A 55,241-nucleotide genomic window follows, 5' to 3' on the forward strand; every position below is an offset into this window, starting at 1 on the left:
ATACCTATTGTCTTGGTGGTGCCGTCAGATAAAGTGACTGTAAAGGCTCCCTTGCCAACGATGGGCTGTTCAAACTGACTTATTTGGTACCCTTTGGGTAAGTCAGGGTAGAAGTAGTTTTTGCGATCAAAGACCGACCGTTGCCCAATGTCGGCGCCGATACCCAATCCGAAAAGTACGGCGTAACGCACCGCTTGCTCATTGAGCACTGGGAGCATGCCGGGCATGGCTAAATCAACCGCGCTGGCTTGAGTGTTGGGTTCGGCCCCAAAGCGGGTCGAGCTTCCGGAAAATATTTTGGATTGGGTGGCAAGCTGCAGGTGCACCTCCAGCCCGATAACGACTTCCCAACTCATGACTCACCTCCTGCAATTAAACCGGGGCGACGAGTATGCCAGTCGGTGTTTTGTTGGTACTGATGCGCCGTTCGCAGTAGGGTTGACTCATCAAAATGATTACCAATTAACTGCAGTCCAACAGGACGATGATCGTAAAATCCCGCGGGCATTGATAAGCCAGGTAGGCCTGCAAGATTAACCGCCAAGGTGTAGATGTCTTCCAAATACATGGCCACGGGATCTTGGGTTTTGCTATTTAAGCCAAATGCTGGGCCGGGGGTTGTGGGGCTAGCAATGATATCGACTTGGGTAAAAGCCCTAGCAAAATCCTCAGCGATGAGGCGTCGCGCGCGTTGTGCTTGTCCGTAATAGGCGTCGTAGTAACCGCTGGACAGTGAGTAGGTGCCGACTAAAATACGGCGTTGAACTTCTTTACCAAAGCCTTCACTGCGACTGCGCACATATAGGTCTTGAAGGTCCCTTGGGTTGTCGCAACGATAGCCATAGCGAACGCCGTCGTAGCGAGAGAGGTTGGTCGACGCCTCCGCCGGCGCGAGGATGTAGTAAGCGGGAATCGCAAGGCTTGTCTGCTGCAGGTCGATGTCAATGAGCTGAGCCCCAAGCTTTTCAAGCTCACGTAAAGATTGTTGCAAGATTCCCGCCATTTTGGCGTCGAGTTGCTCATTAAAATATTGGCGTGGAATGCCGATGCGCAAACCTGCGATCGACGTGCTTAATTGTTCAGAGTAATGCGCGGTCGGGTGTTCACTTGAGGTGGAATCTTTAAGGTCAAAGCCCGCCATGGCCTCGAGTAAAATCGCGCAATCGTCGGCGCTTTTAGCCATCACGCCACCTTGATCTAGCGATGAGGCATAAGCCACCATACCTAAGCGCGACACCCGCCCATAGGTAGGTTTTAAGCCAGTGATACCGCAAAACGCTGCGGGCTGTCGAATCGACCCCCCAGTATCAGTGCCCGTGGCTGCCACACATAATTCAGCGGCGACCGCCGCTGCGGAGCCGCCCGACGACCCCCCGGGTACACAGTTTAGATCCCAGGGGTTTTTGGCCGCGCCAAAAAAGCTGTTCTCGTTAGACGAGCCCATGGCAAATTCGTCGAGATTGGTTTTGCCCAAGGTCACTGCGCCTGCGGTGTCGATTCGTTCGACTACTGTCGCGTCGTAGGGCGGAACAAAATTGGCCAGCATTCTCGATGCACAGGTGGTGGCTAAATTGCGGGTACAAAATAAATCTTTGTGGGCGATGGGAATACCGCACAGTAGGGAAGCGTCGCCCTTGCGCAAACGCTCATCGGCAGCTTGCGCCTGCGCCAGTGCGCGCTCAGATGCAACTGTAATGTAGCTATTCAATTGGTCATCAAGTTGTTCAATGCGCTGCAGGTAGTCTTGGGTGAGCTCCACAGCAGAACGTTTACCTTGGCGTAACTCAGTCGCGAGGGATCGGATGCTGGCAGTCATTATTCAATCACCGGAGGTACGACGTAGAGGCCTTCTTCAGCAGCGGGTGCAATCGCTTGGAAGGCTTCACGTTGGTTGGTTTCTGTCACTGCATCCACTCGCAGACGTTGGATTTCGTCGCGGGGGTGCGCCATGGGCGCTACGCCTTGTAAATCTAGTGCCTGTAATTGGTCGACCAGGCCTAAAATCTGGTTGATTGCGTGGGTCACCGGCTCGGCTTGCTCGGCCTCAAGTTGCAAACGAGCGAGTGTTGCCACCTCGCTGAGTTGACTGGTTGTGACGGACATATGGACTCTCTCTTTTCGCAGGCGGGCGAGTTTATCACAACGCTGTCCTTGCCCAAAATCGCGGGCATTGATAGAGTTGTCGAAAGAGAGGATAATTGAGCTTCCAAGCCGAAATGAGCGCAATTTGTGGTGTTTTTGAGCCGCGATACTCGATCCAAATTCGTCGCCTCGCCGGCCATTTCAACCCAACACTAGGGAAACGAAAACAACATGTTCAAACGACTGCGCGGTATGTTCTCTAACGATCTATCGATCGACTTGGGTACTGCAAATACCCTCATATACGTAAAAGACCAGGGAATCGTGTTGAACGAGCCATCGGTAGTGGCTATTCGTATTCACAATGGCCAGAAGTCGATCGAAGCGGTAGGTACCGAGGCCAAGCGTATGCTAGGCAGGACGCCGGGCAACATCACGGCCATACGTCCATTAAAAGATGGTGTCATCGCAGATTTTCAGGTCACCGAAAAGATGTTGCAGCACTTTATTGCGAAAGTTCACGAAACACGCTTTATTCGCCCGAGCCCCCGAGTACTTGTCTGCGTACCCTGTATGTCAACGCAAGTCGAGCGTCGTGCGATTCGTGAAAGTGCCCTGAGTGCAGGCGCTCGTGATGTTCGTCTAATTGAAGAACCGATGGCGGCCGCGCTTGGGGCGGGCTTGAATGTCGAGGAGGCCACAGGCTGTATGGTGGTCGATATCGGTGGCGGCACCACCGAAATCGCGATTATTTCGCTCAACGGCGTGGTTTACAGCGATTCTGTGCGCGTGGGCGGCGATCGCTTTGACGAAGCGATCATTGCTCATGTTCGACGTCGCTATGGCAGCTTGATTGGCGAGGCGACCGCAGAGCGGATTAAGCAAGAAATTGGTTGTGCCTTCCCAGGCGGCGAGATGCGTGAGATCGACGTGCGAGGCCGTAACTTGGCAGAGGGCGTGCCTCGAAGCTTTACCCTGACGAGTGACGAGATCCTAGAAGCTCTGTCGGACCCACTGCAGCTTATTATTCAAGGCGTTAAGTCGGCGCTTGAACAGTCGCCTCCAGAACTCGCGGGCGATATCGCGGAATCGGGCGTGGTATTGACCGGGGGTGGCGCTTTGTTGCGTGATTTGGATAAGCTGATTTCCTCCGAAACTGGCCTGCCCGTGGTGATCTCGGATGATCCCTTGACGTGTGTGGCGCGCGGTGGCGGTATTGCGATGGAACGTATGGATCGGCACACCTTGGAGTTGTTGTCTAGCGAGTAAAGCTGCGTGCACTGACCACGCAGGTTAAGGGAGAGACGCATCAAACCGCTATTCATCAAAAAGTCACGACTGGGATTACGCGCGGGTCTTCTAACGGCCCTGCTCCTTGTGGTTTGGGTGGCAGATCGTCAAACGGACGTACTTGATCCTGTCCGCCGCGCTGGGCTTGATGCTACGGACTTCATTTTCGACGTGGCAGCCGTTCCAGGCAATATATGGCAGGCGTTGTCAGAGGCCAGTCGTTCTGAAGATGCCCTGTATAATCGCGTTGATCAACTCGAGCGCGAAAATCTAGTGCTGCAGGCCAAGCTGCAGCAAATGGTGGCGTTGCGTGCAGAGAACTCACGCTTACGAGCTCTCATGAATGCAGGGCCGCGCGAGCGTAATGATGTCTTGGCGACAGAAATTATTGGCGTGTCACCCAACCCAAACCGACAAATCATAGCGATCGATCACGGCAGTAATGATCGGGTTTATCCGGGGCAGCCACTCATTGACTCTGATGGCCTGCTGGGCCAAGTTCTTGAAGTCGCCAGTGATACCGCCCAGGTTATGTTGATCAGTGACGCGAGTCATTCGGTACCTGTCCAAATCATTCGCAATTCGGTGCGCGCGATTGCTGAGGGCACCGGTGACCTCCATCGTTTACGCATCGAGTATTTATCGACGACTACCGATATAGAAATAGGCGACCAGCTTGTCACCTCGGGTTTGGGTGGGCGTTTCCCCATGGGTTACCCAGTGGCCAAAGTCGTCGCGGTAGAGCGTACCGATGGCGATCGATTTGCGACCGTTTGGGCAGAGCCTTTGGCTCAGCTCAGTCGAACCCGGCACGGGTTGTTGTTGTTTCCAGAAGGTACTTTGGCCTCTGACATTAATCTCGGTTCAAGAGCTCTCGCACCGTGATACGTGATTCACTGGTGGTACTTTTCACCTTGGTGATTGCGATGTTACTCAGTATTTGGACGACCGAGGTGTCGGGCCTGCCCCTGCTGATTGATTGGGTGGCCTTGGTGCTGTTTTACTGGGTCGTCGCACTGCCTGCCAGGGTTGGATTGACTTATGCTTTGTTAACGGGATTTGCCGTTGACGTACTGAGTGCAAGCCCCTTGGGTCATTACGCTTTGATTATGACTTTGGTGTGTCTGTTTGGGCAGCTGATCTGCTTGCGTTTTCGTAAAATGGACGTTTTGTCTCAGATAGCTTTGGTGTTCATGCTTGCCGGTGTCGCGCGCTTTATTGACGTCTGGCTGGCGTCGTTCGAGACTCAAGCTGTTGCAGTGACTCCCCCTCTGTTAACGGCCTTGTGTAGCGCCCTAGTCTGGCCCGTGGTGATGCAAATTTTGCGTTATTTCAGGCGCTATCATGGCCTAACAGAATGGTGATTTTAGCGTCTCAGTCGCCGCGTCGTCGTGAGCTGCTGGCGCGCATTGTGATGGACTTTCAGGTTCGTCCTGCGGACGTTGACGAATCGCCGCTCGCGCACGAATCTCCTGAGCAATACGTTCAGCGCTTAGCTCACGAAAAGGCAACAAAGGTACAGGAGTTGTACGCTGGCAGTTGCATTATCGCCGCTGATACTACCGTTGTGCTTGATGACCTCATGTTGCAAAAGCCCGAGTCAGAGCAGGAGGCTTTTGCGATGCTTTCGAGTTTGAGGGGGCGAGAACACCGGGTATTAACCGGGTTGGCCGTCTATACTTCAATGCGCCGGGCCCTTAAGGTCGTGAGTACGCGCGTACGCTTTGCCAATGTGAGCGACGATTTGTTAAAGGCATACATCGCCACGGGTGAACCGAGTGATAAAGCCGGCGCTTATGCCTTGCAGGGTGTCGGCGATGTACTGGTGGAATCGATCGAGGGATCAGTGAGCAACGTCATCGGTCTACCCCTGCAGATCTTAAGCGAACTTTTGGTGGCCTCGGGAGTGAATTTGTCATTATCCCGGAGTGTTGATTAGGGTGTAGAATTCAGCCCATGTCTTCCAATACACCGCATTTTTATGATCGCTTGAGCAGTTTGCTGTGGCGGATTATTGTTTTCAGCATTGTGCTGCTAGCGGTGTATGTCAGTTTTGGCCGTTTGTTATCTAACCATGTTGATCGGTATCGCGAACCCATCATTGATCGTATCAACCACGCTATCCCTGGCCGACTCGAAGCTGAGCGAATTGCGCTGCGATGGGAGTCGTTTGCTCCGACGCTTATATTAAATGAGGTGATTCTTTACGGTGACTCTGGCGCCATCGCTGGGACTCGTGTTGAATTTGAAGCAGCAGAACTCAGCGTCGATATTTTAGCGTCTCTGCGGCTTTGGATGCCGAGTGTGTCGAGTTTGGCGATCAAGGGACTGCAGGTGGAATACCAAGTCGATCTTAACGACGAGGCGGCGAGCAGTGCGCCACGGTCCACACAGTCCTTACAGTTTTTGACCCGGGTTCTGGAAGTGCTGATGGATAAGATTCGGCGCCTTGATATTAGTGCCGCGCGTTTGGGGGTCAACCGTGAGGATAAAGTCTATGAGGCTCTCTTGGACTTCGATTACTGGAGAGATGGCAGTGAGCGTCAGCTAAAGGTAACTATCGGCGACAGTACCGGAACCGATTTTCAGTTACTCGCCCAAGGCCTTGGTAACCCACTACGACCAGAGGAATTTAACGGTAGTGGCTTCGCCTCGCTGGTGATGACCCAGGAGCCCCTGGAAATTTTGTCGGGCAGTGCGCCCATAGCGGCACAGCAAAGCGCTGGGTTTGCTCTTACGGCGTATTTGCAGGCACAAGTGAACGATTGGCGCTTGGGTGGGAATTGGTCCTTTTCTGGGCTCAATTTGCGCAACCAAAGCGCTGATGCTCAGCTCTCAGGTGAGCTCAGGGTCGATACCGATTTTAAGCATGCGGCTGCACGGCTGTTTAATCTGAAGCTAGAGACTCAGTCTGAGCCTTTAGTTTTGCCGGACATGAGAGCCTACTGGCGAGATGGTGCCCTACTGTTAAACAGCGAGACTCTGGATGTTCAGCAGCTGAGTCGTCTGTTTCGAGAGGCGGCTAAAGACAGCATTCTCGCTAAGACCTTGGAAGAGCTCGAGCCTCAAGGACGCGTCCTACAACCTCGAATGCTGTGGCACCAGGGTCAAAACAAGCTGCGCGCGCATCTCAAATTAGACGGTGTGAGTATTGAAGCCTCCGATAAACGAGCGGGAGGTGCCGGTATTACCGGTGACATGTGGTTACGAGATAATAAAGCAATGTTTCAACTCAACACCCCTGTGCTCGAGTTAGCGTTGCCTACCGTTTACGCCAAGCCCCTAGAAATAGCGAATGCGACCGCTGAGTTATACGCCTCTTGGGATGCTGAGGTTTTACACCTTCGGGCGGACAACATTCATGGCTTGGCAGCGGTGGGCGATACGCACGGTAAGCTGGCGCTGAAACTGCCGTTTCAACAGGGGATTGTTGCACCCGAAATGGAGCTTTATTTGGGCGTAAGTGAGGGTAATGCTGCCGCTCGCAACACTGTTATTCCCGCTACCATTCCAGAGAATTTGCAACGCTGGCTGGATACCGCGATTGGAGACGCGACCGCCAGTGATCTTGGGTTTTTCTATCGCGGCTCGCTCCTGAAAGAAGAACGAGATGCTCGTAGCATCGGCTTGATAGGTCGTATCCAAGCCACGGAATTAACGTTTTTACCCGAGTGGCCTGCACTGACTATCGACTCGGCTGTGCTGATTATGGATGATGAGCAAACGGGCGTTTGGTTAGAGCAAGGTGGCTTGCCCGGTGTCAGGGCGAGCTCGGTAGGTGCAGAAGTGTGGCTTGATCTCGAGCGGCAACCACACTTGAGTATCGATGGCTCGATCCGGGGACAACTCGGTGCTGCTCTAGCCGATCTGCGAGAGTCACCGCTGGCGATTTATGTCCCGCAGGCGAGTGGTAGTTGGGACGTTCAGGGCGAGATAGCGGGCCGGTTAACCATCGATACTCCTTTGGTAGGTGTGGTTCGTCCGGAGGTGAGTCTTAGTTTGAACTTAAACGATGTTGGCCTGACCCCGGCGCCTGGTCTGACGCTTCGCAATATACACGGTGAGCTGGCTTACAGCACCGAAGACGGATTTTCTGCCGAAACCTTAACGGGTAATGTTTGGGGGCAGTCTTTACAAGCTCGTGTTGCGACGCAGGTAGGTGAGGTCCAAACAACACATATTGAGTTCTCCAGCGCGCTGCACGGCCCCTCGCTGGAAACGTTTATGAATCTTGGTATTCAAGGTCACTTACTCGGCGAGAGCACGGTTGATGGCATTTTGGTGTTGGCCCCTGAGCAAGCCGCGTTACAGTTGACGAGTGATTTAAAGGGGCTGCAGATAGATCTACCCGAGCCTTTGGCAAAGCCAGCCGCTGCAAGCCTGGCGATGCGGTTCGATCTGGATCTTCGCGACCCAGCATTGCACGGTGCTCTACTGCTAGGACAAGCGATGACCCTTGATGCTCAGTTTGCGCCTGATCAAACTGGGTTTGCTGTCGGTCTTGGTCGATCGCCGCTCCCGCTGGAGGCCGGTTTATCAAGTCTTACCGGCGCCTTACCGCGGCTTGATCTCGACGCTTGGCGGGCCGTTTTACCCGAGTCTGACGAGGCATCGCAGGCGCATTACCTAGTCCAAGATCTGCGGGTAGAGCGCTTGCGCTTTATGCAGCGTGAACTCGATTCCGTGGTATTAATGGCGGAGCGACAAGCCTCGGACTGGTTTGTTGGCTGGCAAACCCAGTGGTTGAGCGGAGAGTTGAGTAGCAAGACGCAAGAGGATCATTGGCGCCTACACCTAATCGATGTGGATTTGCAGGCGCTCGCTGACCTCTGGGTGGATCAGGCAGAGTCTAGCCAAGGCTGGTCTGACTTGCCCGAGCTTCACGTCAGTCTTGATCAAGTCCGTGAAGGTGAGCAGGTTTTAGGGCACGGTGAACTGCGCTTGTCTCAGAGTGACGAGGACTACACGCTAATGGTGATGAACGGCGAGTGGCGTAAACTCCGGGCCGATCCTGAACAGCCGATTACCTTGATATGGCCCAAGCAAGGCGTGATGACTTCGCGCGTCTCGGGTGGTGTCCTGGTTGATAATTTAGGTGAGGTGTTTGAGGCGTTTGGTTATGAAAGTGTGCTAAAGACCCAGTCAGGCCGCGCTGATTTCGATTTGGAGTGGCCAGGTGGTCCAGAGCAGTTCGGTTTTGCTGGTACCGACGGGCGGCTCAAAATTCGTCTGAAAGACGGCAAATTCTTGAAAGCGTCAGCGGGTGCTCAGGGCGCTTTGAAGGTGATCACGATATTGAATTTTGCTGATATTGTGAGTCGTTTGAGTTTGACTCAGCTGTTTGAGTCGGGGGTGCCGTTTGATCAGCTTGCGATCGATGCCAGTGCCGACCTGGGTTTGATTAATATCGATAAGATGAACATGGAGGGTAGCGCGAGTCGTTTTCAGTTTTCTGGGCAGGCTAACTTACTGGATGAAAGTTTGGATGGTCGTTTGATTGCGACCTTGCCCGTGGCCAGCAATCTGCCGTGGTTGGCGGCACTGACTGGAGGGCTTCCCGCTGCCGCCGGTGTGTATGTCATTAGCAAAATTTTTGAGAAGCAGGTCGATAAATTTTCGAGCGCTGTTTATTCGGTGAAGGGTACGTGGCAAGAACCTGAACTCGCCTTCGATAAGTTATTCGATACTAAGCTACCTAAGCCAAAAGCGGGCGCTGAGCAAGGTGGCTCGGAAGAGCCCGCTCAGATTCAAACGGATCAAGATGTTTTAGATGAGCCCGATGTCTTGGGAGGGCCCAGCGCAGCAGGGGATCAGCCGAGCGCTGACCAGACTGAACCGTCGGTATCAGAGCAGGGCGTGTCGCCGAATTAAGGTGTCCCGCAAGGACTCTTACGTGGACGCTGCAGGGAGTTCTACGCGTCAAGTGCTGAGAAAATAGCTTTATACAATTTTCGATAGGAAGCCGGTGGCGCCCCTTTACTTCGCTCTTTTTGTGCCTGTTGCCACAAGCCGCGCAGCTGACTGCGCTCGGCTTGTTGGAATTCGCCGACAAATGCGTTAATCGCATTCATGCCATCAGCCATGATTTGGTCTCGCCAACGCTCAGCCGTGTGATGCTTGTGAGCAGCTTCTTTATCCGTTTCGTGCTCACGATTTAGCGCTGCCACAATTGCGGTGGTATCGAGGCTTCTTAAGCGCTTGCCCAAGAATTGAATTTGTCGTTTGCGACCGCTATTCGCGGTAATTCGCCGCGCGAGTTCGATACCCTCTTGCAAGGTTTCGTCGTCGATGGGAATTTGATCAAGACGTTTTTGTGGCAGTTCAACCAGCACTCTTGCTAGGTCCGTAAGCTCGGCCAGTTGGCGTTTGACGGCGCTTTTACTGGGGGGCAGGTCATCCCAGTCATCCCACTCTTCATCTTGCATAAAATAGTGTCGCTAATCCTAGAAATGACAAAAAACCCACAACGTCAGTAACGGTCGTCAGAATAACGCCGCCGGCGAGCGCAGGATCGATACCAATGCGGTTTAAAAATAAAGGCAGTGTTGCCCCCGTCAGCGCGGCCGTGATTAGATTAATGATCAATGCGATGGCGATGACCAAGGATAAAGTCCAGTCGTTGAACCACAAAGAGGCTGCAACTCCAACGACTGCGGCCCAGAGAAAACCATTAATCACGCCGACAGCTAATTCTCGATTGATCAGCCAGCCTTGGTTGCTGCGAGAAATCTGCCCCACCGCGATACCACGAACCAAAACCGTTAGGGTTTGAGTGCCGGCGATGCCACCCATGGAGGCGACGATGGGCATAAGCACCGCGAGAGCGACGACCTTTTCGATGGTTTCTTGGAATAAATTAATCACACTCGCGGCGACAAAGGCCGTTAATAAATTAATGCCTAGCCACAAAGCTCGTCGCGGAGTGGTGCGAAGAATCGGTGCGAAGGTGTCTTGTTCTTCGTCTAGACCCGCCATCGACATAAACGAATGGTCGGCGTCTTCACGGATGACGTCGACGACGTCGTCGATTGTGATGCGGCCCAAAAGTTTGCGGTTTTCATCGACCACCGGCGCCGATACCCAGTCGTTGCGCTCGAATAAGCGAGCCACTTCAGTATCGGGCATGTTGGCGGGGATAGGATCGATGTCGGTAATCATCATTTCGCGAACCGATGCCGACGGATCAGACACCAATAGGGTGCGCAAAGGCAGCAAACCGATGTATTGATCTTGGCTATTCACCACGATCAGACTGTCGGTCATAGACGGGATTTCGGAATGGCGCCGCAGGTAACGCAGGACCACATCCATTGTGACGCGCGCACGAATAGTAATAGCATCGGTGGTCATCAAACCACCGGCAGTATCCTCTGAATAGGTCAAGACCCGCTCGATACGCGCTCGATCTTGCTGGTCCATTGACGCCAACACTTCTTGGGTGACGGCGCCGGGTAATTGCTGCAGAATATCGGCGATGTCATCGTCCGCCATTCCCTCGGTCATCACCGCAACCTCGGCGGCATCCATCTCGGCGAGGAATAAACTCTGCAGTTCCTCGCTGAGTTCGCCGATGACCTCCCCTTCAATCTCGGTGTCGACGAGTTGCCACAGGATGTGTCGAAGTTTCGGTGTCGACGATTCGATCAGGTGGGCAACATCTGCGGGCGGCATGTCATTGAGCATGCTACTCACGTCGGCAATGCGCGCACTGTCGCGCGAGTTCAGTAACGACTCGAGCTTATCGTGGGCAATGGAGGTGAGTTTTGAGCTCATGTTTGGCGTTCCTATCTACTGCGGACTAGGATACCAGATTTAGCAAAACCTCACTGAGGAAATTGTAGCGCGAGTAGAGGGAATTACTCGCCTTCATCAAAGCGGTTGTTAATGAGTGTTTTGAGGGCTTCCCACGCTTCTGCTTCATCTTTCCCTTCGATGCGGACATGCAAAACGGTGCCTTTAGCCGCGGCGAGCATCATAACGGCCATGATGCTTTTGCCATCCACCAAGCTCTTGGGGTCTTTACCCACTCGACAGGTCGAACCGAAATGTCCCGTGCACGCAATGAACTTCGCTGCCGCTCGTGCGTGTAAGCCCAATTTATTAATGATTTCAATTTGTGCTTCGATCATCGCTAGGCCCTATTCCTCGCGCGATAGTAATTCGCGGTGACGTACGTGAATATTCGACAGGCTGGCGCTGAAGTGTTGGAAGAGTTGCTGCGCCATGTACACCGAACGGTGTTGGCCACCGGTGCATCCGATAGCCACCGTGACATAGCTCCGATTGCTCTCACTATAAGACGGTAGCCAGCGCTCGACGAAGGAACAGATGTCATCGAATAGATATTGTGTTGGTTCCTGCTGGCTTAAAAAATCGACAACACCTTGGTCGGTACCGTTAAGAAGACGTAGTTCTTTAATCCAGTGCGGATTGGGTAGCATTCGGACATCAAAGACCAAATCGGCGTCCGAGGGGATACCTTTTTTAAAACCAAACGATTGGAACAGTATGGATAACTCGCCTTTTTTTGCCCCTAAAAGTCGTTGACGAATGGTGTCACGCAATTCGTAAATGGTCATTTCGCTGGTGTCCACCACAATAGACGCAGCCTCGAGCACAGGTTCTAGCAGTTCACGCTCTTGAGCAATGGCGTCTGATAAGGTGGTGCGCTGATTGGTGAGCGGATGGCGGCGTCGAGTCTCGCTGTAGCGGGTAATCAGTATGGGGTCGAGGGCATCTAAATATAAAACACTACCCTGCGTGCGCTCGGGGATGGCGGCTAAAATATTGCTAAGGTCCCCCACTTTCGTCCAGGCGTTACGCGAGTCAATGCATACCGCGACACCTTTGAAGTGAGCGAAGTGATCGCCTTCGATTTCCTGTAGAAGCTGCTCTAACAGCCCCAAAGGTAAGTTATCAATGCAGTAAAACCCCTCGTCTTCGAGCAGATGTAGTGCGGTACTTTTGCCCGAGCCTGAGCGACCGCTAATAATCACTAAAGGGCAGTTGTTCACGTGTTTGCTTCCCACGTTTCAAGAGTTTTGAGTAGTGCTTCGACCGTGCGAGCCGCTCTAATATCACGGCAGAAATTGGGGTTTTGGAACAGCCCAGCCAGGGTTGCCAGTGTAGTCAAGTGCTCTTGTTCCTCGTTCTCGGGGACTAACAAGGCGAAGACTAAGTCGACATTTTGATCATCGGGTGCATCGAACTCGATGCCTTGGCTTAGGGTGAAGAATACACCAATGATCTCAGGTGCACCCTCTAGGCGCGCATGAGGAATAGCGATGCCCTGTCCTAATCCGGTACTACCGAGTTTTTCCCGGGCGAGTAGGCGATTGAATGTTGATCGCGCGGTAATCTCGGGGTAATCGTGCTGAATTCGCTCAGCGATTTCTTCAAACAAGCGTTTTTTGCTGGACACCTCAAGTTGGGTGTCCAGTCGATGAGTGGATAATAAACGGGTGAGTATGCCAGACATTGGCTGATCAGTGCCCCCTGGCTTTCTGCTTGTGCTTAATGACTTGCCGATCGAGCTTGTCGGCCAATAAGTCGATAGCAGCATACATATCTTCCGCCTCTGAGGCGGCGAACAAATCAGCACCCGCTACGTGAATCGAGGCTTCGGCTTTTTGTGCCGCTTTTTCGACGATCAGGGTGACGTCGGCCTTGGTGATGTGATCACTGTGGCGCTCTAGGCGCTCAAACTTATTGGCGACATAGTTGCGCAGCGCATCGGTAACGTCAACGTGATGTCCGCTTACAGTCAATTGCATAAACTACTCCTTATTCAAATAGCAAGAGGACCGAGCCCTCAATTTCATACTACCTCAAACAAGGCGTTTGCGCTCGTTTGACGGTGGGATGTGCAAAATATCTCTGTATTTGGCGACGGTTCTTCGAGCAACAGTAATACCTTCTGATTCTAACAGCGTAACGATTTTTGAGTCGCTCAGGGGCTTTTTGGGACTTTCCTCGGAGACCAGGCGCTTTATGATCGCTTGGATCGCGGTCGAGGAATGCTCGCTGCCATCGTCATTGCGTACGTGGCTCGAGAAAAAATACTTTAGCTCAAACACGCCGCGCGGTGTGTGCATGTACTTGTTGGTGGTTGCGCGTGAGATTGTCGATTCATGCATTTCCACCTGCTCTGCGATTTCGCTCAAGATGAGCGGGCGCATTGCAATTTCGCCTTCCTCTAGAAAGCCTCGTTGGTGTTCGACAATTTTCGTTGCCACTTTCATCAGGGTTTCATTGCGACTGAGCAGGCTCTTCAAAAACCAACGGGCTTCTTGCAAATTGTCGCGCAGGTAGTTGTTTTGGTCACTGTTGTCTGCGCGCTGAATCATGCTGGCATACGTGTCATTAATTCGCAGCTTTGGTGCAATATCGGGATTGAGCTCAACCACCCATCGGTCCTGCTTTTTGCTCACGAATACGTCGGGTATTGCGTACTCAGTCGATGCCGAATGATAGGTGTGGCCAGGATTGGGGTCGAGCGTTTGTATCAGACCGATCGCGGCTTTTAAGTCATCTTCTGTCAGGCGAGCTCGGCGCATGATTTGCTTGAAATCACCGGCGCCGAACTGGGCCATGTAACGGGTCAGGAGTAGATTCGCGGTATCACGATTCGGGGTGTCAGCCGGCAGTTGTCGAAGCTGCAGTTGCAGGCATTCCTGCAGGTCTTTCGCAAAAACCCCGGTGGGCTCAAACTGCTGTAAACCGTGCAATACGGCAACGACTTCATCGAAGTCGATATCACCTTCTTCGGCAACGACCTCGTAAATTTCTTCCAGGTCGGCCGTCAAGCGTCCGTTATCGTCCGTGTAGTCGATAATTGTGACCGCAATCATGCGATCAATGTCTGACAAGTGCGTTAAGTTTAATTGCCACAAAAGGTGTTCTTGCAGGGTCGTCTCAGCCGCACCTTGTTGGGCGTAATCGAACTCCAGATCGTCGTCATTGGTCGCTGGTGGTGGGCTCGATGAAGAGGGCAGTAGATCATCCCATTGAGTGTCTACCGGGAGTTCATCGGGAATGGATTGATCCCAATCTTCCTTACCGCTGGGCGTTTCTGCAGCCGCATCTTCAAGGTTGTCCATTGGGCCTTCACGGCTTCGAGCATCAAGTATCTGTGCATCGTCCGCGAACTCTTCTTCGAGTTCTAGCAGGGGATTGGACTCTATTGCTTGTTGAATTTCGAGCTGTAAATCGAGGGTAGAGAGCTGTAATAACTTGATGGCCTGCTGCAGCTGCGGGGTCATGGTTAACTGTTGACCGAGTTTTAGCTGTAACGACTGCTTCATGCCAAAAATCCACTGAGGTAGAAGACGAGTGTAGCCTTATGCGCACCTTAACGACAAGTGTTGGCGCGGTTTTTGCTGTGATTTATTGCTGGCTATAAAGTGAAGTGCTCACCGAGATAGATATCGCGAACGCGTTGGTTGGATAAGATGGCGTCGGCACCACCTTCGGCGATGATGTGACCTTCGCCAACGATGTACGCTGAACTGCAAAGATCTAGCGTTTCGCGCACGTTATGATCCGTGATGAGCACACCAATATTACGTTCGGCTACGCTGCGCACGATATCTTTAATGTCGTTGACTGAAATAGGGTCGACACCTGCAAAAGGCTCGTCAAGCAGAATGAATTTTGGCTCCAGCGCTAAGGCCCTAGCGATTTCGACGCGCCGGCGTTCGCCGCCCGACAGCGCTTGCCCTAGGGTATCTTGCACTGCGTGTAAACGGAATTCATCGATCAACTGGTCGCACAAGAATGCTTTGGCTTTCTGGCCCAATTCTTTGCGTGTTTCCAGTATTGCCAAAATATTGTCTCGCACGCTCAAGCGTCTGAATACCGATGCTTCTTGGGGTAAGTAGCCGAGGCCCACCTGCGCGCGCTGGTGTAGCGCGAGTTTGGTAAGGTCGTGATCATCGATGCTGATAGAGCCCGCATCGGCAGGTACAATGCCGACAATCATGTAAAAGCAGGTTGTCTTTCCGGCCCCGTTAGGACCCAAAAGGCCTACGATTTCGCCGCTGTTCACCTGCAGAGAAACATCCTTGACGACGCTTCGTCCTTTATACGCTTTGGCCAGATGTTGCGCTCTTAATAGGGCCATTAGGGTGTGCTACCTGAGGGTGGAATGACAACTTCAACGCGGCTCTTGGGTTGGTTGGCATCTTGACCCGCTTGGACGCGCTTTTCGTCTATAAAATATTCGATAAGAGGCCCGCTAATGACGGATTCGCCGCGCTGAATGCGAGCATCTTGTTCGAGAATGACCTTGCGCGCGTCCTGCTCGTAGCGAATTGTCTGAGCCTTCGCGTCAATAGCAGGCTCTGCGCCTGCCATAGGCTGCACAAACGTCGCCGGTGAGCCTGTCGCGATGATTTTGATTTCTTCCGGGTTTGCTTGATCAATTTCGAGGGAGCTGGCAGTGATCGTAATGGTGCCCTGCACGAGAACGACGTTGCCCAAATAGCGTGTAATGCCCTCGAGCTCAGATCGTGTCGCTTCGTCGGCGCTGATACGAATGGGATCCTGTGCTGATTGCGCTAAACCCCATGGGCTGAGCACGATGAGCAGGAGACCCAGGAAGTTACGGTTCGAGCGGAGCATAAACAGAAGTCACCTTGTGCATAAAGTGGAAGGACTGTTGTTTTAGGTCAGCAGTCAGGCCCTCTGATTGGGTTGTGGCGCCATGGTGAGCCAGTGTAACAAGTGCGTCGGTGGACGCAATGTCTTTTACCAAGTCGAGTCGGAGTCGATCGGTGGTCAGTTGAATGTCGTTCGAGTCGTGATTGAGAACAACCTGGCCCTGCAATTCAACGGTTTGATTATCTTCGTAAACGGTGCCTTGCATGGCACTCGCTGACCAGCTCTCACTGATCGTTAATGTTCTGGATATGCTGGCTTTGGTGAGTTCTCCTCGCGCGACCCCCGTGAAGTAGCGAATTTCTTCTGCTCCGACACTGTCTTTGGCCTGTCCGTTCGTGTCAAAGCGCACGGTCTCGCTGTTTTTGAGATAGGTTTGCAGCACATCGCGCGGGCGTTCTGACGGGGCATCACGCATGTCAATGTCGTCGTAGAATTGCCAAGCTATTGCGGCGGCGACGCAGAGAGCAATGGTTTGTATGCGCTTGCTAGCCACTAGGCTTGTTGCTCTACAAGTTGGTCCCACAAGCCGACAGATTTAAGCCAAGTCTCGGCTAAATCACGCACTGCGCCAGCGCCGCCAGCTTTGGTGCTACACCAATCAGCGACGGCCTTTACATCTTCGGATCCGTCGGCCACGGTTGCGCCGAGACCTGCGGCGATAATCGCTTTGCGGTCGGGTAAGTCATCCCCCATGTAAGCAACGTGCTCTGTGCTTAATTCAAGTTGTGCGCAGAGTTCATGCAGTGCAGAGAGTTTATCTTCCCGGCCTTGAATAATATGTTCAATGCCCAGTTCTTGCGCGCGACGGGCGACGATACTGGAGGTGCGGCCGGTAATAATGGCAACGGTAATGCCCGCTTGTTGCAAGAGTTTAATGCCCAGGCCATCGCGGATATTGAAGGTTTTGAGCTCTTCACCGTTGTTGCCGTAATATAAGCGACCATCACTTAGCACGCCATCAACATCAAGCGCCAAGGCTTGTAGGTCCTTGAAAGGGGTCATGCGATACCCTCGCGCAGTAAATCCATCAAATGAATGACGCCTCGTACGGAGTTGCCCTCGGCGACAACCAGCGCTGAGATCTTGTTTTGTTCCATGATGTTCAGAGCCTCAGCGGCAAGATGATTGGCACCAATAGTTTTAGCGCCCGTGGTCATGACTTCTCGTATGAGAGTCGATGTCACATCCAGCCCCTTGTCGAGGGTGCGGCGCAAGTCGCCATCGGTGAAAAGTCCTAGCAGAACGTCGTCTTGATCGATTACCGTGGTCATGCCCAAACCTTTTTGGCTGATTTCTAGCAGCGCATCAATGAGCTTGGTGGCGGAGTTTACTCTAGGTATCGCGCTGCCTTCACGCATCACATCGGCAACTTTAAGCAAAAGCTTGCGGCCAAGCTTGCCGCCGGGATGTGAGAATGCAAAATCCTCGGCCGTGAAGCCCCGTGCTTCAAGCAGGGCAATGGCGAGCGCGTCGCCCATCACCAAGGCCGTCGTGGTGCTGGAGGTTGGTGCCAAATCGAGTGGGCAAGCCTCGGTTTCTACACCCGTGTCTAGGTGTGCGTCAGACGCCAGAGCAAGCGCTGAGTCTGGGTTGCCGGTCATAGCGATTAGAGGTACCCCAAGACGTTTGAGTAAGGGTAATAGCGTCAGTATTTCGACGGCAGTGCCGCTGTTGGATAAGGCAACGACAACGTCCTGCGCTGTGATCATGCCCATGTCCCCGTGGCTTGCTTCGCCTGGGTGCACGAAATGCGCGGGCGTGCCAGTGCTTGCCAGGGTCGCCGCAATCTTGCGCGCAATGTGGCCAGATTTTCCCATGCCTGTGACAATAATTCGGCCTGTGCTGGCCAGCATTAGCTCGCAGGCTTTGGGAAATTGTTGGTCCAGTTTTTGAGCGAGGTTGGCAACCGCCTCGGCTTCCATCTGAAATGTTCGCTTGGCGGCCGTGAGGGCTGCCGTCGGGTCTAAAGTCATTATAAGCGCTTAACCTATCGTCAAAGTAATTAGAGTGTAGTAGCAAAGACAACACATTAGCAAAAACGCTCCCCATTTGCGGCCTAAACTGGCGGGGGTGCCGTGTGACTTGACCCGTCGGTACGCGAGAATCATGGCGACACCCAGTAACAGCGTCAGCGCTGTCATGATTGGGTAGTCGCGGCTCAGGACGCTGCTGTCTAGCGCAAGCGGTGCGATTAAGCCGGGTATGGGAAGCACCGCCAGCAAATTAAATAAGTTAGAACCCAGTACATTGCCCAAGGCAATCTCTGCATGTCCCTTACGCGCGCTGACAATCGACGCGGCCAACTCGGGTAGGCTAGTGCCGATAGCAATAATTGTCAGTCCGATAATCAATTCTGATATGCCTAATGTGTGCGCAACATTGACCGCACCCCACACGAGCAGACGCGAGCTGGCTATTAACAGCAGTGCACCTCCAGCAAATCGAAGCCAGGGGTAGGAGGCGCCGAGTTCTGCTATGTGTTCCTCTTCGGCCTGCTCTTGCAGAACGTGGTCGCGGCTTTCGTCACGAATCATTTTGGCGAGAATGGCGACCAGGCAAGCAAGCAAGATAACGCCGTCCAAACGGTTGAGGACGCCATCGCTCAGCAACAGCGCGCCTAGCAAGGTGACGCCCACCAATATGGGTACTTCGTTTTTTAAGTAGCTGTCTCGCAGTAGCAGAGGTGCTGCGAGCAAGGTTGCGCCAAGGACGAGGCCAATATTTGCGATGTTCGATCCCAGTGCGTTACCAACGGCTAGATTGCCAGCGCCGTCGAGCGCAGCGATAACAGAAACCACGATTTCAGGTGCAGAGGTGCCAATCGAGACGATGGTCATGCCGATAATAATCTGAGAAACACCCATCTTTTTTGCGATAGATGCAGCGCCTTCGACAAATTGATCGGAACTCCAGATAAGAATTAGGAATCCAATCAATATGGCGGCAATGTTTACTAGCATAGAGAAATCGCCTGTAAGTAGCTGTTATAATGCCCGCAGCACACCCAACATCGGGTATACTCGCGCACCGTTGGCGCGCATTATACAGCCAACATCAACCAAGCGAAGCCCTACCGTGTATTTGGGAGGAAAAGGAGTAAAAATGATTGCTCGAATGAGTGTTTTGTTGTTCGCCGCGGGCGTATTGATCGCAAGCCTAGGTGTACCCGCTCAAGCGCAAGAAGCGAAGAGTGAGGCGCCGTCGATTAGTGCTTACGACACTGTTTTTAACACCACCGAACGCGTGATGGATGTATTGGCCACGGCCGACGATTCTACCGAGGAAGGATTGACCTCGTACATCGGTGCTTTGCGAGGCGTGATGGACGATGTCGTTGATTACCGTGGGTTTTCGCGTGCGGTAATGGGGAATTTTGCCTCTAAGCGTTACTACATGTCTTTGTCTGATGAGGGGCGAGCTACTTTGCGAGACCAGCTTGAGGCCTTTACCGAAGTCATGAGTCAAAATTTAGTCGAGACCTACGCAAAAGGTCTTATCGCGTTTGCCCAAGCTGAGATCGAGGTGGTCAAACCTGAGGGCGCGGAGTCGGCAAGCATCGAGTCGGTCTATCAAAAGATAAAGCGTGCCAACGATGAGCCTTACTCGGTTGAGTATAAAATGCGACAGTCCAAAGATGGGAACTGGCAGTTAGTGAACGTGATCATCGAGGACGTGAATTTGGGTGATATCTACCGCTCGCAATTTGACAGTGCGGCCAAAAAATACGCGCGCTCTTTGAAGTGTGAGTCGAACGACTCAGCCTGTTTTGAGCAGGTGGTTCAAAGTGTTATCGACAACTGGGGTAAAGAGGGGTAGCTCTGTGGATGCACAGACTTTAGAAGATATTGTGGCGGCGGGTCTGCCAGAGTGCGATGTAACGGTTACGGAACAGGGCGGCCATTACACCATTCATGCGGTGGGTGCCCAGTTTGAAGGTTTGCGAGCGGTTAAGCGTCAACAGTTGGTCTACTCGGTAGTTGCTGACTTAATTGCTGCCGGAACTATTCACGCGGTTAACATTCGTGCCAAAACGCCAGCCGAGGCTGAAGCGTGATCGTGCGCAAGCGAAGCGGGGTATGCATTGGATAAACTACTGATCCGTGGTGGCAAGCCGCTGCACGGTGAGCTCAAGGTCTCGGGTGCAAAAAATGCCGCGCTCCCTATTCTCGCGGCAACGCTCTTGTCTAGCGAATCCGTTGTGGTGCGCAATTTGCCGCATCTGCACGATGTCACAACCATGCTGGAATTGCTGGGTTGCCTTGGTGTTGAGGTCATTATCGATGAACGCTTAGGCGTAGAGGTAGATGCCAATACCATTACGAATTATCAAGCGGATTATGACTTGGTGAAAACCATGCGGGCCTCGATTTTGGTATTGGGGCCTTTGGTTGCACGTTTCGGTGAGGCGCACGTGTCTTTTCCAGGCGGCTGCGCCATCGGCAGTCGCCCCGTTGACCTGCATTTAAAAGGTCTTGAGGCGATGGGCGCAATGATAGAGGTCGATGGTGGCTACATTCATGCGCGCACGCAAGGGCGTTTGAAAGGCGCACACATCGTCATGGAAACCGTGACCGTCGGTGGTACCGAGAATTTAATGATGGCCGCGGCGCTCGCAGAGGGCCGAACCGTGCTGGATAACGCGGCGCGCGAGCCGGAAGTGGTAGATTTAGCCAACTTCTTGAACGCCATGGGAGCAAAAATTACTGGGCATGGTTCTGATCGAGTGGTGATCGAGGGCGTCGAGCGGCTGGGTCATTGTGAATATTCTGTTATGCCCGACCGCATCGAGAGCGGGACCTATCTGGTGGCTGCAGCGGCAACCGGAGGCTCGATCACGCTACGGGGTGCCGAACCTGATTCTATGGACGTTATTTTGCAAAAACTCGCCGATGCAGGTGCAGACATTCAGGTAGATGGTGATGTCATCAAGCTGGATATGGCAGGGCGTCGCCCGAAGCCCGTGAGTTTAAAAACGGCGCCTTATCCAGGTTTTCCAACGGATATGCAGGCTCAGTTCACGGCAATGAATGCGGTGGCAGACGGTGTGTCGACGGTGGTGGAAACCGTGTTTGAAAACCGCCTTATTCAAACCCACGAAATGAATCGTATGGGTGCGAAAATTAAAATTGAGGGGAACACTGCGGTCATCGAAGGGCAGCCACAGCTGGCCGGCGCGCCGGTCATGGCCAGTGACCTTCGGGCCTCGGCGAGTTTAGTCATTGCTGGCTTGGTGGCACAGGGCGAGACTTTGGTTGATCGCATCTATCACATTGATCGTGGTTACGAGTGTATTGAAGAGCGCTTGCAATCGTTAGGCGCTGATATTCGTCGTCTACACAGTTAACAAGGAAGTATCATGCTGACTATCGCGCTCACCAAGGGCCGAATCCTGAAAGAGACGCTGCCTCTGTTGGCGCACGCAGGCATTGAGCCGCTGGAAGATGTGCACAGTAGCCGCAAATTAATTTTCCCGACGACTATGGCTGAAGTTTCTCTGGTGATTATTCGCGGAACTGACGTGCCGACCTACGTTCGCTATGGCGCGGCGCAAGTAGGCGTGGTCGGCAAGGATGTCCTGCTTGAGCACGGCGCGGAAGGCGTTTACGAGCCTCTGGATCTGGGTATCGCTAAATGCCGATTAATGACTGCCTCCGCTCTTGACGCCAAACCTGCGAGTGGAAAGCTGCGAGTGGCCACTAAGTTCGTGAATGTGGCGCGGAATTTTTACGCTGAGCGCGGAGTGCAGGTTGAATTGATAAAGTTGTATGGTGCGATGGAATTGGCGCCCCTAATGAATTTGGCCGACGAGATTGTGGATATCGTCGATACCGGCAATACCTTGCGCGCTAACGGGATGGCGCCGAAGGAGACCATTGCCGATATCAGTTCGCGTCTGATCGTAAACAAAGCGGCTATGCGCTCGCACCATGCGCAAGTGAGTGGCTTGATCGACCGCCTGAAAGAGGCGCTTCCCAGCGAGGTATGCCGTGACTAGAATTCGACAACTTGCAACGACAGACGCCGATTTTGATGCGCGGCTCGCGGCGATCTGTGATGCTCAAGGCGCCTTGAATCAGAGTGTCATTGAGGCAACGGATGCCATTATTGGCAAAGTGCGCTCCGCGGGGGATGCCGCAGTCGTAGAGTTAACTCGGAAATTTGATGCTCGCGAGATCGAGTCTATCGAGGATTTGCGGGTTTCCATTGATGAGCTACAAGCGGCGGTTGCTCGACTACCTGAGGGGGGCTACGAGCAGCTGTCTCTGGCTGCCCAGCGCATCGAGTGGTTTCATCAGCATCAAAAGCAAGACAGTTGGCGTGTTACCGATGCCCTGGGTAACACCCTAGGTCAGCGCGTATCGCCGCTGGACTCTGTCGGTGTGTATGTGCCAGGTGGAAAGGCCTCGTACCCCTCGTCGGTGTTAATGAACACCATTCCGGCAAAAGTGGCCGGTGTTGAGCGTATAGTGATGGTGTCGCCGTCGCCGAGAGGTGAAATCAACGATTGGGTCCTTGCAGCTGCCTATTTGGCGGGTGTCGACGAGGTCATCACGATAGGTGGTGCACAAGCTGTTGCCGCGTTGGCGTATGGCACCGAGAGTATTAAAGCGGTCGATAAGATAGTGGGTCCTGGCAATGCCTACGTTGCTGCGGCTAAGCGAGCAGTCTACGGGCAAGTGGGTATCGATATGATCGCAGGTCCATCGGAGGTGTTGATCATTACTGACGGCAGCGTTGATCCAGACTGGATCGCCATGGATATGTTTGCCCAGTGTGAACACGACGAAATGGCCCAGGCGCTGGTGTTGTGTCCCGATACTCAGTTTTTGGAGCAAGTGCAGGACAGTATTGCTCGCCTACTGCCAACCATGGAGCGTCATGCAATTATTGCTGCCGCACTGGAGGGGCGCAGTGCGCTGATTGCGACGACGGATTTGGCAGATGCGGCCGCTGTGAGCAACCGTCTAGCACCTGAGCATCTGGAGCTCGCGGTAGCGGATCCCGAGGCCTTGCTGCAAAAAATCAAGCATGCTGGCGCTGTCTTTTTAGGCGCCTATGCGACGGAATCACTGGGTGACTACTGTGCGGGGCCGAATCACGTGCTGCCGACATCCGGCACTGCACGCTTCAGTTCGCCCCTTGGCGTATACGACTTTGAGAAGCGCTCATCGATTATCAAAGTCGCGGCCGACGCTGGTCAGCGCTTAGGTGAGTGTACCTCCGTGCTCGCGCGCGCCGAGGGTCTGACGGCGCATGCACAGAGTGCAGAAATGCGCTTTAAGGCAGACAAGCCCGCTCAGCTTTGAGGTGCTTGCTGGAGCGAGCCAAGCACCACGTTCAGATTTTGTGTGTTGTCACTCTCGTCCACCAGCGTCACGCTGATGATGTCCCCCGGTCGCAATAACGCGATGCGGTGCATTGCAATGCGTCCATCGGTCACCGGCTCGTCGTTAATGGCGGTAATAATATCGCCCGGCTTTATTCCGGCCCGATCGGCGGGGCCATTCGCGACTGTCTGGGTTACCAGCAAGGCGCCGACGGTAGGTTGACTTGTGTCGGGGATGAAGGGTTGTACGCTAACACCCATCCAGCCGCGAATAACTTGGCCGTAGTCAATGAGGTCCTGCGCGACAAACGTCGCAAGATTAATCGGGACGGCGAGACTAATCCCAATGCCCGCACTGGCATTAGCGGTATTGCCGCCAGTGTAAATCAGGGAATTGATGCCCAACAGCTCACCCTTGGTATTGATTAGCGCCCCGCCCGAGTTGCCCATGTGAATCGTGGCGTCGGTTTGGATGTAATCTTCATAATAAGCCCCACCTTGGAATCCATAGCGCCCCAAGGCAGAAATGATGCCTTGCGTCACTGAGCTACCAAAGCCCAGCGGGTTGCCAATGGCGAGGACCACATCGCCCACACGGGCTGCGTTTGAGTCGCCAATGATGGCGGGGCTTAAATGATCTAGGTCTATCTTGAGCACGGCGAGGTCGGTAGCTGGGTCAGCTCCCAGTATTTCGGCGCGCGCGTTGCGATTGTCATTGAGTAAAACTTGTATGGCGTCCGCGCCGGCAATGACGTGACGATTCGTTAAGATAATACCGTCTTCTGATAGTATGACGCCCGATCCGAGCGAGCGCTCGACGCGCTGTTGGTTGGAGCCGCGGTTAAGTTGATTGAAGCGGTTGTTTCTCTGACTGGGCGACTCATTCACGACCTTGGCGGTGTAAATGTTTACTACAGAGGGTGTCGCCGTTGCGACGGCTGTGGCGTAGCTGGTCATCCGCTCGGCGGGTTGCGGACTGTTGGAGCGCCAACCGGTATACTCTAGCACCAGCAGTGCAATCGCAAGCCCAGCTATTGATGGCCACAGCCATTGTGACAAAATGCGTTGCATAGTTTTTTACCCAATGTAATGCGCTCAGTATACGCAATCTGATTGGAGAGTTCATATGTCTATCGAACGAGCTGCCCTGGTGGCCGCTTTGGATGAATTGTTAAGCGCGAAATCGATACCTGATTATTGTCCTAACGGTTTGCAGGTAGAGGGGCGGTCGAACATCCAGCGTGTCGCCACAGCCGTCACAGCGTGCCAAGCTGCCATTGATGAGGCAATTGCTTGGCAGGCGGATGCCTTGCTGGTGCACCATGGGTACTTTTGGAAAGGTGAATTTGAGCCTGTCGTGGGTATGAAACGGCAGCGTTTGGCAACCTTGTTAGCGGCCGACCTGAATATGCTGGCTTACCACTTGCCCTTGGATTACCACTTTGAGCTGGGAAATAATACGACTCTAGGTCACTGCCTTCAGGAATATTTGCCGCCGTTTACATTGCACCCCGGCAGTGCTGATCATCCGGTATGGCAGGGGGTGTTTGAGCAGCCATGTGATGCTCAGGTATTGCGCCGGGGGATTGAGCTCGCCCTGGGCCGCTCCTGTGTTTGGGTGGCGGCTGACGACTCCTTGGTGAAGCGTTTTGGGTGGTGCACGGGTGGCGCGCAGGGTTTTATTGATCAAGCTGCGGTGCTTGGCTTGGACGCTTATATTAGCGGTGAGATTTCAGAGAAAACAACACACTCAGCGCGCGAGCAAAAAATCCATTACTTTGCAGCAGGGCATCACGCAACCGAACGCGGGGGTGTGCAGGCCCTAGGTGCATGGCTTGAGCGTGAATTTGGGTTGGAGCATCGGTTTATCGATATTCCAAACCCAGCTTAATGTCGCTGCTCCTTGAACGCTGGCGTCTCCAAACCGTAGCGCTCGTTCAGCATGCCGGGTTCATCGGGTGAAGATTTTGGTGCATAGTCCAGCGGGGCCCGTGTTTGGTTGGGGTCAATCTCACGGTTCTGATCGGCCTCGATGGCCTGCACTAGGGTTTGTGGCAACTGGTTTTGGTCGCACAAGGTCGCTGCGCCTTCAGAAAGGTGTTCGTAGACTTTTCGGTAGTCTTGCGTCAATTGGCCCACCAGCTCTGCGGTTTGTGCGAAGTGTGTGTGGACGCTGTGTTGATACTGCTCGTGTTTGTGTTTGAGTGCGCTTATAGTTTCTTCAAGCTCTTGCTCGCGCGAGTCATTGGTCGCGACGCCGCGTTGTCCGAGTAGCCAGCCGCCTAAAAATGCGACTGCTGCGATTAATAGGCCGGCAATGAGCAGTGTTACAGATGTCAGTTCGATCACGTCAAAATCCTCTTCTTGAGGCTAGTATAGCCTGAAACTGGCGGTAGCTGTACGATTTATCCTGTGCATTACTTGCGACTTTTGATCTAGACCGCTAGAGTTCAGCGCGAAATTGAAGAGGTGAATCCACGATGAGCGAGGCGGGCACAAGTCCATTAGCGCGATATCAGCAGCAGCTGGCATCGGGCCTGCTCATGCCTGATCAAGCTCAAGCTGAGGCGGCCGCTCTGCTCGATGATTTGTACCATCGGGTGTTGGCGAGAGCGCAGCGTAAACGCTCGATTTTCAGCTGGAAGCGCAAGCGCGAGCCCGAGGTGGGTCTCTATTTTTGGGGTGGCGTCGGGCGTGGAAAAACACATTTGCTAGATCTTTTCACTGAGGCATTGCCGAAAGACTTGGTTCTGCGAGTGCATTTCCACCGTTTCATGTATCGAGTGCACAGCGATTTGCGTCGCTTGCAGGGCGCGAAGAACCCTTTGTTGGCAGTCGCCGATGGTATCGCAGCGCAAGCAAATGTGCTTTGTTTTGACGAATTTTTCGTCACGGATATTGGTGATGCGATGATTCTAGGGGGCTTGATGGAGGCCCTGTTTGAACGAGGTATTACCTTGGTGGCTACTTCAAATATTGTACCTGAAAATTTGTACAAGGATGGTTTGCAGCGTCAGCGGTTTTTGCCCGCAATTGCCATGTTACAACGCTATACGCAGGTCTTTAATCTGGACTCGGGGGTCGACTATAGGCTCCGTACGCTACAGGCCTTGCCCTTGTATCACACGCCGCATAACGAAGTAGCCGCCGAGGCCTTACGGACTATGTTTCAATCTTTAGTGCCTCAGGCTGAGATTAAAAATTGTTTTATCGAGGTCAACAATAGGCAGTTACAGGTGAAGGCGGTGGCGGATGATGTCGTCTGGTTTGATTTTGTTGCGCTTTGCGATGGTCCGAGGTCGCAAAACGACTACATTGAGCTATCGCGGGTTTACCACACTGTTCTGCTACAGCAAGTCCCCGTGTTCAGTGGGTCGAACGATGATCAGGCGCGGCGATTTATTAATTTAGTGGACGAATTTTATGATCGGGGTGTGAAGCTCATTCTCAGTGCCCAGGCGCCTTTGCTCGAACTGTATCGAGGGTCACGATTAAGTTTCGAGTTCGACCGAACGTATTCTCGCTTGCAGGAAATGCAGTCGGAGGAATACTTGGCCAGCGCTCATAAGGCGTAGCAAGCTATGATTTTACGCCGATATCGCGATGCTGGCTGCCGGGAGGTTTTGTTGGAATACGGCCATTGTGCAGTGAATAAATGCCAGTCCTCTGGTGTTTTTCACGAAGCGCGAAAATGGTGAAAATACTGCTTGAAAAGCCTGGGTCGATTGAGTAGTATTCGCGCTCTTTAAATTTAGCCCTACAAGGCCAAGTCAACATGAAAACTTACAGTGCAAAAAGTGGCGAAGTGAACCAGGAATGGTTCGTTGTAGACGCCACCGATAAAACGCTTGGACGTTTGGCGAGCGAAATTGCTCACCGTTTGCGTGGCAAGCACAAGCCAGAATATACCCCTCATACCGACACGGGCGACTACATTGTGGTTGTGAATTGCGAGAAGGTGAAGGTGACTGGCGCCAAGACAACCGATAAGATGTATCACCACCACACGGGTTACCCCGGTGGTCTGAAGTCTTACTCGTTTGAGAAATTGATTGAACGTGCGCCAGAGCGTGTTTTGCAACGTGCCGTTAAAGGTATGTTGCCTCGCAATCCTTTGGGTCGAGCCATGTTCAAAAAGCTGAAAGTGTACGCGGGTAATGATCACCCTCATGCGGCACAGCAGCCTGAAACTTTAGAAATTTAAGGAAGCGTGACGATTATGGCAGCAGCTCAGTATTACGGCACGGGCCGACGTAAAACCTCTACGGCGCGCGTATTTTTAACCCAAGGCGAGGGTGCGATCACCGTCAATGACCGCCCGATCGATGTGTACTTCGGCCGCGAAGTTGCGCGTATGATTGTACGTCAGCCTTTGGAGTTGGTTGAAATGGCAGATCGTTTCAACGTGAATGTGACCGTTGTCGGCGGTGGAAGTTTTGGCCAAGCGGGAGCTATCCGTCACGGTATTACCCGTGCGCTGATGGAGTACGACGAGACTCTGCGTGGCGCACTACGTAAAGCCGGTTACGTGACTCGTGATGCACGTGAAGTTGAACGTAAAAAAGTCGGTCTGCGCAAAGCACGCAAGCGCCCTCAGTTCAGCAAGCGTTAAGATTTTTTGCCTTTTGGAAGAAGCCCGTGGCGCAACCCACGGGCTTTTTTGCGTTTCTAACTAACACCTTGTTTTGGATCACATTTATCCTTAAAAAAAGTGCGTCAAATCGTGATTCGGCTTGTATCTCGCGGGCAAACTCTTTACCATTCCATTCATTTTTGGGCAGGCGATTTCGCGCGCGATTGGGGCGGGTGAATTGCCTTAATCAGCCGGGGTGGAGTACAACATGTCTGATGAAACTGTAAACACAGGTCGGCGTCGTTTTCTGACCACTGCAACCAGCGTCGTAGGCGTTGCGGGTGCGGTCGGTATTGCGACTCCGTTTTTGGGTTCTTGGCAGCCGTCTGCGAAAGCAAAAGCGGCAGGCGCGCCGGTCAAGGCGGATATTTCCAAGCTCGAGCCGGGCCAGATGATCGTTGTTGAGTGGCGCGGGAAGCCAGTGTATGTGGTGAACCGAACTCAAGAGATGCTGGATAATTTACCTAAGCTAAACGACGACCTTAAGGATCCGGATTCAGCAATTTCACAGCAGCCGACCTACATCTCGGGCATAGATCGTGCCTTGCGTCCAGAATTGCTCGTGGTGGAAGGCTTGTGTACGCACCTAGGTTGTGCTCCAAAGTATCGCCCAGAAGTTGGCGCTGCCGATCTGGGTGGAGATGCGTGGCTGGGAGGGTTTTTCTGCCCTTGTCACGGTTCAAAGTTTGATATGTCGGGACGCGTATATGCAGGCGTTCCCGCTTCCACTAACTTGGTGGTACCTCCTTACTCTTTTGAATCCGATCGGGTTCTTGTTATTGGCATCGATGCGGAGGCGGCGTAATGATTAAGGCTTTAGTAGGTTTGCGCGATTGGGTCGATGCTCGACTCCCCATTATGCGCGCGTGGAATACGCACATGGGCAAATACTACGCGCCCAAGAACTTTAACTTTTGGTACTTCTTTGGCTTTTTGTCACTAGTAGTGCTTGTCAACCAGTTACTCACGGGTATTTGGCTGACGATGAGCTATACGCCCAGTGCTGAGGGTGCCTTTGCTTCCGTTGAATACATCATGCGTGATGTCGAGTTTGGCTGGTTAATTCGCTACATGCATTCAACCGGTGCCTCTGCGTTCTTCGTGGTTGTGTATCTGCACATGTTCCGCGCGTTATTGTACGGATCGTATCAAAAACCACGAGAGCTGATCTGGATCTTTGGCATGCTTATCTTTGTGGTGTTAATGGCCGAAGCGTTCGTGGGATATGTGTTGCCTTGGGGGCAAATGTCCTACTGGGGAGCGCAGGTTATTATTTCGCTGTTCGGTGCGATCCCAGTTGTCGGTGAAGACCTAGTGACCTGGATCCGCGGTGACTTCTTGATCTCCGGCATTACCTTGAACCGCTTTTTTGCTCTGCATGTGGTTGCTTTGCCCATCGTATTGTTAGCACTAGTGGTATTGCACTTGTTAGCTTTGCACGAAGTGGGTTCAAACAACCCTGACGGCGTGGATATTAAGAAGTACAAAGACGAAAACGGTGTACCCCTAGACGGGATCGCGTTCCATCCGTATTACTCGGTGCACGATCTACAGGGACTGGGCGTTTTCTTATTCATCTTCTGCGGCGTGATCTTCTTTATGCCAGAGATGGGCGGATTTTTCCTGGAGTACGCCAACTTCGAAGAAGCTAACGCTCTGAAAACCCCTGCGCACATCGCGCCAGTATGGTACTTCACGCCATTCTATTCGGTGTTGCGTGCAGTCCCAGACAAGTTCTGGGGTTTCGTGGCTTTTGCGGCGTCTGTTGCTATTCCGTTCTTGTTGCCATGGTTAGACCGTTCGCCCGTGAGAAGCTGGCGTTACAAAGGCAATATCACCAAAGTGATGCTGACCTTGTTTGTGGCGTCGTTCCTGATTTTAGGTGTGTTGGGTGTGAAAGCGCCAACACCCGAGCGTACGCTCTTGGCTCAGATTTGCTCGGTATTCTACTTCTTCTTTTTCCTAGCGATGCCGATTTGGTCTTCCATGGATAAAACCAAACCGGTGCCCGAGCGAGTGACGATGGACGGCGGGCTGGGCGCGATGGGCGTATTGGGCGCGATAGCCCTAATCGGCGCGCTGACGATCTTGCCGCTGAAAGCGGTGGGCGCGGAGTCCGAGTTCGCGTGCGGTAGTATCCCTTGTGACGAGATCACCGTTGACCATAGCGATAAGGCGTCGTTGCAAAGTGGGGCTCAAATGTTCATGAACTATTGCTTCGGTTGTCACTCATTGCAGTACCAGCGCTACAACCGCGTTGCAGCCGACTTGGGGATTCCTGAAGATCTGTTCGAGGCCAACCTGAAGTTTGACACGGATGTCAAAATGGGTGCCTTAATGAACAACGCCATGGATAAGCAGCTCGCGAAGCAATGGTTTGGTGCGACGCCTCCTGATTTGACGTTGATTTCGCGCGCGCGCCAGCCTGAGTGGTTATACACGTACCTGCGTACCTTTTATGCAGACCCTTCGCGTCCTTACGGCGTGAATAACAAAGTATTCAAAGACGTCGGCATGCCGCATGTCTTGATGGATTTGCAGGGCATGCCAGAGTGTGCGATGGGCCCTGGTCACGCCGCGAACGGCGGTGTGAAACGCGATCCGCTGACAGGCGAAGATATTTTAGATGTGCCGTGTGGTCGTTTAGAGGTCAAGCAAGCTGGAGCGATGACGACAGCCGAATTCGATGCGGCTATTTATGACTTAGTTAACTTCCTGTCTTACAGCGCTGATCCAGTGGCTGAAAAACGCCATCGCATTGGTTTATTCACTTTGATGTTTATCGTTTTATTCTTCGTGTTGGCGTGGTTGCTTAACCGCGAATACTGGAAAGACGTTCATTAAATAATTTTGGGGTAGATGCTCTCGCTCTGCCCCTTCTTCCTACTGAGGGTAACACATGGGTATCGTTACAAAGCGGTCTTCAATGACTTTTTTCTCTGATAGTACTTGCCACTACAGCCATCGCGTGCGGATTGTTTTGGCTGAGAAGGGGGTTACTGTTGATTTGGTTGAAGTCGATGCGCAGAACCCTCCGGCAGAGCTTGCGGATTTGAACCCGTACAATTCATTGCCCACCTTGGTGGACCGTGAGTTGGTGCTCTATGAATCGAAAGTCATGATGGAATACCTGGACGAGCGTTTTCCTCATCCTCCTCTGCTACCCGTTTATCCGGTAGCGCGTGCTGAAAGCCGCCTGTACATGCACCGTATTGAGCGTGATTGGTGCTCGCTGGTGGACAAAATCGAGAATGGTTCAGAGCCAGCGAAGGCGAAAGCGGCCAAAGAACTGGGCGATAGCTTTACTGGGATTGCGCCTATCTTCGCAGAAAAACCCTTTTTCATGAGCGATGAATTTACCTTGGTGGACTGCTGCTTGGCCCCCATCTTGTGGCGTTTGCCGTCGTACGGCATCGATCTGAAAATGACGCGACAAACCAAGCCCTTGTTCACTTACATGGATTCATTGTTTGATCGAGAAGCGTTCCAAGAGTCCTTATCGCCTCAAGAGCGCGAGATGCGCTAAACCAATGAGCCGCAACACCATGACGTCAAGCAAGCCCTACTTTGTTAGGGCTTTGTACGATTGGATTGTCGATAATAATTGTACGCCCTATTTATTAGTCGATGCGACGCGTGCCGGTGTTGTTGTGCCGCAGGATTACGTTAAGGATGGTAGTATTGTCCTGAATATCGCTCCAGGAGCGGTAGTTGACTTTAACATGCTTGATGACGCGGTGTGTTTTAACGCACGTTTTTCAGGTCAGCCCATGGACGTGTGGGTGCCGATGAGTTCGGTATTAGGTATCTATGCGAAAGAAAACGGCCAAGGGATGATGTTTGATCCAGAGCCACCTGCGCCCAGTCCAAGTAGCGGCGGGGCAGACTCCTTGGTTGAGAAGCCTAAAAAGCCTGCCCTAAAAGTTGTTAAATAATCAATCGAGCCATTCAAAAACACTTACGACGCGCTGTACGCCACCAATGTCCGATACCGCGTTAATGGCACGCTCACCCTCGACGCGATAAGCAAGCCCCATGAGATACACAATGCCGTTTTCGACGACGACATCGATGCGGTTACCTTGAATATCCTCGCGGGCAAGTAAGACAGTCTTTACCTTGGTAGCGAGTAGGGCGTCGCTCGATCGCGTTAATAGCGACGATGGTGAGGCGAGCTCAAGTTCGTTGTAGATGCGACGAACCTTCGGAATTTGTTTGACCACGTCAGATGCTTTTTGCTTCAGGACCTCGGTGGGCACTTGGCCGGTAATCAATACATAGCCATTGTAGACATCGACGTCGATTTTTGCTTTTTTGAACGCTTCGTCCGCTGCGTTGATATTGACAATGGCTTTTGTTTCGATCGAGCTGTCTTCTATCGACTGCCCCACGGTTCTGGTCGTTGGGTCTTCTTTGATCGGCTCGGAACCCATGCTGGCGAGCATAGAGCCACAGCCGCTGAGACATAAAAGTGAAGACAGTGATATCGCCTTAAGTACTTTGTTCACAAATTTCCGTCCATGTTGTTAAAGAATAAAGTGTGTTCGATCAGCTCGATCAGCCTGTGGATACACATGATCTGAAGCTCAAATACTGTGCTTGCCCGATCGCCCTGAATGGCGATGCTGGCATCGTTTCCGCTGACCAGACTGCTTAAATCGCCAAGCTCATGATTGCACAAAAGCACGACCGTCATGTCTATTTCATGCGCTGTTTGGATTGCTCTAAGTAGCGCTGTGTGCGACTGCTGGCTGGCGATGCAGATCAAGGTATCTTCTGGGCGGCCTAGGGCCTTAATTTGGCGCGAGAACAAGTCGTTGGCGCCGCTTGCGCCGATGACGCCGGTTGTCGTGCTGCTTCCCTGCGCGAGGTTGATCGCTGGTAGGGCCGGGCGTTCGAGCTCAAATCGGCTGATCAAGTAGGTTGTCAGTAGTTGTGCTGCAGCTGCGTCAGGACCTAAGCCGCAAAGAATAAGCTTCCCATCTCGCAAGAGGGTGTCGGCCATCAGGCTACCTGTCGCCTCTATGGCAGGCGCTAGCGAGTCTACCTGCTCAGCCACGCTCTGCAGCGTGTTGGCGAAATGATTAGCGATAAGGTCGTATTCGGTCATGGTCCTATTGTCACTTGCTTTTATTCTTCGGTAAAGGCGCTTTTTATCCAAAGAGGTGAGTCGCATGTATCGTCAAAGGCCACGACGTCGAATCGGCAGTAGTTGTTCCGGTATATCGGGTTTTCTTTTAGGAAGCCCAGTGCGGTTTTGACAATGCGTGATCGTTTTTTCGCTGAGATCGAGGCCGCTGCTGAATAAAATCGCGACCTGCTGCGCTGGCGTACTTCGATGAATACTAGAGTTCGACGATCGAGCATGATTAAGTCGATTTCACCGTAGCTGCCCCTAAAGTTTCGCTCAATGAGTTCGAGTCCCACTTGGCACAAAAACCTCTCGGCGGCTAGCTCGTACATGAGTCCTTGGTTCATCTGGGTGCATCCAAAAGGACCAGACTGCTACAGGGCTTTGCGTTCGTCTCTATCGTATTGGAGCACTTTCCATTGTCGCTGCACAAAACCCTGCTCATCGATCCATAGCAGGCCGGTTTCGCCGCGATAGAGCGATCTTAGTGGCGACTCAGGGTCCGGCAGCTGGCTCAAGTCGTAGGCGTCGATACCCAATGCGGTCAAACGTGCCAATGCGGCGGAAGCAGGTGTTTCATTGGGAATAGGGGGCAAGCTTGCGATATCTACCGTTACGACCTTATCGAGGTCTTTGTGGTCGATTTTATGTGGCAGATCGTTAGCCGCTGATACGGTGTAGACGGGTAAGTCTTCGGCAAAGTGGAATGCGAGTAAGGGTACGATAGATCTCGCTTCTTCGGGTGTGCTCGCTAACATGATGACCGCATCAATGTCCTCACGCCGTCTGGCCTGTAGGTGCATCGACAGGCCTGACAGCCTACCCAGAGTTCTGCGACGCGCTGCGCTGTCGGCCACGCCTAGAGCGACACGAAGACTGCTCTCGTAGTCTTCTTGGCCACGATACGTCGCAGTTGCGATCTCGGTTCCCCCGAGAGCGTCCCATTGGTTGCGAAGCGCTAGCAGGGTCCGTGCTCCCCAGTCGGTCTGGGGTCGTATGATCAGAACTCGACGTGCGCCCGAGGCGAAGACCGTGTTCGCAAGGTAAGTCGCCTCAGCCTCGGGGCTGAGCGCGAACTGGTAAAAGTGTTGTGCATCGATCTTGCTATCGCTTTGTTCAGGCGTGTTAAGTGAAACAATGCGAGCGTCAGTTAACGCGCTCAGTGACTGCCAGGCCTGCACGCGATTTTTCTCGAGCGGGCCGATCATGCCCGTGTATTGGCCCGTCTGAAGTTGCTGGAAAATTGCCTGGTCATCATTGGCGTGAGTATCGACAACGTGAAGCTCGCTCGTGCTTTGCTTGCTTAAGTGGCTAAAAATAATGCCGTCAAGAATCGCCTCGCCTGCGACCTGTAAACGACCGGAAAGAGGTAGTGCCACCAAAAGCTTATTATTGGCCGGAATGTCACTATCAGCAGTGCAAAGGGTTTCGAGTGTGTTGCCAGGAATACTGACGCTGTTCCATGCTTCACACAGGCCAGCACCAAAGTCTCTGCGTTTGAGTGCGTTAGCGTTGACAACACTTCTTAGGAGGGTTTGCTCTTGCTTTCCTAAGAGTCGGTTGATTTCGGCTAACTGCTTCGTGTCCAAGTAGCTCAGTGCTTGCGCGATAGCCATCAGTCGATTTACTTGCGTCTCGTTCTGGCTAGTGTCTAGAAGTAGGTTCACGCCATAGCGCACGATATTTGCGTGATCTTGGTGTAGGACAGCCAGTCGATAAATGCTTTGGTCGATATCTGTGCTTGTTACGCCCAGGATCTTGAGGTCTTTACCGCTTAAACTTTGATAGCGCTCTAGGGCTTGAGTATAGCTGCCAAACTGACTGTCGAGCTGCGCTTGTAGGAAGGTGCCGCGCAACTGTTCCTCATTATTCAGCGCGTGATACTGAATAGATTGAACAAGACTCAATGCGCGGTAGGGTTGGCCTGAAGCTAGGGCAAGTTCTGCCTGAATCAGCGCTTCACGCATGGCGACAAGTTCGGGTTCGCTGGGCGGGGGTAATACTTCTGCCTCATCTTGCCTAGGAGCGACGATTTGCTCTTGTGGCTTCACGCTGGGTTTGCTGGGTGTTTGGCCGCAGCTGGCAAGCAGTGCGCTCAAGCCAATTAGAGTCAGTGATGTGAGCAGTGCATTGTGCTTCATGGTATCGTTAGCGCTTGGCTCGCCCTATTTAAGGAGCATACGTTGGAATCGGGTTTGTATATTGTAGCAACACCTATTGGACATTTGGATGATATCACGCTTCGCGCCTTGCGCATCCTGAAGGATGTGGAATTACTGGCTGCCGAAGATACGCGTCACACGCGTAAGTTGCTGCAATATCACGGCATAGAACGCTCAGTGACAACTTACCATGAGCATTCCTCAACGGATGCGATGATTGAGAAGATACGATCGATCTGCGATAGCGGCGGTGCTTGCGCTTTGGTGAGTGACGCCGGGACCCCACTAATTTCAGACCCGGGTTATCAGCTTGTCCGCGCCGCGCAAGACGCGGGCATTCGAGTCGTGCCTATTCCCGGTCCCAGTGCAACCATCGCGGCTGTTTCGGCCGCGGGCTTGCCGTCAGATCGCTTCTTGTTTGTTGGTTTTGGGCCTGCCAAAGACAGCGCGAGACGCACTTGGTTGGCGAGTTTCGCGTTTGAGGCGGCGACGTTGATTTTTTACGAAGCGCCTCACCGAATTGTGTCGATGTTGGCGGATGCCGTGGCGGTTTATGGTGCGGAACGCGAGGCTTGTATTTGCCGAGAGCTGACAAAAACTTTTGAGACGATTCGGCGCGGAACCCTGGGTGAATTGGTCGAGTTCGTGGCTCAAGACAGTAATCAGCAGCGGGGAGAGTTTGTTGTGCTGGTGCGCGGTAGCGACCAGGCGGAAGCCGACTTTGGCGAGCAAGAGCAAGAGCTGTTGGGTCAGATTGCTGAGTACGCGCCCCCCAAAGTAGCTGCAGCGATGGTGGCCGACTACCTCGGGTTAAAGAAAAAGCCTTTGTACGAGTGGTTGTTAGACAACAAGAATTCGGTTGCTTGAAACGCCTACACGGGGTAACCTCGCGGCGAGTCGGTCAGGCGATCGCTGGAAGCTACTGCTTCTGGAGGAAAGTCCGGGCTCCATAGGGTAGAGTGCCAGGTAACGCCTGGGGGGCGCGAGCCTACGGAAAGTGCAGCAGAAAGGAAACCGCCAACCTCGGTTGGTAAGGGTGAAAAGGTGCGGTAAGAGCGCACCGCAAATCTGGTAACAGATTTGGCGATGGTAAACCCCACTCGGAGCAAGACCAAATAGGAACTCATTAGCCGTGACCCGCGGTGAGTTCGGGTAGGTCGCTACAGGCTGATGGCGACATCAGTCGCAGAGGAATGATCGTCCACGACAGAACCCGGCTTATCGACCGACTCTTTTTTATACTTTTTAGTATTAAAAGAACAAATCTTTATTCTTTTTTTTGATTTTCCTTAAAGTAGAATATAACTACATGGCCTTAGGGTTGTGTTAATCCGTAAAAATTCTTAAGTATTAGGTGCTGCTGGCATCCATCGCTACCCTAAACCTAGGGTGCTAATTGACTGAAATAGCAACATTTTTCCAATTTTCGTCTCCTTGACAGGGGTGTTCGTGCACCTCTATAGTGTCGCAAAGTGGAGAAAAGTGGGTAAATCTGGTTTTTTGTGGATTTGCCGAGATAAAAAAGGGGCGGTTTTCAGTGTTTAGAGGCGTGCATCACATCAATATGGATGCGAAAGGGCGATTGGCAATTCCTGCCAAGCATCGCGAGCCTCTGCTCGGCCATTGCTCTGGTGAGGTCGTTATTACCATCGATACACAGGTGGCGTGTCTGGCCTTGTACCCTCTGCCCGAATGGGAAGTGATCCAAGATCAAATTCAGGCTTTGCCCGCCTTAAAGCCTGCGGTTAAACGTTTTCAGCGCCTCACTTTGGGCTACGCCACCGATTTAGAGATGGATGCTAATGGCCGATTGTTGCTTCCCGCCCCTCTGCGAGAGTACGCCAACCTAGATAAGAAGCTGGTCTTGGTGGGACAGGGTAACAAGCTGGAAATATGGTCAGAAAACTTGTGGTTGTCCGAGCGAGATAAAGCGTTGTTGGAATCCGGTGCCGATACTGAGCTTCCGGAAGAACTCATGTCACTCACACTGTAGGTGTCAGGATGCACGAGTCGGTATTGCTAGAAGAGTCGCTGCAAGGGCTGGTTGGTCCTTTGTCGGGCCGCTATGTCGACGGCACCTTTGGTCGTGGTGGTCACACCCGCGCGCTCTTGGCTCTGCTGAATGATGACGCTGCCGTCCTAGTAATGGATAAAGACCCACAAGCTATCGAAGTTGCCCAGGCCTTGGCGGCTGAAGACGCCCGAGTATCGGTTTATCACGGTAGCTTCGCCGATTTGCCTGATGCCTTGCGTCAATTGGGTTGGGTGGGTGTTGATGGTGTGCTACTGGATTTAGGCGTTTCTAGTCCTCAGTTAGATCAAGATGAACGTGGCTTTTCTTTTCAGCGCCAAGGTCCTCTGGACATGCGTATGGATAACTCAAGCGGACAAACGGTGGCTGAGTATCTGCAGTGGGTCTCTGAGACTGATTTGATCTCGGTGCTGCGCGACTATGGTGAAGAGCGTTTTGCGCGTCGCATTGCGGCCGCCATTGTAAAGGCCCGCGCTGACAGCCCCATCACAACGACCTTGCAACTCGCCGAGCTCGTTAAAGTCGCGCATCCGCGTTGGGAAAAACACAAGCATCCGGCCACTCGAACCTTTCAGGCCTTGCGAATTGCGATTAACCGAGAACTTGAGGACTTAGATGTCCTGCTAGACGCTGTGGTGGATTGCTTGTCGCCCGGCGGTCGTTTGGCGGTTATCAGCTTTCACTCTTTAGAAGACCGCAAGGTGAAGCAATTTATGCGTAAGGCTTCTCAGGGGCCGAAGATCCCCCGCGGTGTTCCCGTGCAGGGTGACGCAATGCGAGGCCCCTTGGCTTTAGTGGGTAAAGCCATAAAGCCATCGGAGCGTGAAGTACAGACAAATGTCCGCGCGCGGAGTGCCGTGCTCAGAATTGCGGAGCGTCGGCGATGAGTTTGCGTATGTGGCAAGTCATATTGCTGGCACTTGCTGTGGTGTTGAGCGGTTTTGCCGTTATTGGTGTAACCCAGCAAACGCGTAATGTGACCACGCAGCTGCAGGTGGCCGAGAGTCGCCAGTGGTTTTTGCGTGACGAGTCGAGTCGCCTGTTGCTCGAGTTGAGTACGTACACGCGCATGGATCGCGTCGACGATATCAGTGCCGATATGGACATGGTGGCAGCATCGCCGACTCAAATACGGGTGGTGCCTAGTGAGTAGGGTTGCCGGTGAGGTCCAGGTGAGCTCTTGGCGTTTTCTGCTGTGCCTCGCCTTTTTACTGGTTCTGGCGGTGGCCTTAATAGGGCGTTTGGCCATGTTGCAGTTGCTGGATGTCGAGCAGGGACAACAGTTTTTACAGAGTCAGGGCGATGCGAGAACCGTGCGCTACGCCCAAATTCCAGCACATCGTGGGGCGATTTTAGATCGTAGCGGCCAGCCTTTAGCCGTCTCGACACCCGTGCTGACCCTGTCTTTAAATCCGCAGCAGTTTGATGTCTCTAATCTAGATACCCTGGCTCGTCTCTTGACGCTTGACGCTAAAGAGCTCAAACAAAGGTTTCAGCAGTATCAAGACCGCCAATTCATGTATGTCAAAAAACACGTGACTCCCGAACAGGCAGCACCCGTGTTGGCGAGTGGCATGCCTGGTCTGGTAGCGCAACGTGACTATAAGCGTTTTTATCCCGCGGCTGATCTGACCGCGCAGCTGATCGGTTTGACGGGCGACAGCGATACGGGTTTATCCGGCCTAGAACTTGCCTTCGATCACGTGCTGAGTGGAACCCCCGGGCGGAAAAAATACATTAAAGACCGATCAGGCAAGGCGATTCGCGACGTTGGTATTGAGTCAACAGCCGCTGACGGGCGCGATGTGCGGCTCAGTATCGACTTGCGCCTGCAGTATGTTCAATACCGCGCGTTGCAGTCTGTAGTGGCAAGATCTGAGGCCATGGGGGCCTCAGCAATTACGATCGATAGTCATACCGGTGAGATTTTGGCGGTGTCGAACTATCCCAGTTTTAACCCCAACGATCGCAGTACATTTTCGGCCAGTGCGGCTCGTAACCGAGTGTTCGTTGATCAGTACGAGCCGGGCTCTACCTTAAAGGCTCTGACGGCGGTAGCGGCGCTAGAGACGGGGCGTTACACCGCCGACACGGTCTTTGAAACCAGTCCCGGCTGGATGGTGGTGCAAGGTAAAACCTTTAAAGACCCGGTCGATTACGGGCAGCTCACCCTGGCCGGCGTTCTGGCAAAATCAAGCCAAATTGGGACCACAAAGCTGGCCTTGGATATTGGGCGTGATTCGCTGCTGCCGGTGTTGCAGCGTTTTGGTGTTGGGCAGCCGCTCGGGACTGGGTTTCCCGGTGAAACGGCAGGTATGTTGCCGCAGCAGTCGCGCTGGAGCGACATCGAGCAAGCAACACTCGCTTTTGGTTATGGTGTGACGGTGTCACCGGCTCAGCTGGCGGCATTTTATGGGGCCATTGCCAATTATGGTCGCTTACAACCGCTGACCTTGGTTGCTACTGCCGAGGCAAACATGCCACCCGCGATGCCGGTGACAACGCCTGCGATAGCGTCTGAACTGCGCGCTATGCTGGGCGCAGTAACGGGCAAGGGTGGCACGGGTATTCTGGCTAACGTGCCTGGCTTCAGCGTGGCGGGTAAAACGGGAACCGTGCACAAAGCTGGTGCCGGTGGTTACGATCGCAAGCGCTATATCGCTTGGTTTGCCGGTATGGCTCCGGCCGACAACCCTCGCTTTGTGACGGTTGTCATGGTCAACGAGCCCAAAGGCGAGTCGGTGGGTGGAGGCGCAATTGCCGCGCCCGTTTTCGCCGATATGACGGCTGCTATGTTGAGAATTTTGGGTGAATCGCCCAATCAGCAATCCCCAGTTATTCAGTTAGCCGCCGCAGCGCAGGCCCTAGCGGGGGAATCAAGCGATGGCTGAGCGCGTCGTGATGTTGTCAGAGTTGTGCGCAGATTTGGGTCGCTGCCTGCGCGACGCGAAGATTACGGGCATTGTAACGGACAGTCGCGCTGCATCGCTCGGTAGTCTATTCATCGCGGTGCCCGGGCATACGCACCAAGGTGTCAATTTCGTGAACGATGCGGTGGCTCGCGGTGCCAGTGGAATTATCGCTGACGAGGAAATGAACTTACCCGACCATATAGGTCTAGTGGTGGTGAGCGATGTGCGAGCGACCTCGGGTATTGTTGCGATGCGATTTTTTGAAACGGATAAGCAGGAGCTGCGAACGCTTGCAGTAACGGGTACTAACGGTAAAACCTCGACGGTGCAGTTACTGGCACAGTTGCTGGGGGAGCTCGAGCAAGCCGCGGCGACGGTTGGGACTTTAGGTTTTCAGCTGCCCACTGGATTCAGTCCCAGCAGCAATACCACACCTGATGTGGTTGAAATTCACCGGTTTTTGGCCTCAGCGGCCGCGCAGAACGTGCGTTGGGCTGCACTCGAGGCGTCGTCACATGGTCTGGTGCAAAATCGCCTGACCGGGTTAAATATCACCACTGCGGCTATCACGAATATTACCCAAGATCACTTGGATTATCACGGCACGATGAGCGAGTACATTGCCGCTAAAGCCAAAATTTTGGCGTTACCGGAGTTGCGTGCAGTGGTACTGGATTTGGACAACCCTGAGGTGCGTGCTTTGCGACAGCAAGTGCCCACTAACGTACAGGTGTTAGGGTTTACCTTGGGCGAAGTTGCTGACGCTGATGCAGTGGTTGTCGCTCAGTATGACGCTGACGGTACGACGGCGACCGTGCGACTGGAGGGATTTGAATATCGCCTACAGTTGCCCTTGGTGGGTGAGTTTTATTTGCGCAATACCCTAACTGCGTTGTTTATGCTGTGGGCGGAAGGTCTGCGTTTTGAAGATTTAGTCGCCGCGGCCGGAAGACTGCGAGGTGTTCCAGGTCGGCTGGAACGCGTTGGCTTAGACAGCGATGTGGCCGTTTACGTCGATTATGCGCATACGCCTGATGCTATAGCGCGGGTGTTGCAGGTGCTCAGACCTACAGTCAAAAACGATTTATGGGTGGTATTTGGTTGTGGCGGCGATCGCGACAAATCGAAGCGTCCATTGATGGGGCAGGCTGCGGCAGAAGGCGCCGACTGGGTGGTGTTGACCAGCGACAACCCGAGAGCGGAGAACCCGTCTAAGATACTGGACGATATTCGAGTTGGCTGCGCCCATGCGCGTTTGGTCATAGAGGACCGCGCCGTCGCCATTGAATCGGCGATTATGGCAGCGTCCCCTGGTGACACGCTGGTGATCGCTGGCAAAGGCCACGAGACCGAACAGATTATTGGCGATGTTGCGTTTCCTTTTTCGGATCGGGAAGTCGCGCAAGCTGCTTTGGACTTGAGGAAATGCGCATGAACACCCGTATTTCCTCTGATCAGTTAGCCTTCTTGCTGGACGCGCAAACTCGCGGTTCAGCGGCGACTATTCATGGTTTGAATTTCGACTCGCGCCAGGTTCAGGCGGGTGATTTGTTTGTCGCGTTTAAAGGTGACAAAGCCGACGGACATGACTATGTCGAAGCGGCTCGTGCGCGAGGCGCTGTCGCAGCCCTAGTCGAACGTTGGGTGCCGGTTGAGATCACACAGATTAAAGTTGAGAATTGCTTGTCTGCCCTAGCTGACTGGGCAAAAAGCGTCCGCCAATCGTCTGCCGCAACCTTTGTGGGCATTACCGGAAGTGCCGGAAAGACCACGGTAAAATCGACAGTTGCCCATATCCTGAGCGCACAGGGTGCCACCAGTGCGACGCAGGGAAACTACAACAACGAGATTGGGGTACCGCTCACCCTGTTAGAGCTGGGTCCAGAGGATCAATTTGCCGTAGTGGAAATGGGTGCTCGCTTTCAGGGTGATATTGCCTATTTGTGTGCTGTGGTCGAACCCAATGTGCGAATTCTAACGGCGGTGCTGCCGGCTCATATGGAAACCTTTGGGTCGATCGAGGTGATAGCGCAGACCAAAGGTGAAATCTTTGATGGTATGAAGCCGACGGATGTTGCTGTTATGCCCGGAGACTCACCTTACCTCAGTGCTTGGCAAAATAGAGCGGCCGGCAAGATTGTGACCTTTGGTTACTCCGATGCCAATGATATTCAGGTCTTGGAGGTGTCTGACCGAGGATTTTCAGGCCTTGCTCTGCGACTGAGAACCCCTGCAGGAGAGTGCGAGGTGGTTTCTGGTTTAGTCGGCGCTCACAACGCGTCTAACATTGCGGCCAGTGTCGCGGCCTGTTTGGCCTGCGGTATGAGCTTAGACAGGATCGTTGCGCAGGTGGCCTCTGTTCAAGCCGTTCAAGGGCGTCTTGCTCGAATTACCTTGTCAGATCAAACCACCTTGGTGGATGACTCTTACAACGCGAGCCCTGAAGCGATGCGTCAGGCTTTAGCGGCGCTGGAGCGCAGCCAGGGGGCGCGTCTCGCCATACTGGGACCCATGGCCGAGTTGGGTGCAAATAGCGACGAGTATCATCGGCAAGTTATTGAGCAAGCGCTCGCTGGATCAGTGAACGAGATTTGGTTGAGCGGTACAACTTGGCCTGACTTAACAGATAGCCGCCTGCGATACTTTGCCGATACTCAGGCCATCATAGATGAATTGCGCAGTCTACCCGCGTTCGATTGGATTTTAGTAAAGGCTTCGCGCAGTGCGCGGTTGGATCGTGTTGCTTCTCATTTGCAGACGCTTGGGGGTGCAGCATGCTAGTGTGGTTGAGCGAGTACTTAAGCCAATTTGATACCTCGTTTCGAGTATTCGGCTATTTAACACTGCGCAGCATATTAGCGGCCGGAACGGCCCTTGCCATTGCACTGATCACTGGTCCAGCCACGATCCGCTACCTACATCGTTTAAAAGTTGGCCAAGCGGTTCGCGATGACGGCCCACAAACGCATCTCGTCAAAGCCGGAACACCCACCATGGGTGGTATTTTAATTTTAAGCTCGGTTGCGCTGAGCACTTTGTTATGGGGTGACCTTGAAAATCAATATGTTTGGGTAACCCTATTGGTCACCCTAGGTTTTGGTATTGTGGGCTGGGTCGATGACTATCGAAAAGTCGTCGAACGCGATTCGCGCGGCCTGCCTGCGCGCTGGAAGTATTTCTGGCAATCGCTATTAGGATTGGCGGCGGCGTATTATCTCTATGCCTTCTCAGGTCTGGATGCAATGACCGAACTGTATGTGCCCTTCCTGAAGGATTGGATCGTACCTTTAGGTTGGTTTTCGATTGTGCTGACCTACTTTGTAATTGTCGGTGGCAGCAATGCCGTGAATTTAACCGACGGCCTCGACGGCCTCGCTATTTTGCCCTCGGTCATGGTGGGATCGGCTCTGGGTATTATCGCCTACCTGACAGGGCGAGTGGACTTTGCGGAATATTTGTTTATTCCTTACGTCCCGGGCAGCGGAGAATTGGCGGTCTTTTGTGGTGCGATTGCCGGGGCTGGCCTTGGGTTTCTGTGGTTTAACACCTACCCAGCCCAAGTCTTTATGGGCGACGTTGGTGCGCTGGCCTTAGGCGCCGCGTTGGGCTGTGTGGCGGTGATTACTCGGCACGAAATCGTTTTCTTCATCATGGGTGGCATTTTCGTACTGGAAACTGTGTCGGTCATTATTCAGGTGGCCTCGTTCAAACTCACCGGTAAACGCGTGTTTCGAATGGCACCTATTCATCATCACTACGAGTTGAAGGGATGGCCGGAGCCCAGAGTTATCGTGCGCTTTTGGATTATTACGGTCATGTTGGTCTTGTTTGGTCTTGCGACCCTGAAGTTGAGGTAGACGCATGAACGTATCCTCACGCCAACAGCTCATCGCCACTGACCAACGCTACCTCGTGGTGGGTTTGGGTGAGACCGGTATGTCGGTAGTAAACCACTTGCGTGCTCAGGGTAAAACTGTGAGTGTGGTGGATACACGCAAGCAGCCACCCAATACCTCATGGCTTAAAGATGTGCATCCTGAGGTTCCCTTGTACCACGAGAGCGCGCCGCAAGATTATTATGATTCCAGCGTCACCTGGGTGGTAAGCCCCGGTATCGCCCTAAGCGAACCCATGGTAATCGAAGCGCAGGCCAGCGGTGCCTTGGTTTTGGGTGACTTGGATTTATTCATGGAAGCTGCCAGGGCGCCGGTCATTGGTATTACTGGCTCCAACGGCAAGTCCACGGTAACAACCCTGGTTGGCGAGATGCTGTCCAAAGCCGGACTGCGGGCCGCAGTAGGCGGTAATTTATCGCCCGCGGCGCTAGCCATTCTTGATGATGACATCGAAGTGTATGTGCTCGAGATGTCCAGCTTTCAGTTAGAGCGCTCGAGCGCTCTGGGTTTGGATGTCGCGGTTGTTTTGAACGTCACCGCGGATCACATCGACCACCATGGCTCAATGGCCGCTTACCACGCGGCAAAACACCGCATTTTTAGAAAGGCTAAAACGGCTGTGGTCAATGACGATGACGTGCTGACCCAACCTTTAGTCGATAGCACCGTGCGAGTGATTCGTTATGGTGCAAAAGCTCATCGCGATGCTGAGTTTAAATTGTTGAACGATGCCCTGTGGGTGGGCGTTAGCAAGATTATTGACGTGTCTGAAATGGCTTTGCCGGGGCGGCACAATCACCTTAATGCTTTGGTCGCTTGTGCCATAGCCGCTTGTTTTGACGTCACTCCCGAGTCGATGGCGGCGACTTTACGAACCTTTAGTGGGTTACCTCACCGTTGCCGAGTCGTGCAAACCATCGCCGGTGTAACCTACGTCAATGACTCCAAAGCGACGAATGTCGGTGCGGCCTTGGCTGCCATTCAAGGGCTTGGCCCAAACAGTGATCTTGTATTGCTGGCCGGGGGGCTGGGTAAGGGGCAAGATTTTAGTGCCTTGGTGGCCGCCATCAACCGCTATGTCCGCGAAGTGGTCGTATTCGGTGAAGCTGCAGGCGAATTGGCGGCTCTACCCCTGTTGAGACCTGCGATTCAAGTCGAGAATTTGCAGCAGGCGGTTAGCCGAGCCGCCGAAATTGCTCAGCCCGGCGATACCGTTTTGTTGTCGCCAGCTTGCGCGAGCATGGATCAGTTTAAAAATTATCAAGACCGCGGTGACCAGTTCGTGTATTTCGTTTCATCACTGCCTGGAGGAGCCCATGAATAGTGTGGTGACCTCTAACCCAGCTGCTGCTGCGTTCGACCGTTGGCTAATCACTTGCATCTGTGTGTTGTGCTGTGTGGGTTTGCTGGCCATCGCCAGCGCCTCGGTTGACTACGCAGAAACGACCTACGGATGGGCGTGGTATCACGCGATGAAGCATGCAATCTATCTGTGCGTCGCGACCCTTGCCGCCGCCCTGGTGTATCAGATTCCTCCGCGCTTCTGGGACGGTACCTCGTGGATCTGGTTGTTGATCGCAATCGCTTTATTGGTGGTTGTTCTTATTCCGGGTGTTGGGCGCGAAGTGAATGGCGCACAGCGCTGGATTCCACTGGTGATCGTGAATCTGCAGCCCTCTGAGGTGGCGAAAGCGGCGTTGGTACTGTTCTTGGCGTCTTACTTGCGTCGTCGCGAAGACGAGGTCCGTGAAAGTTGGACAGGCTTCTTCAAGCCGCTCGTGATTCTTGGCATTTTGAGCGTGTTGTTACTGTTAGAGCCGGATTTTGGTGCCACGGTAATTGTCTGCGGAACGGCCTTAGGCATGCTGTTTCTGGCCGGCGTTCGCTTGATGCAGTTCACGATTGTTGCGCTAGGTTTGGCGTTGATCGGTGTGGGTATGGTGGCCTTTGCCCCGTATCGCTTACAACGCTTTTTGGCCTACCAAGATCCGTGGGCAGACCCCTTTAACACTGGCTTTCAGCTCACTCAATCTTTAATTGCTTTTGGTCGTGGCGAGTTGGCCGGCGTGGGTTTTGGTCAGTCGGTCCAGAAGTTGTTCTACTTGCCAGAAGCCCACACCGATTTTGTGTTCTCAATTTGGGCCGAGGAAACCGGTTTTATTGGCTCGATCTGTCTACTGTTGGTGTTTATCGCGCTAATTTCGCGTTTGCTGTGGTGGAGCCGCCGGGCGCTGACTGTGCAGCGTACCTTCGAGAGTCACGTCTTCGCCGGAATTGCCTTTATGCTCGCTGGCCAAGTCTTTGTCAGTATGGGCATGAGCATGGGTTTGCTCCCCACTAAAGGCCTAACGCTGCCCATGATCAGCTTTGGCGGGAGCTCTTTGATTGTGACTCTGTGTTTGTTGGCGATAGCTCTGCGCATGACGCGAGAGTGTGACAAACCCGAACCAAGGAGGCCTAGGTCATGAAGAAGGCTCCTTTAGTGATGATGATGGCAGGTGGCACAGGTGGTCATATCTTTCCGGCATTGGCGGTGGCAAAAGCGCTGGAGGCCAAAGGCTATCGGGTTAGCTGGTTGGGCACGCAAGCTGGGTTAGAGGCGCGTATCGTTCCGGCAGCGGGCATTCCTCTGCACAACTTATCCGTCAGGGGCCTGCGCGGCAAATCGTTGACGAGTATCGTCAGTGGTGTCGCTCGACTAATCTGGTCTATTGAACAGGCCACGTTTTTGATGTTGCGCCATCGACCTTCCTTGGTTATCGGTATGGGGGGCTACGTTGCGGCCCCGGGTGGTGTCGCTGCGATGTTGATGGGGCGCCCGCTATTTATTCACGAGCAGAATGCCGTCGCGGGTAGCACCAACCGATGGTTGCGCCGAATTGCGTCGCGTGTCTTTGCCGCGTTCGACGGTGCCTTTGATGCTTCGGTCAACGCTGAGGTGGTGGGTAACCCAGTGCGCTCCGAAATTGCTGCAGTCGGAGAACAGCGTCAAACCTTCGATGGCCAACGCGATCTACGCGTATTGGTACTGGGTGGTTCGCAGGGTGCTTTGGCGATCAACCGAGTCATTCCCGATGCAGTCGCGCAATTTGAGACTAACGAAGCCAGCTATGGCTTATCTGTGTGGCACCAAGTTGGACAAGCACACACGGCCGATGTTGGCGCAATGTATGCCGCTCGGGGTATCACGCACGTGCGTATCTCACCTTTTATTGAAGATATGGCCGCAGCCTTTGCTTGGGCTGATGTCGTTGTCGCTCGAGCGGGTGCTCTCACCTGTTCTGAGCTGTTAGCCGCGGCGTGTCCTGCGGCGCTGATACCTCTACCCATTGCCATTGATGATCATCAACGTAAAAACGCGCAGCACTTAGTAAACGCCGGTGCGGCGATTGTAATCGAGCAAGACAATCTCAACGCATCCGATTTGTCGAGCCAATGGGCTCAGTGGTTGCGTCAACCTGAGACTTTAGCGGCGATGTCTCGAGCCGCGAAACAGGCGGCTAAAACGGACGCGACTGCTCGTATTGTGCAAGCTTGTGAGGAGGTGCTAAGTGGCGCGTAATCCTCAAAGTTTTGCTGTGCCAGCTATGCGTCGCATTAAGCGTATTCACTTTATTGGCGTAGGCGGTTCGGGTATGAGCGGTATCGCCGAAGTGTTGGCGAATCTAGGCTATCAAGTGTCGGGCTCTGATATGCGCGAGTCGGCGGTTACCGAACGTTTGATCCGAGCGGGTGTCGAGGTGTTTATCGGGCATTCAGCGGACTACATCAAGGATGTGGATGTCGTTGTGACTTCCACAGCAGTGGCGGCTGATAATGTGGAATATCAAGCGGCGCGCGATGCGCGTATTCCAACCGTGCCGCGCGCACAGATGCTGGCTGAGCTTATGCGCTATCGCCACGGTATTGCGGTGGCTGGAACGCACGGTAAAACGACGACGACCAGTATGATCGCTTCAGTATTTGCCGCAGCAGGGCTCGACCCCACGTACGTCATTGGCGGTCGGGTCAATCAATCCGGTAGTAATGCGAAACTAGGCGCCAGTCACTACCTGATTGCTGAGGCAGATGAGAGTGACGCATCATTCTTACACTTAACGCCAATGGTATCGGTGGTGACCAACATCGAAGCGGACCACATGGATACCTACGGTGGCGATTTACAGCAGCTTCGCAAAACTTTTATCGAGTTTTTGCATAATCTCCCGTTCTACGGGTCGGCAGTGTTGTGCCTAGATGACCCAGAAATCAAAGCACTGATTCCTCAGATTAACCGGTCGATATTGACCTATGGTCAAGACTCTGACGCCGACTACTGCATCCGCAGCATTAAAGCCGCCGGTGCCGCCAGCGATTTTCAACTGCAGACGCCCAATCATGGGGTGCTGCCGCTGCGGGTTAACTCACCCGGTTTACACAATGTGCTCAACGCTGCAGCCACCGCGGCTGTTGCCTTAGATGAGGGCTTACCGGCTGCCGCCGTGCAAGATGGTTTGGCCAACTTCGCTGGTGTGGGGCGACGTTTTGAGCAGTTGGGACGTTTGCAGCACGCGCGTGGACAAGCGGTTTTGGTTGACGACTACGGCCATCACCCTACGGAGGTGGAGGCGACCTTAAATTCTGCGGCTCAAGTGTGGCCCGAATCACGTGTGGTTATGGTGTATCAACCGCATCGCTTTACCCGTACACGTGATCTTTACGACGACTTCGTGCGGGTATTAAGCCGCTGCGATGTCTTAATTTTATTGGATGTTTATGCGGCCGGTGAGGCAGAAATACCGGGCGCGGACAGTAAATCATTGGCTCGTAGCATTCGCCAGCGAGGTCTCGTTGACCCCATCTATGCTGCGGGCATTGATGAAGTTCCTGAGTTGTTGGCCTCGGTTCTTGCCGCCGATGATGTCTTGATTACCCAAGGTGCGGGCAACATTACGTCTCTGGCGCACAATTTGGTGCAAGTTGATTACGAGGGCCTTAAGCATGTTAACTAAAGCCCTTGATCAATGCGTAGTCGCTGTCCTGTTAGGTGGCACTTCATCAGAGCGAGAAGTGTCGTTGATGAGTGGAGCGACAGTGGTCGACAATTTAGCACCTCTGTGCGCACAGGTGCGATCGGTCGATCCAGTGAACAGCGATTGGCTCGAACAGCTCGATGGCGTCGATTTTGTGTTTAATATCTTGCACGGTGGCTCGGGCGAGAATGGTTCGGTGCAGGGTTTATTGGCGACATTAGGCTTGCCGCAATCGGGTTCAGGTGTGCTCGGTGCAGCACTGGGAATGGATAAGTTGCGCAGCAAAGCGATTTGGCGGGATGCGGGTTTGCCTGTTGCTGAAGCCGCTGTATTGGCGTCTGACACCGATTTTGAAGCGGTCATACAGTCCCTTGGTGAGGTCTTTGTAAAACCAGCGTATGAAGGCTCTAGTATCGGCATGAGCATAGCGAGCTCAGCGGAAGAGCTGGCCCAGGCCTATGCCAACGCGAGCCTCTACCACGGCCCAGTCTTTGCCGAGCGTCGCATTGTGGGTGAAGAGTACACCGTCGCTATTTTGGGTGATCGCGCGCTACCTGCTATTCGCTTGCAGGCCACCGAAACCTTTTATGACTACCACGCTAAGTATGTCTCGAATGATACCCAGTACTTTTGCCCCTGCGGCTTAAGTGAAGAGCGAGAAGCCGAGCTCGCGAACTTAGCGCTTGCGGCTTTTCATGCGATTGATTGTGCTGTTTGGGGCAGAGTCGATTTTATGGTGGATCAGCAGGGGCAATCCTACATCCTCGAAGCCAACACGGTGCCTGGAATGACCTCGCACAGTCTAGTCCCAATGGCTGCCAAAGCCGCAGGCTTGAGTTTGCAGGACTTACTGCGCGAGATTATCGAGTTGAGCCTGGCTCGAGTAGAGGTGCGCTCATGAAGAAGGCCCAGCTACTGCAAAAATACTACTCAGCGCTGGCGCAGGCTCGTCGTATGGGTCAGTCACTACCTTCTGTCCTAGCCGTTGTCCTGGTATTGGCGGGCGCTATAACCGTGTTGGTTAAGATTATGACTCAGCCTCTGGAGCGGGTCGTCATTGTGGGCGAAATCGGCGAGTTACACCGTCAGGCGCTGCAAGGGTGGCTGGTTGAAAACGTCGCTGAAACCGCAGCCGACTGGGAGCTAGAGCAAACCGAAGTCTTAGTCGAGGCGCTGCCTTGGATTCAAAGTGCGGCGGCTACACGGGTGTGGCCGAATACCATGCGCCTAGAGATAAAGCCTCACACGCCGGTTGCCCTGTGGGGTGACGGGTCGTTCTTGAATTCTGAGGGACAGGTGTTTGAGCCCGTGCCGGGGAGCCAAGGGCTGGTGTTACCAAAGCTCTCGGGCGATTTAAATCAGCAGTCAGAGCTTATGGATCTGTATCTGCAATTGTCAGGTCTGCTGGGCGACAAAACGCTTCGTCTTGACAGCTTGAGCATGGACTCATTGGGACAATTGAGCGTGCTAATGCACAACGGCTCCACGGTGAAGCTTGGGCGTCGCGCGCAACTGACGCGCTTTCAGCGGTTTTTAGAATGGCATGAGCGTTACGGTGCTGACAGCGACGCAGCTTTGGCGATTGATGTGCGCTATCGCAACGCCTTGGCCGTGGCAAATCCAAATCAAGTGCAGGTGCTTTCGGGTTTCGCGAGCCGAAGCGGAAGGGGAGATTAATATGGTGAGTCAGACACAAAACCGAATCATTGTGGGGCTCGATATTGGCACATCAAAAGTCGTTGCCTTGGTGGCCGAGGTCGATGCCAATGGTGATATCGAAATCATCGGCATGGGATCACACCCTTCGCGCGGTATGAAAAAGGGTGTTGTAGTCAATATCGAGTCTACGGTTCAGTCGGTGCAGCGCGCGATTGAAGAAGCTGAGTTGATGGCAGGCTGCCAGATTAGCTCGGTGTATGTCGGTATTGCGGGGAGTCATGTGCGCAGCTTGAATTCGCACGGCATTGTGGCGATTAAAGATGGCGAGGTGATCGAGGCTGACCTCGAGCGCGTGCTGGATGCCGCGCAAGCGGTCGCGATTCCTGCGGACCAAAAAATTCTTCACATACTGCCGCAGGAGTACGTGATCGACAATCAGGAGGGTATTCGTGAGCCCTTGGGGATGTCGGGCGTGCGTTTAGAAGCAAAAGTGCATCTGGTTACCTGCGCCGTAAACGCGGCCCAGAACATCGAAAAGTGCATTAAGCGCTGCGGTTTAGACGTTGATGAAATTATCCTTGAACAGGTCGCTTCGAGCTACTCGGTGCTGACCGACGACGAACGCGAATTAGGCGTCTGTATGGTGGATATTGGTGGCGGTACCAGCGATATCGCTATCTACACCGAGGGCTCGATTCGTCACACCGGAGTCATTCCGATCGCGGGTGATCAAGTCACTAACGACATCGCTATGGCTTTGCGGACCCCCACGCAATACGCCGAAGAAATCAAGATCAAATACGCCTGTGCCCTGACTCAGTTGGCCTCGGCAGACGAGACCATCAAAGTGCCCAGCGTCGGTGATCGCCCGCCACGGGATTTGTCGCGCCAATCGCTTGCGGAAGTCGTAGAGCCAAGGTATGACGAGCTGTTTACCTTGGTCCAAGCCGAGCTGCGTCGCAGCGGCTTTGAAGACCTTATTCCTGCGGGTGTCGTCCTAACCGGCGGGACTTCGAAGATGGAAGGTGTGGTTGAGCTTGCCGAAGAGATCTTTCACATGCCCGTACGTGTAGGAGCTCCGACACGGGTCAAAGGCTTAACTGACATTGTCCGCAACCCAATTTATGCAACGGCAGTAGGCTTGCTGGAATACGGCGCAGCACATTCACGCCAGAACAACGCCAAAGGCCGTCGCAAACGTGCTGAAGGTCCAGGTTTGCTGGCCAAGTTGAAAGAGTGGATGCAATCAAATTATTAAAAGTGCGGCTTAGGCCGTTCTGTGGAGAAACGTCACGTCAGTGACAGGAGAGAGGAAGTAGCTATGTTTGAACTTATTGATAACGTACCAGAATCAGCAGTCATCAAAGTTGTGGGTGTTGGCGGCGGTGGCGGTAATGCCGTGAAGCACATGATTGCGAATCAAATCGAAGGTGTCGATTTTATCTGTGCCAATACCGATGCGCAGGCTTTGAACGATATCGATTCTAAAACGCGCTTACAGTTGGGCGGTGACATCACTAAAGGTTTGGGCGCCGGTGCCAATCCAATGGTGGGACGCGACGCAGCGCTTGCCGACCGCGACCGTATTGCCGAGTCGATTCGCGGCGCGGATATGGTGTTTATTACCGCGGGTATGGGTGGCGGTACGGGTACCGGTGCTGCGCCGGTCGTGGCCGAGGTAGCTCGTGACTTGGGCATCTTGACCGTTGCCGTTGTGACGCGTCCATTCTCGTTTGAAGGTAAAAAACGGAACTCGATCGCGGCTCAAGGTTTGGCCGAACTCGAGCAGTACGTCGACTCGTTAATCACCATCCCGAACGAGCGTCTGCTGGAGGTTTTGGGGAAAAATACCAGCTTATTGGATGCCTTCCGCGAGGCGAATGATGTACTCTTGGGCGCCGTCCAAGGCATTGCAGATTTGATTATCCGTCCGGGTATGATCAACGTCGATTTCGCCGACGTGAAGACCGTTATGTCAGAGATGGGTATGGCCATGATGGGAACGGGCCGAGCTAGCGGCGAAGACCGAGCGCGTGAAGCCGCCGAAAAAGCGATTCAAAGTCCGCTACTCGACGACATCGATCTGCGCGGCGCCCGCGGCATTTTGGTGAACATCACCGCAGGTCTAGATTTGGCTTTAGGCGAGTTCTCTGATGTGGGTGACACGATTGAAGAGTTTGCGTCGGAAGACGCCACCGTTGTGGTGGGTACCGTTATCGACCCAGACATGCACGACGAAATTAAGGTCACTGTGGTCGCAACGGGATTAAATCGCATCGGTGAGGAGAAAAAGCCGATTTCTGTTGTCAAACCCGTAAGCGTGGCTTCATCGGGTGAGGCTAAGCCAGATTACAGGGACTTCGATCGCCCAACGATTAAGCGTCGTCAGGCGGAAGTAGAGGGGAATACAGCGCGTCAGCTGCCCGACCTTGATGCAGGGGGTGATTATTTTGATATTCCTGCGTTCTTGCGTCGCCAAGCGGACTAAGCGCTCATTAACCGCATGCGGCGGTTAACATAAAAGGGCCAACAAGAAGATGATTAGACAACGCACATTGCGCAACCCGATTAAAGCAACGGGTATCGGCTTACACACAGGGGAAAAAGTCTACCTGGGTTTGTCGCCGGCACCGATTGACAACGGCATTGTGTTTCGACGTGTTGATCTGTCACCTCCTGTAGAAATACCCGCCAGAGCGCTTAACGTAGGTGATACTACTCTCTCCACCACCTTGATTGCCGATGGGCAGCGTGTCTCCACCGTTGAACATCTGCTAAGTGCCATGGCGGGCCTTGGCATCGATAACGCGTTTATCGATGTCAGCGCTGCCGAGGTTCCCATTATGGACGGTAGTGCCGGTCCTTTTGTGTTTTTGATTCAATCGGCGGGTATCGAAGAACAGCCCGCCTTGAAACGTTTTATTCGCATCAAGAAAGAAGTGACGGTAACTGATGGTGAAAAAACCGCGACCTTCTTGCCCTTTGATGGCTTTAAAGTGGCGTTTACCATCGACTTTGACCACCCTGTGTTTCGCAACCGCAAAGCCAGTGCAGAGGTCGACTTTTCGAGCACCAGTTTCGTCAAAGAGATTTCGCGCGCACGTACCTTTGGTTTCATGCACGAGATTGAATATTTGCGCTCACAAGGTTTGGCGCGGGGCGGTAGCGTCGATAATGCCATTGTGGTTGACGAATACCGTATTCTGAACGAAGACGGTTTGCGCTACGACGACGAGTTCGTTAAGCACAAAATTCTGGATGCCATTGGCGATTTATACCTCTTAGGCTTTAGCTTAATCGGTGAGTTCCGTGCTCATAAATCGGGTCATGCACTTAACAACCGCCTGCTGCGCAGTTTGTTAGAGCAGGAAGACGCCTGGGAGATGGTCACTTTCGACGATCAAGAGCGTGCCCCAATCTCTTACGCAACCTCGTCGGCGCTGGCAGTTTAATTTACTGCTTGCATTTGTGACTTTTTGACGCCCAAGGTTGCCTTCTAACCTTGGAGTTTGCACCCCTGTTGTGGCATATTGTGCGCCTACTATTCCTATGGCGTAGCCGCTACTCATGAGTTTTAAGTTCCCTGGCAAACTACCTTATCGTGCGATGAGCGAAGACTGGCGACGCTGGTCTAAGACGCTTGCGTCGGCGCTGTTGGTGGGTCTGCCATTGGGTCTGAGTGCGCAATCGACCGAACCTGGTGAAGACCTTACTTCGCGCGATGTCAGTGAGTGGAAGGCCGAGCAATTCTTTGAGTCGCCCAACTGGTCGACCACACTTGAGTTAAAAGCGCGCGCCACGATTAAGTCATTGGCGGTCAATATTGCGGCCCTGCCGAGCTTAATTGCAGGGGAAGCACCGGCGGCCACGCACCCTCTGTACAAGCCGCAAAGCCACAGCGACTTTGATTGGTCGGCATCGTGGCAGCAAGAGGCACAATTCGGCAGTAACCACAGCGCCGCTTTTTGGGTAGAGCTTGACTGCTCGGACTTAGTGGAAGCTCCAGATGTTGACGCTCGAGCTCAATACAGCGTTACGGGCGACGCCTTGGCGGGCTCTAAACCCAAGCAACAATCCCCCGATTTGTTGGCCTCATGCCCTGCATTACGCCAGTCGACCCATGAGGCGGATGCAGTTCGCCCCCCCATTCCTACTGCACAGACCTGGTACACCTATGGTCGTGTGATCGACCCCTCGGTCTACGCTGATCAAACCTTGTCCTAATCTTTGTTCAAGTGAGCGCCCCGCATACGCGGTAAATTGAACAAACAAGGACAACGACAATGATTTTAAATGCAGTGAAAAAGATTTTTGGCACGCGTAATGACCGCGAGCTCAAGCGTATTGGCAAGTTAGTCAACAAAATTAACGCTTTCGAAGAGACCTTGGCAGCGCTCAATGATGAGGCGCTGGCATCGAAAACGGACGAGTTCAAAGAGCGTTTG

General features: G+C 53.3%; 58 protein-coding genes, 1 other RNA gene and 1 pseudogene. 38 read left to right on the plus strand and 22 right to left on the minus strand.

Annotation, left to right across the window (positions count from 1 at the left end):
- The 3 genes and pseudogenes from gatB to gatC form a co-directional block, all read right to left on the minus strand.
- Window positions 1-356, minus strand: a pseudogene (gatB, locus tag ACTF5Z_RS01940) (Asp-tRNA(Asn)/Glu-tRNA(Gln) amidotransferase subunit GatB); the annotation flags it as partial.
- The gene (gene gatA, locus ACTF5Z_RS01945) at window positions 353-1,816 is read right to left on the minus strand and encodes an Asp-tRNA(Asn)/Glu-tRNA(Gln) amidotransferase subunit GatA (protein WP_438984298.1); all 1,464 of its coding nucleotides are present in this window, start codon (window positions 1,814-1,816) and stop codon (window positions 353-355) included. The pseudogene gatB and the gene gatA, both read right to left, overlap by 4 nt.
- Entirely contained in the window at window positions 1,816-2,103 is a 288-nt protein-coding gene (gene gatC / locus ACTF5Z_RS01950) for an Asp-tRNA(Asn)/Glu-tRNA(Gln) amidotransferase subunit GatC (protein WP_438984299.1), read from the minus strand. The genes gatA and gatC overlap by 1 nt, the downstream gene beginning before the upstream one ends.
- Window positions 2,104-2,313: 210 nt before the next feature.
- Between gatC and ACTF5Z_RS01955 the strand changes: the two genes are divergently transcribed.
- From ACTF5Z_RS01955 to ACTF5Z_RS01975, 5 genes are read left to right on the plus strand one after another with little or no spacing between them, the layout of a single operon-like run.
- On the plus strand, window positions 2,314-3,351 hold the full coding sequence (locus tag ACTF5Z_RS01955) for a rod shape-determining protein (RefSeq protein WP_423850393.1): 1,038 nt from the start codon (window positions 2,314-2,316) through the stop codon (window positions 3,349-3,351).
- A 54-nt stretch (window positions 3,352-3,405) separates the two neighbouring features.
- Window positions 3,406-4,257, plus strand: coding sequence for a rod shape-determining protein MreC (gene mreC, locus ACTF5Z_RS01960; RefSeq protein ID WP_438984335.1), 852 nt, complete (start codon window positions 3,406-3,408; stop codon window positions 4,255-4,257).
- Window positions 4,258-4,271: 14 nt separating this feature from the next.
- Window positions 4,272-4,736, plus strand: coding sequence for a rod shape-determining protein MreD (gene mreD, locus ACTF5Z_RS01965; protein ID WP_423854814.1), 465 nt, complete (start codon window positions 4,272-4,274; stop codon window positions 4,734-4,736).
- The gene (locus ACTF5Z_RS01970) at window positions 4,730-5,311 is read left to right on the plus strand and encodes a Maf family protein (protein ID WP_438984300.1); all 582 of its coding nucleotides are present in this window, start codon (window positions 4,730-4,732) and stop codon (window positions 5,309-5,311) included. Before mreD ends, ACTF5Z_RS01970 begins: the two co-directional genes overlap by 7 nt.
- A gap of 17 nt (window positions 5,312-5,328) precedes the next feature.
- Complete coding sequence (locus tag ACTF5Z_RS01975) at window positions 5,329-9,243, plus strand: YhdP family phospholipid transporter (RefSeq protein WP_438984301.1); 3,915 nt, start codon at window positions 5,329-5,331, stop codon at window positions 9,241-9,243.
- A gap of 41 nt (window positions 9,244-9,284) precedes the next feature.
- On the opposite strand, the gene yjgA is transcribed toward ACTF5Z_RS01975, so the two are convergent.
- The 13 genes from yjgA to ACTF5Z_RS02040 all read right to left on the minus strand — a co-directional run bounded on the left by yjgA (window position 9,285) and on the right by ACTF5Z_RS02040 (window position 18,992).
- Entirely contained in the window at window positions 9,285-9,797 is a 513-nt protein-coding gene (yjgA, locus tag ACTF5Z_RS01980; protein ID WP_438984302.1) for a ribosome biogenesis factor YjgA, read from the minus strand.
- Window positions 9,787-11,145: a magnesium transporter gene (gene mgtE, locus ACTF5Z_RS01985; protein ID WP_438984303.1), complete on the minus strand. Its 1,359-nt coding sequence runs from the start codon at window positions 11,143-11,145 to the stop codon at window positions 9,787-9,789. Before mgtE ends, yjgA begins: the two co-directional genes overlap by 11 nt.
- 83 nt (window positions 11,146-11,228) lie before the next feature.
- Window positions 11,229-11,501, minus strand: coding sequence for an HPr family phosphocarrier protein (locus tag ACTF5Z_RS01990; protein ID WP_423849158.1), 273 nt, complete (start codon window positions 11,499-11,501; stop codon window positions 11,229-11,231).
- A gap of 9 nt (window positions 11,502-11,510) precedes the next feature.
- The gene (gene rapZ, locus ACTF5Z_RS01995; RefSeq protein ID WP_438984304.1) at window positions 11,511-12,386 is read right to left on the minus strand and encodes an RNase adapter RapZ; all 876 of its coding nucleotides are present in this window, start codon (window positions 12,384-12,386) and stop codon (window positions 11,511-11,513) included.
- Window positions 12,383-12,850 (minus strand): PTS sugar transporter subunit IIA, encoded by a 468-nt coding sequence (locus tag ACTF5Z_RS02000; protein WP_423849160.1) that lies wholly within the window; start codon window positions 12,848-12,850, stop codon window positions 12,383-12,385. Before ACTF5Z_RS02000 ends, rapZ begins: the two co-directional genes overlap by 4 nt.
- A gap of 7 nt (window positions 12,851-12,857) precedes the next feature.
- A complete protein-coding gene (gene hpf / locus ACTF5Z_RS02005; protein WP_423849161.1) occupies window positions 12,858-13,145 on the minus strand; it encodes a ribosome hibernation-promoting factor, HPF/YfiA family in 288 nt (95 codons plus the stop codon).
- 54 nt (window positions 13,146-13,199) lie between these two features.
- Window positions 13,200-14,675 carry an RNA polymerase factor sigma-54 gene (locus tag ACTF5Z_RS02010; protein WP_438984305.1) on the minus strand — a complete coding sequence of 492 codons (1,476 nt, stop codon included), beginning with the start codon at window positions 14,673-14,675 and terminating at the stop codon, window positions 13,200-13,202.
- Window positions 14,676-14,767: 92 nt separating this feature from the next.
- A complete protein-coding gene (lptB, locus tag ACTF5Z_RS02015; protein WP_438984306.1) occupies window positions 14,768-15,493 on the minus strand; it encodes an LPS export ABC transporter ATP-binding protein in 726 nt (241 codons plus the stop codon).
- Window positions 15,493-15,993, minus strand: coding sequence for a lipopolysaccharide transport periplasmic protein LptA (gene lptA / locus ACTF5Z_RS02020; protein WP_423849164.1), 501 nt, complete (start codon window positions 15,991-15,993; stop codon window positions 15,493-15,495). Before lptA ends, lptB begins: the two co-directional genes overlap by 1 nt.
- On the minus strand, window positions 15,974-16,447 hold the full coding sequence (gene lptC, locus ACTF5Z_RS02025) for an LPS export ABC transporter periplasmic protein LptC (protein ID WP_438984307.1): 474 nt from the start codon (window positions 16,445-16,447) through the stop codon (window positions 15,974-15,976). Before lptC ends, lptA begins: the two co-directional genes overlap by 20 nt.
- Before the next feature lie 77 nt (window positions 16,448-16,524).
- Window positions 16,525-17,034 (minus strand): KdsC family phosphatase, encoded by a 510-nt coding sequence (locus ACTF5Z_RS02030; protein WP_438984308.1) that lies wholly within the window; start codon window positions 17,032-17,034, stop codon window positions 16,525-16,527.
- Window positions 17,031-18,005 carry a KpsF/GutQ family sugar-phosphate isomerase gene (locus ACTF5Z_RS02035; RefSeq protein WP_423849167.1) on the minus strand — a complete coding sequence of 325 codons (975 nt, stop codon included), beginning with the start codon at window positions 18,003-18,005 and terminating at the stop codon, window positions 17,031-17,033. Before ACTF5Z_RS02035 ends, ACTF5Z_RS02030 begins: the two co-directional genes overlap by 4 nt.
- Before the next feature lie 9 nt (window positions 18,006-18,014).
- On the minus strand, window positions 18,015-18,992 hold the full coding sequence (locus ACTF5Z_RS02040; RefSeq protein WP_438984309.1) for a calcium/sodium antiporter: 978 nt from the start codon (window positions 18,990-18,992) through the stop codon (window positions 18,015-18,017).
- A gap of 142 nt (window positions 18,993-19,134) precedes the next feature.
- Between ACTF5Z_RS02040 and ACTF5Z_RS02045 the strand changes: the two genes are divergently transcribed.
- From ACTF5Z_RS02045 to hisD, 5 genes are read left to right on the plus strand one after another with little or no spacing between them, the layout of a single operon-like run.
- A complete protein-coding gene (locus ACTF5Z_RS02045; protein WP_438984310.1) occupies window positions 19,135-19,848 on the plus strand; it encodes an MlaC/ttg2D family ABC transporter substrate-binding protein in 714 nt (237 codons plus the stop codon).
- Window positions 19,849-19,852: 4 nt separating this feature from the next.
- A complete protein-coding gene (locus ACTF5Z_RS02050) occupies window positions 19,853-20,086 on the plus strand; it encodes a BolA family protein (RefSeq protein ID WP_438984311.1) in 234 nt (77 codons plus the stop codon).
- 27 nt (window positions 20,087-20,113) lie between these two features.
- Window positions 20,114-21,376 carry a UDP-N-acetylglucosamine 1-carboxyvinyltransferase gene (gene murA, locus ACTF5Z_RS02055; RefSeq protein WP_423849171.1) on the plus strand — a complete coding sequence of 421 codons (1,263 nt, stop codon included), beginning with the start codon at window positions 20,114-20,116 and terminating at the stop codon, window positions 21,374-21,376.
- Between the two features lie 12 nt (window positions 21,377-21,388).
- Complete coding sequence (gene hisG / locus ACTF5Z_RS02060) at window positions 21,389-22,027, plus strand: ATP phosphoribosyltransferase (protein ID WP_438984312.1); 639 nt, start codon at window positions 21,389-21,391, stop codon at window positions 22,025-22,027.
- Window positions 22,020-23,339, plus strand: a complete 1,320-nt coding sequence (hisD, locus tag ACTF5Z_RS02065) for a histidinol dehydrogenase (RefSeq protein WP_438984313.1) — start codon at window positions 22,020-22,022, stop codon at window positions 23,337-23,339. The genes hisG and hisD overlap by 8 nt, the downstream gene beginning before the upstream one ends.
- On the opposite strand, the gene ACTF5Z_RS02070 is transcribed toward hisD, so the two are convergent.
- Window positions 23,330-24,430, minus strand: a complete 1,101-nt coding sequence (locus tag ACTF5Z_RS02070; RefSeq protein WP_438984314.1) for a S1C family serine protease — start codon at window positions 24,428-24,430, stop codon at window positions 23,330-23,332. The two genes, hisD and ACTF5Z_RS02070, sit on opposite strands and share 10 nt — an antisense overlap.
- 55 nt (window positions 24,431-24,485) lie before the next feature.
- On the opposite strand from ACTF5Z_RS02070, the gene ACTF5Z_RS02075 reads away from it, so the two are divergent.
- On the plus strand, window positions 24,486-25,250 hold the full coding sequence (locus ACTF5Z_RS02075; protein WP_438984315.1) for a Nif3-like dinuclear metal center hexameric protein: 765 nt from the start codon (window positions 24,486-24,488) through the stop codon (window positions 25,248-25,250).
- Here the strand turns inward: ACTF5Z_RS02075 and ACTF5Z_RS02080 are convergent.
- Window positions 25,247-25,708: a YhcB family protein gene (locus tag ACTF5Z_RS02080; RefSeq protein ID WP_438984316.1), complete on the minus strand. Its 462-nt coding sequence runs from the start codon at window positions 25,706-25,708 to the stop codon at window positions 25,247-25,249. The two genes, ACTF5Z_RS02075 and ACTF5Z_RS02080, sit on opposite strands and share 4 nt — an antisense overlap.
- Before the next feature lie 131 nt (window positions 25,709-25,839).
- Here ACTF5Z_RS02080 and zapE point away from each other — a divergent pair, with 131 nt between their 5' ends.
- From zapE to ACTF5Z_RS02115, 7 genes are all read left to right on the plus strand, one after another.
- Window positions 25,840-26,934, plus strand: coding sequence for a cell division protein ZapE (gene zapE / locus ACTF5Z_RS02085; RefSeq protein ID WP_438984317.1), 1,095 nt, complete (start codon window positions 25,840-25,842; stop codon window positions 26,932-26,934).
- A gap of 200 nt (window positions 26,935-27,134) precedes the next feature.
- On the plus strand, window positions 27,135-27,563 hold the full coding sequence (rplM, locus tag ACTF5Z_RS02090; RefSeq protein WP_009575656.1) for a 50S ribosomal protein L13: 429 nt from the start codon (window positions 27,135-27,137) through the stop codon (window positions 27,561-27,563).
- Window positions 27,564-27,578: 15 nt separating this feature from the next.
- A complete protein-coding gene (gene rpsI / locus ACTF5Z_RS02095) occupies window positions 27,579-27,971 on the plus strand; it encodes a 30S ribosomal protein S9 (protein ID WP_423849178.1) in 393 nt (130 codons plus the stop codon).
- 229 nt (window positions 27,972-28,200) lie between these two features.
- Entirely contained in the window at window positions 28,201-28,797 is a 597-nt protein-coding gene (gene petA / locus ACTF5Z_RS02100) for a ubiquinol-cytochrome c reductase iron-sulfur subunit (RefSeq protein ID WP_438984318.1), read from the plus strand.
- Entirely contained in the window at window positions 28,797-30,836 is a 2,040-nt protein-coding gene (locus ACTF5Z_RS02105) for a ubiquinol-cytochrome c reductase (RefSeq protein WP_438984319.1), read from the plus strand. Before petA ends, ACTF5Z_RS02105 begins: the two co-directional genes overlap by 1 nt.
- Before the next feature lie 55 nt (window positions 30,837-30,891).
- Window positions 30,892-31,518, plus strand: coding sequence for a glutathione S-transferase N-terminal domain-containing protein (locus ACTF5Z_RS02110; protein WP_083814367.1), 627 nt, complete (start codon window positions 30,892-30,894; stop codon window positions 31,516-31,518).
- 19 nt (window positions 31,519-31,537) lie between these two features.
- The gene (locus tag ACTF5Z_RS02115; protein WP_438984320.1) at window positions 31,538-31,927 is read left to right on the plus strand and encodes a ClpXP protease specificity-enhancing factor; all 390 of its coding nucleotides are present in this window, start codon (window positions 31,538-31,540) and stop codon (window positions 31,925-31,927) included.
- Here ACTF5Z_RS02115 and ACTF5Z_RS02120 read toward each other — a convergent pair whose 3' ends face one another.
- Genes ACTF5Z_RS02120 through ACTF5Z_RS02135 form a run of 4 tightly spaced genes read right to left on the minus strand, consistent with a single transcriptional unit; the run spans window position 31,928 to window position 35,264 of the window.
- Window positions 31,928-32,500, minus strand: a complete 573-nt coding sequence (locus tag ACTF5Z_RS02120) for a BON domain-containing protein (protein ID WP_438984321.1) — start codon at window positions 32,498-32,500, stop codon at window positions 31,928-31,930.
- Window positions 32,497-33,102, minus strand: coding sequence for a D-sedoheptulose-7-phosphate isomerase (locus tag ACTF5Z_RS02125; RefSeq protein ID WP_438984322.1), 606 nt, complete (start codon window positions 33,100-33,102; stop codon window positions 32,497-32,499). The genes ACTF5Z_RS02120 and ACTF5Z_RS02125 overlap by 4 nt, the downstream gene beginning before the upstream one ends.
- A gap of 20 nt (window positions 33,103-33,122) precedes the next feature.
- Window positions 33,123-33,470: a YraN family protein gene (locus tag ACTF5Z_RS02130; protein WP_438984323.1), complete on the minus strand. Its 348-nt coding sequence runs from the start codon at window positions 33,468-33,470 to the stop codon at window positions 33,123-33,125.
- Window positions 33,471-33,497: 27 nt separating this feature from the next.
- Window positions 33,498-35,264 carry a penicillin-binding protein activator gene (locus tag ACTF5Z_RS02135; RefSeq protein ID WP_438984324.1) on the minus strand — a complete coding sequence of 589 codons (1,767 nt, stop codon included), beginning with the start codon at window positions 35,262-35,264 and terminating at the stop codon, window positions 33,498-33,500.
- A 42-nt stretch (window positions 35,265-35,306) separates the two neighbouring features.
- Between ACTF5Z_RS02135 and rsmI the strand changes: the two genes are divergently transcribed.
- The 20 genes from rsmI to ACTF5Z_RS02235 all read left to right on the plus strand — a co-directional run.
- Window positions 35,307-36,152, plus strand: a complete 846-nt coding sequence (gene rsmI, locus ACTF5Z_RS02140) for a 16S rRNA (cytidine(1402)-2'-O)-methyltransferase (protein ID WP_423853342.1) — start codon at window positions 35,307-35,309, stop codon at window positions 36,150-36,152.
- Between the two features lie 26 nt (window positions 36,153-36,178).
- An RNA gene (gene rnpB / locus ACTF5Z_RS02145) (RNase P RNA component class A) lies at window positions 36,179-36,522 on the plus strand.
- A gap of 300 nt (window positions 36,523-36,822) precedes the next feature.
- Window positions 36,823-37,278 (plus strand): division/cell wall cluster transcriptional repressor MraZ, encoded by a 456-nt coding sequence (gene mraZ / locus ACTF5Z_RS02150; RefSeq protein ID WP_009575667.1) that lies wholly within the window; start codon window positions 36,823-36,825, stop codon window positions 37,276-37,278.
- Window positions 37,279-37,286: 8 nt separating this feature from the next.
- A complete protein-coding gene (gene rsmH, locus ACTF5Z_RS02155; RefSeq protein ID WP_438984325.1) occupies window positions 37,287-38,204 on the plus strand; it encodes a 16S rRNA (cytosine(1402)-N(4))-methyltransferase RsmH in 918 nt (305 codons plus the stop codon).
- Window positions 38,201-38,470, plus strand: a complete 270-nt coding sequence (ftsL, locus tag ACTF5Z_RS02160; RefSeq protein WP_423849188.1) for a cell division protein FtsL — start codon at window positions 38,201-38,203, stop codon at window positions 38,468-38,470. The genes rsmH and ftsL overlap by 4 nt, the downstream gene beginning before the upstream one ends.
- Complete coding sequence (locus ACTF5Z_RS02165) at window positions 38,463-40,208, plus strand: peptidoglycan D,D-transpeptidase FtsI family protein (RefSeq protein ID WP_438984326.1); 1,746 nt, start codon at window positions 38,463-38,465, stop codon at window positions 40,206-40,208. The genes ftsL and ACTF5Z_RS02165 overlap by 8 nt, the downstream gene beginning before the upstream one ends.
- Window positions 40,201-41,664, plus strand: coding sequence for a UDP-N-acetylmuramoyl-L-alanyl-D-glutamate--2,6-diaminopimelate ligase (locus tag ACTF5Z_RS02170; RefSeq protein WP_438984327.1), 1,464 nt, complete (start codon window positions 40,201-40,203; stop codon window positions 41,662-41,664). Before ACTF5Z_RS02165 ends, ACTF5Z_RS02170 begins: the two co-directional genes overlap by 8 nt.
- On the plus strand, window positions 41,661-43,010 hold the full coding sequence (locus ACTF5Z_RS02175) for a UDP-N-acetylmuramoyl-tripeptide--D-alanyl-D-alanine ligase (protein ID WP_438984328.1): 1,350 nt from the start codon (window positions 41,661-41,663) through the stop codon (window positions 43,008-43,010). The genes ACTF5Z_RS02170 and ACTF5Z_RS02175 overlap by 4 nt, the downstream gene beginning before the upstream one ends.
- On the plus strand, window positions 43,004-44,086 hold the full coding sequence (mraY, locus tag ACTF5Z_RS02180; RefSeq protein WP_423849192.1) for a phospho-N-acetylmuramoyl-pentapeptide-transferase: 1,083 nt from the start codon (window positions 43,004-43,006) through the stop codon (window positions 44,084-44,086). The genes ACTF5Z_RS02175 and mraY overlap by 7 nt, the downstream gene beginning before the upstream one ends.
- A 4-nt stretch (window positions 44,087-44,090) precedes the next feature.
- A complete protein-coding gene (murD, locus tag ACTF5Z_RS02185) occupies window positions 44,091-45,449 on the plus strand; it encodes a UDP-N-acetylmuramoyl-L-alanine--D-glutamate ligase (protein ID WP_438984329.1) in 1,359 nt (452 codons plus the stop codon).
- Window positions 45,442-46,593: a putative lipid II flippase FtsW gene (gene ftsW, locus ACTF5Z_RS02190; RefSeq protein ID WP_423850157.1), complete on the plus strand. Its 1,152-nt coding sequence runs from the start codon at window positions 45,442-45,444 to the stop codon at window positions 46,591-46,593. Before murD ends, ftsW begins: the two co-directional genes overlap by 8 nt.
- Entirely contained in the window at window positions 46,590-47,687 is a 1,098-nt protein-coding gene (gene murG, locus ACTF5Z_RS02195) for an undecaprenyldiphospho-muramoylpentapeptide beta-N-acetylglucosaminyltransferase (protein WP_423850158.1), read from the plus strand. The genes ftsW and murG overlap by 4 nt, the downstream gene beginning before the upstream one ends.
- Window positions 47,677-49,116 (plus strand): UDP-N-acetylmuramate--L-alanine ligase, encoded by a 1,440-nt coding sequence (gene murC / locus ACTF5Z_RS02200; RefSeq protein ID WP_438984330.1) that lies wholly within the window; start codon window positions 47,677-47,679, stop codon window positions 49,114-49,116. Before murG ends, murC begins: the two co-directional genes overlap by 11 nt.
- Window positions 49,106-50,038, plus strand: a complete 933-nt coding sequence (locus ACTF5Z_RS02205; RefSeq protein WP_438984331.1) for a D-alanine--D-alanine ligase — start codon at window positions 49,106-49,108, stop codon at window positions 50,036-50,038. The genes murC and ACTF5Z_RS02205 overlap by 11 nt, the downstream gene beginning before the upstream one ends.
- Window positions 50,035-50,814 carry a cell division protein FtsQ/DivIB gene (locus tag ACTF5Z_RS02210; protein WP_438984332.1) on the plus strand — a complete coding sequence of 260 codons (780 nt, stop codon included), beginning with the start codon at window positions 50,035-50,037 and terminating at the stop codon, window positions 50,812-50,814. The genes ACTF5Z_RS02205 and ACTF5Z_RS02210 overlap by 4 nt, the downstream gene beginning before the upstream one ends.
- A 1-nt stretch (window position 50,815) precedes the next feature.
- The gene (gene ftsA, locus ACTF5Z_RS02215; RefSeq protein ID WP_438984333.1) at window positions 50,816-52,054 is read left to right on the plus strand and encodes a cell division protein FtsA; all 1,239 of its coding nucleotides are present in this window, start codon (window positions 50,816-50,818) and stop codon (window positions 52,052-52,054) included.
- Window positions 52,055-52,117: 63 nt separating this feature from the next.
- A complete protein-coding gene (gene ftsZ / locus ACTF5Z_RS02220) occupies window positions 52,118-53,284 on the plus strand; it encodes a cell division protein FtsZ (protein ID WP_009575682.1) in 1,167 nt (388 codons plus the stop codon).
- A gap of 49 nt (window positions 53,285-53,333) precedes the next feature.
- A complete protein-coding gene (gene lpxC / locus ACTF5Z_RS02225; RefSeq protein ID WP_009575683.1) occupies window positions 53,334-54,248 on the plus strand; it encodes a UDP-3-O-acyl-N-acetylglucosamine deacetylase in 915 nt (304 codons plus the stop codon).
- A 115-nt stretch (window positions 54,249-54,363) separates the two neighbouring features.
- Window positions 54,364-55,020: a hypothetical protein gene (locus ACTF5Z_RS02230; RefSeq protein ID WP_438984334.1), complete on the plus strand. Its 657-nt coding sequence runs from the start codon at window positions 54,364-54,366 to the stop codon at window positions 55,018-55,020.
- Between the two features lie 59 nt (window positions 55,021-55,079).
- Window positions 55,080-55,241 (plus strand): hypothetical protein (locus tag ACTF5Z_RS02235; protein ID WP_438984336.1); only part of this gene is annotated, 162 nt, incomplete at its 3' end.

It is taken from the genome of Aequoribacter sp. (assembly GCF_965659035.1).
Taxonomy (GTDB): domain Bacteria; phylum Pseudomonadota; class Gammaproteobacteria; order Pseudomonadales; family Halieaceae; genus Aequoribacter.

Coding starts and splice junctions, on each gene's coding strand:
- ftsW (WP_423850157.1), top strand. CDS start 45,442: ATGAATAGTGTGGTGACCTCTAACCCAGCTGCTGCTGCGTTCGACCGT.
- ACTF5Z_RS02175 (WP_438984328.1), top strand. CDS start 41,661: ATGAACACCCGTATTTCCTCTGATCAGTTAGCCTTCTTGCTGGACGCG.
- ACTF5Z_RS02230 (WP_438984334.1), top strand. CDS start 54,364: ATGAGTTTTAAGTTCCCTGGCAAACTACCTTATCGTGCGATGAGCGAA.
- ACTF5Z_RS02035 (WP_423849167.1), bottom strand. CDS start 18,005: ATGACTTTAGACCCGACGGCAGCCCTCACGGCCGCCAAGCGAACATTT.
- ACTF5Z_RS02110 (WP_083814367.1), top strand. CDS start 30,892: ATGGGTATCGTTACAAAGCGGTCTTCAATGACTTTTTTCTCTGATAGT.
- ACTF5Z_RS02205 (WP_438984331.1), top strand. CDS start 49,106: ATGTTAACTAAAGCCCTTGATCAATGCGTAGTCGCTGTCCTGTTAGGT.
- ACTF5Z_RS02135 (WP_438984324.1), bottom strand. CDS start 35,264: ATGAAGCACAATGCACTGCTCACATCACTGACTCTAATTGGCTTGAGC.
- ACTF5Z_RS02040 (WP_438984309.1), bottom strand. CDS start 18,992: ATGCTAGTAAACATTGCCGCCATATTGATTGGATTCCTAATTCTTATC.
- ACTF5Z_RS01970 (WP_438984300.1), top strand. CDS start 4,730: ATGGTGATTTTAGCGTCTCAGTCGCCGCGTCGTCGTGAGCTGCTGGCG.
- ACTF5Z_RS02170 (WP_438984327.1), top strand. CDS start 40,201: ATGGCTGAGCGCGTCGTGATGTTGTCAGAGTTGTGCGCAGATTTGGGT.
- ACTF5Z_RS02075 (WP_438984315.1), top strand. CDS start 24,486: ATGTCTATCGAACGAGCTGCCCTGGTGGCCGCTTTGGATGAATTGTTA.
- murD (WP_438984329.1), top strand. CDS start 44,091: ATGAACGTATCCTCACGCCAACAGCTCATCGCCACTGACCAACGCTAC.
- hisG (WP_438984312.1), top strand. CDS start 21,389: ATGCTGACTATCGCGCTCACCAAGGGCCGAATCCTGAAAGAGACGCTG.
- ACTF5Z_RS02030 (WP_438984308.1), bottom strand. CDS start 17,034: ATGACCCCTTTCAAGGACCTACAAGCCTTGGCGCTTGATGTTGATGGC.
- ACTF5Z_RS02010 (WP_438984305.1), bottom strand. CDS start 14,675: ATGAAGCAGTCGTTACAGCTAAAACTCGGTCAACAGTTAACCATGACC.
- rpsI (WP_423849178.1), top strand. CDS start 27,579: ATGGCAGCAGCTCAGTATTACGGCACGGGCCGACGTAAAACCTCTACG.
- ACTF5Z_RS02130 (WP_438984323.1), bottom strand. CDS start 33,470: ATGAACCAAGGACTCATGTACGAGCTAGCCGCCGAGAGGTTTTTGTGC.
- gatA (WP_438984298.1), bottom strand. CDS start 1,816: ATGACTGCCAGCATCCGATCCCTCGCGACTGAGTTACGCCAAGGTAAA.
- murG (WP_423850158.1), top strand. CDS start 46,590: ATGAAGAAGGCTCCTTTAGTGATGATGATGGCAGGTGGCACAGGTGGT.
- ACTF5Z_RS02125 (WP_438984322.1), bottom strand. CDS start 33,102: ATGACCGAATACGACCTTATCGCTAATCATTTCGCCAACACGCTGCAG.
- ftsA (WP_438984333.1), top strand. CDS start 50,816: ATGGTGAGTCAGACACAAAACCGAATCATTGTGGGGCTCGATATTGGC.
- gatC (WP_438984299.1), bottom strand. CDS start 2,103: ATGTCCGTCACAACCAGTCAACTCAGCGAGGTGGCAACACTCGCTCGT.
- lptB (WP_438984306.1), bottom strand. CDS start 15,493: ATGGCCCTATTAAGAGCGCAACATCTGGCCAAAGCGTATAAAGGACGA.
- ACTF5Z_RS01975 (WP_438984301.1), top strand. CDS start 5,329: ATGTCTTCCAATACACCGCATTTTTATGATCGCTTGAGCAGTTTGCTG.
- rsmH (WP_438984325.1), top strand. CDS start 37,287: ATGCACGAGTCGGTATTGCTAGAAGAGTCGCTGCAAGGGCTGGTTGGT.
- ACTF5Z_RS02070 (WP_438984314.1), bottom strand. CDS start 24,430: ATGCAACGCATTTTGTCACAATGGCTGTGGCCATCAATAGCTGGGCTT.
- lptC (WP_438984307.1), bottom strand. CDS start 16,447: ATGCGTGATGCCCCGTCAGAACGCCCGCGCGATGTGCTGCAAACCTAT.
- zapE (WP_438984317.1), top strand. CDS start 25,840: ATGAGCGAGGCGGGCACAAGTCCATTAGCGCGATATCAGCAGCAGCTG.
- lptA (WP_423849164.1), bottom strand. CDS start 15,993: ATGCTCCGCTCGAACCGTAACTTCCTGGGTCTCCTGCTCATCGTGCTC.
- mraY (WP_423849192.1), top strand. CDS start 43,004: ATGCTAGTGTGGTTGAGCGAGTACTTAAGCCAATTTGATACCTCGTTT.
- petA (WP_438984318.1), top strand. CDS start 28,201: ATGTCTGATGAAACTGTAAACACAGGTCGGCGTCGTTTTCTGACCACT.
- ACTF5Z_RS02210 (WP_438984332.1), top strand. CDS start 50,035: ATGAAGAAGGCCCAGCTACTGCAAAAATACTACTCAGCGCTGGCGCAG.
- ACTF5Z_RS02105 (WP_438984319.1), top strand. CDS start 28,797: ATGATTAAGGCTTTAGTAGGTTTGCGCGATTGGGTCGATGCTCGACTC.
- ACTF5Z_RS01955 (WP_423850393.1), top strand. CDS start 2,314: ATGTTCAAACGACTGCGCGGTATGTTCTCTAACGATCTATCGATCGAC.
- mgtE (WP_438984303.1), bottom strand. CDS start 11,145: ATGAGCTCAAAACTCACCTCCATTGCCCACGATAAGCTCGAGTCGTTA.
- hpf (WP_423849161.1), bottom strand. CDS start 13,145: ATGCAATTGACTGTAAGCGGACATCACGTTGACGTTACCGATGCGCTG.
- yjgA (WP_438984302.1), bottom strand. CDS start 9,797: ATGCAAGATGAAGAGTGGGATGACTGGGATGACCTGCCCCCCAGTAAA.
- ACTF5Z_RS02000 (WP_423849160.1), bottom strand. CDS start 12,850: ATGTCTGGCATACTCACCCGTTTATTATCCACTCATCGACTGGACACC.
- ftsL (WP_423849188.1), top strand. CDS start 38,201: ATGAGTTTGCGTATGTGGCAAGTCATATTGCTGGCACTTGCTGTGGTG.
- ACTF5Z_RS02045 (WP_438984310.1), top strand. CDS start 19,135: ATGATTGCTCGAATGAGTGTTTTGTTGTTCGCCGCGGGCGTATTGATC.
- lpxC (WP_009575683.1), top strand. CDS start 53,334: ATGATTAGACAACGCACATTGCGCAACCCGATTAAAGCAACGGGTATC.
- ACTF5Z_RS02115 (WP_438984320.1), top strand. CDS start 31,538: ATGACGTCAAGCAAGCCCTACTTTGTTAGGGCTTTGTACGATTGGATT.
- rplM (WP_009575656.1), top strand. CDS start 27,135: ATGAAAACTTACAGTGCAAAAAGTGGCGAAGTGAACCAGGAATGGTTC.
- ftsZ (WP_009575682.1), top strand. CDS start 52,118: ATGTTTGAACTTATTGATAACGTACCAGAATCAGCAGTCATCAAAGTT.
- ACTF5Z_RS01990 (WP_423849158.1), bottom strand. CDS start 11,501: ATGATCGAAGCACAAATTGAAATCATTAATAAATTGGGCTTACACGCA.